The organism is Burkholderia sp. AU4i (genome assembly GCF_000466765.1).
GTDB classification, from domain to species: Bacteria; Pseudomonadota; Gammaproteobacteria; order Burkholderiales; family Burkholderiaceae; genus Burkholderia; species Burkholderia cepacia.
In genome coordinates, this window is sequence record NZ_ASSI01000159.1 from 1 (window position 1) to 53,521 (window position 53,521).

The 53,521-nt window shown below is 62.6% G+C and carries 63 protein-coding genes and 3 pseudogenes (1 of these 66 cut by a window edge); 44 read left to right on the top strand and 22 right to left on the bottom strand.

The window, feature by feature from the left end; genetic code table 11:
• Positions 1-42 precede the first annotated feature (42 nt).
• Positions 43-1,161: a transketolase-like TK C-terminal-containing protein gene (locus L810_RS31485; RefSeq protein WP_021162278.1), complete on the bottom strand. Its 1,119-nt coding sequence runs from the start codon at positions 1,159-1,161 to the stop codon at positions 43-45.
• A gap of 104 nt (positions 1,162-1,265) precedes the next feature.
• On the opposite strand from L810_RS31485, the gene L810_RS31490 reads away from it, so the two are divergent.
• A complete protein-coding gene (locus tag L810_RS31490; protein ID WP_021162279.1) occupies positions 1,266-1,913 on the top strand; it encodes a glutathione S-transferase family protein in 648 nt (215 codons plus the stop codon).
• 202 nt (positions 1,914-2,115) lie between these two features.
• Entirely contained in the window at positions 2,116-3,633 is a 1,518-nt protein-coding gene (locus L810_RS31495; RefSeq protein WP_021162280.1) for a purine-cytosine permease family protein, read from the top strand.
• A gap of 176 nt (positions 3,634-3,809) precedes the next feature.
• Here the strand turns inward: L810_RS31495 and L810_RS31500 are convergent, their stop codons facing one another.
• From L810_RS31500 to L810_RS31510, 3 genes are all read right to left on the bottom strand, one after another.
• The gene (locus L810_RS31500; protein WP_021162281.1) at positions 3,810-4,565 is read right to left on the bottom strand and encodes a glucose 1-dehydrogenase; all 756 of its coding nucleotides are present in this window, start codon (positions 4,563-4,565) and stop codon (positions 3,810-3,812) included.
• A gap of 41 nt (positions 4,566-4,606) precedes the next feature.
• The gene (locus L810_RS31505) at positions 4,607-5,143 is read right to left on the bottom strand and encodes a VOC family protein (RefSeq protein ID WP_042976909.1); all 537 of its coding nucleotides are present in this window, start codon (positions 5,141-5,143) and stop codon (positions 4,607-4,609) included.
• Positions 5,144-5,338: 195 nt separating this feature from the next.
• Positions 5,339-6,256, bottom strand: coding sequence for a LysR family transcriptional regulator (locus L810_RS31510; protein WP_021162282.1), 918 nt, complete (start codon positions 6,254-6,256; stop codon positions 5,339-5,341).
• Between the two features lie 323 nt (positions 6,257-6,579).
• Here L810_RS31510 and L810_RS31515 point away from each other — a divergent pair, with 323 nt between their 5' ends.
• The 4 genes from L810_RS31515 (at position 6,580) to L810_RS31530 (ending at position 11,104) form a co-directional block, all read left to right on the top strand.
• The gene (locus L810_RS31515; RefSeq protein WP_042976969.1) at positions 6,580-7,896 is read left to right on the top strand and encodes an MFS transporter; all 1,317 of its coding nucleotides are present in this window, start codon (positions 6,580-6,582) and stop codon (positions 7,894-7,896) included.
• 202 nt (positions 7,897-8,098) lie between these two features.
• On the top strand, positions 8,099-8,869 hold the full coding sequence (locus tag L810_RS31520) for a hypothetical protein (RefSeq protein ID WP_218921747.1): 771 nt from the start codon (positions 8,099-8,101) through the stop codon (positions 8,867-8,869).
• Between the two features lie 199 nt (positions 8,870-9,068).
• The gene (locus L810_RS31525) at positions 9,069-10,319 is read left to right on the top strand and encodes an MFS transporter (protein WP_021162285.1); all 1,251 of its coding nucleotides are present in this window, start codon (positions 9,069-9,071) and stop codon (positions 10,317-10,319) included.
• Positions 10,320-10,492: 173 nt separating this feature from the next.
• Positions 10,493-11,104 carry a cysteine hydrolase family protein gene (locus L810_RS31530; RefSeq protein WP_021162286.1) on the top strand — a complete coding sequence of 204 codons (612 nt, stop codon included), beginning with the start codon at positions 10,493-10,495 and terminating at the stop codon, positions 11,102-11,104.
• 19 nt (positions 11,105-11,123) lie between these two features.
• On the opposite strand, the gene L810_RS31535 is transcribed toward L810_RS31530, so the two are convergent.
• The 3 genes from L810_RS31535 to L810_RS31545 all read right to left on the bottom strand — a co-directional run bounded on the left by L810_RS31535 (position 11,124) and on the right by L810_RS31545 (position 14,702).
• Positions 11,124-12,749, bottom strand: a complete 1,626-nt coding sequence (locus tag L810_RS31535) for an amidohydrolase (protein ID WP_021162287.1) — start codon at positions 12,747-12,749, stop codon at positions 11,124-11,126.
• A gap of 426 nt (positions 12,750-13,175) precedes the next feature.
• On the bottom strand, positions 13,176-13,991 hold the full coding sequence (locus L810_RS31540) for a helix-turn-helix transcriptional regulator (protein WP_021162290.1): 816 nt from the start codon (positions 13,989-13,991) through the stop codon (positions 13,176-13,178).
• 234 nt (positions 13,992-14,225) lie between these two features.
• On the bottom strand, positions 14,226-14,702 hold the full coding sequence (locus L810_RS31545) for a nuclear transport factor 2 family protein (protein ID WP_042976974.1): 477 nt from the start codon (positions 14,700-14,702) through the stop codon (positions 14,226-14,228).
• A gap of 321 nt (positions 14,703-15,023) precedes the next feature.
• Here L810_RS31545 and L810_RS31550 point away from each other — a divergent pair, with 321 nt between their 5' ends.
• Entirely contained in the window at positions 15,024-15,410 is a 387-nt protein-coding gene (locus L810_RS31550; RefSeq protein WP_042976912.1) for a winged helix-turn-helix transcriptional regulator, read from the top strand.
• A 493-nt stretch (positions 15,411-15,903) separates the two neighbouring features.
• Here L810_RS31550 and L810_RS45985 read toward each other — a convergent pair whose 3' ends face one another.
• Complete coding sequence (locus L810_RS45985; protein ID WP_060227792.1) at positions 15,904-16,287, bottom strand: YXWGXW repeat-containing protein; 384 nt, start codon at positions 16,285-16,287, stop codon at positions 15,904-15,906.
• A 613-nt stretch (positions 16,288-16,900) separates the two neighbouring features.
• Between L810_RS45985 and L810_RS31555 the strand changes: the two genes are divergently transcribed.
• Positions 16,901-18,025 (top strand): porin, encoded by a 1,125-nt coding sequence (locus L810_RS31555; protein WP_021162293.1) that lies wholly within the window; start codon positions 16,901-16,903, stop codon positions 18,023-18,025.
• A gap of 175 nt (positions 18,026-18,200) precedes the next feature.
• Here the strand turns inward: L810_RS31555 and L810_RS31560 are convergent, their stop codons facing one another.
• Positions 18,201-18,599: a GreA/GreB family elongation factor gene (locus tag L810_RS31560; RefSeq protein ID WP_021162294.1), complete on the bottom strand. Its 399-nt coding sequence runs from the start codon at positions 18,597-18,599 to the stop codon at positions 18,201-18,203.
• Between the two features lie 512 nt (positions 18,600-19,111).
• Here L810_RS31560 and L810_RS31565 point away from each other — a divergent pair.
• Complete coding sequence (locus L810_RS31565) at positions 19,112-19,441, top strand: DUF4148 domain-containing protein (protein WP_021162296.1); 330 nt, start codon at positions 19,112-19,114, stop codon at positions 19,439-19,441.
• 154 nt (positions 19,442-19,595) lie between these two features.
• Here L810_RS31565 and L810_RS31570 read toward each other — a convergent pair whose 3' ends face one another.
• Entirely contained in the window at positions 19,596-20,057 is a 462-nt protein-coding gene (locus L810_RS31570; protein WP_021162297.1) for a CBS domain-containing protein, read from the bottom strand.
• Between the two features lie 177 nt (positions 20,058-20,234).
• On the opposite strand from L810_RS31570, the gene ribA reads away from it, so the two are divergent.
• Together ribA and L810_RS31580 are read left to right on the top strand one after the other, a co-directional pair.
• Entirely contained in the window at positions 20,235-20,885 is a 651-nt protein-coding gene (gene ribA / locus L810_RS31575) for a GTP cyclohydrolase II (RefSeq protein ID WP_021162298.1), read from the top strand.
• A gap of 221 nt (positions 20,886-21,106) precedes the next feature.
• Positions 21,107-22,381 (top strand): tyrosine-type recombinase/integrase, encoded by a 1,275-nt coding sequence (locus L810_RS31580; RefSeq protein WP_042976913.1) that lies wholly within the window; start codon positions 21,107-21,109, stop codon positions 22,379-22,381.
• 215 nt (positions 22,382-22,596) lie between these two features.
• On the opposite strand, the gene L810_RS31585 is transcribed toward L810_RS31580, so the two are convergent.
• Together L810_RS31585 and L810_RS31590 are read right to left on the bottom strand one after the other, a co-directional pair.
• Entirely contained in the window at positions 22,597-23,691 is a 1,095-nt protein-coding gene (locus L810_RS31585; protein ID WP_042976916.1) for an NmrA family NAD(P)-binding protein, read from the bottom strand.
• A gap of 181 nt (positions 23,692-23,872) precedes the next feature.
• The gene (locus L810_RS31590) at positions 23,873-24,790 is read right to left on the bottom strand and encodes a DMT family transporter (RefSeq protein ID WP_021162302.1); all 918 of its coding nucleotides are present in this window, start codon (positions 24,788-24,790) and stop codon (positions 23,873-23,875) included.
• A gap of 99 nt (positions 24,791-24,889) precedes the next feature.
• Between L810_RS31590 and L810_RS31595 the strand changes: the two genes are divergently transcribed.
• Positions 24,890-25,801 carry a LysR substrate-binding domain-containing protein gene (locus L810_RS31595; RefSeq protein ID WP_042976918.1) on the top strand — a complete coding sequence of 304 codons (912 nt, stop codon included), beginning with the start codon at positions 24,890-24,892 and terminating at the stop codon, positions 25,799-25,801.
• Positions 25,802-25,919: 118 nt separating this feature from the next.
• Here the strand turns inward: L810_RS31595 and L810_RS45995 are convergent, their stop codons facing one another.
• Positions 25,920-26,216 carry a helix-turn-helix transcriptional regulator gene (locus tag L810_RS45995; RefSeq protein WP_257009006.1) on the bottom strand — a complete coding sequence of 99 codons (297 nt, stop codon included), beginning with the start codon at positions 26,214-26,216 and terminating at the stop codon, positions 25,920-25,922.
• A 38-nt stretch (positions 26,217-26,254) separates the two neighbouring features.
• On the opposite strand from L810_RS45995, the gene L810_RS31600 reads away from it, so the two are divergent.
• Positions 26,255-26,464, top strand: coding sequence for a hypothetical protein (locus L810_RS31600; protein ID WP_042976920.1), 210 nt, complete (start codon positions 26,255-26,257; stop codon positions 26,462-26,464).
• 121 nt (positions 26,465-26,585) lie between these two features.
• Here the strand turns inward: L810_RS31600 and L810_RS31605 are convergent, their stop codons facing one another.
• The 3 genes from L810_RS31605 to L810_RS31615 all read right to left on the bottom strand — a co-directional run bounded on the left by L810_RS31605 (position 26,586) and on the right by L810_RS31615 (position 28,616).
• Positions 26,586-26,900, bottom strand: coding sequence for a hypothetical protein (locus L810_RS31605; protein ID WP_042976921.1), 315 nt, complete (start codon positions 26,898-26,900; stop codon positions 26,586-26,588).
• A gap of 112 nt (positions 26,901-27,012) precedes the next feature.
• Entirely contained in the window at positions 27,013-27,675 is a 663-nt protein-coding gene (locus L810_RS48770; protein WP_021162304.1) for a hypothetical protein, read from the bottom strand.
• 20 nt (positions 27,676-27,695) lie between these two features.
• Positions 27,696-28,616 (bottom strand): DNA cytosine methyltransferase, encoded by a 921-nt coding sequence (locus L810_RS31615; RefSeq protein ID WP_042976977.1) that lies wholly within the window; start codon positions 28,614-28,616, stop codon positions 27,696-27,698.
• Positions 28,617-28,829: 213 nt separating this feature from the next.
• Between L810_RS31615 and L810_RS31620 the strand changes: the two genes are divergently transcribed.
• On the top strand, positions 28,830-29,453 hold the full coding sequence (locus L810_RS31620; protein ID WP_042976924.1) for a hypothetical protein: 624 nt from the start codon (positions 28,830-28,832) through the stop codon (positions 29,451-29,453).
• Positions 29,454-29,756: 303 nt separating this feature from the next.
• Here the strand turns inward: L810_RS31620 and L810_RS31625 are convergent, their stop codons facing one another.
• Positions 29,757-30,050 carry a hypothetical protein gene (locus L810_RS31625; RefSeq protein ID WP_021162307.1) on the bottom strand — a complete coding sequence of 98 codons (294 nt, stop codon included), beginning with the start codon at positions 30,048-30,050 and terminating at the stop codon, positions 29,757-29,759.
• Between the two features lie 510 nt (positions 30,051-30,560).
• Here L810_RS31625 and L810_RS46005 point away from each other — a divergent pair.
• Complete coding sequence (locus L810_RS46005) at positions 30,561-30,899, top strand: hypothetical protein (protein WP_042976926.1); 339 nt, start codon at positions 30,561-30,563, stop codon at positions 30,897-30,899.
• Between the two features lie 209 nt (positions 30,900-31,108).
• Here L810_RS46005 and L810_RS31635 read toward each other — a convergent pair whose 3' ends face one another.
• The 3 genes from L810_RS31635 to L810_RS31640 all read right to left on the bottom strand — a co-directional run bounded on the left by L810_RS31635 (position 31,109) and on the right by L810_RS31640 (position 33,368).
• Positions 31,109-31,864: a hypothetical protein gene (locus L810_RS31635; RefSeq protein WP_042976928.1), complete on the bottom strand. Its 756-nt coding sequence runs from the start codon at positions 31,862-31,864 to the stop codon at positions 31,109-31,111.
• Positions 31,852-32,358 (bottom strand): hypothetical protein, encoded by a 507-nt coding sequence (locus tag L810_RS46010; protein WP_081712930.1) that lies wholly within the window; start codon positions 32,356-32,358, stop codon positions 31,852-31,854. Before L810_RS46010 ends, L810_RS31635 begins: the two co-directional genes overlap by 13 nt.
• A 542-nt stretch (positions 32,359-32,900) precedes the next feature.
• The gene (locus L810_RS31640; protein WP_042976930.1) at positions 32,901-33,368 is read right to left on the bottom strand and encodes a helix-turn-helix domain-containing protein; all 468 of its coding nucleotides are present in this window, start codon (positions 33,366-33,368) and stop codon (positions 32,901-32,903) included.
• A gap of 64 nt (positions 33,369-33,432) precedes the next feature.
• On the opposite strand from L810_RS31640, the gene L810_RS49815 reads away from it, so the two are divergent.
• The 3 genes from L810_RS49815 to L810_RS31655 all read left to right on the top strand — a co-directional run bounded on the left by L810_RS49815 (position 33,433) and on the right by L810_RS31655 (position 34,490).
• Positions 33,433-33,633 (top strand): helix-turn-helix domain-containing protein, encoded by a 201-nt coding sequence (locus L810_RS49815; protein ID WP_373453112.1) that lies wholly within the window; start codon positions 33,433-33,435, stop codon positions 33,631-33,633.
• Positions 33,630-33,857 (top strand): hypothetical protein, encoded by a 228-nt coding sequence (locus tag L810_RS44190; protein WP_021162309.1) that lies wholly within the window; start codon positions 33,630-33,632, stop codon positions 33,855-33,857. Before L810_RS49815 ends, L810_RS44190 begins: the two co-directional genes overlap by 4 nt.
• 333 nt (positions 33,858-34,190) lie before the next feature.
• Positions 34,191-34,490 (top strand): hypothetical protein, encoded by a 300-nt coding sequence (locus L810_RS31655; RefSeq protein ID WP_021162310.1) that lies wholly within the window; start codon positions 34,191-34,193, stop codon positions 34,488-34,490.
• A 204-nt stretch (positions 34,491-34,694) separates the two neighbouring features.
• Here L810_RS31655 and L810_RS31660 read toward each other — a convergent pair.
• Positions 34,695-35,117 (bottom strand): annotated as a pseudogene (locus tag L810_RS31660) (hypothetical protein); the annotation flags it as partial.
• Positions 35,118-35,485: 368 nt separating this feature from the next.
• Here L810_RS31660 and L810_RS31670 point away from each other — a divergent pair.
• The 25 genes and pseudogenes from L810_RS31670 to L810_RS31775 form a co-directional block, all read left to right on the top strand.
• Positions 35,486-35,917 (top strand): annotated as a pseudogene (locus L810_RS31670) (hypothetical protein); the annotation flags it as partial.
• Positions 35,914-36,183 (top strand): hypothetical protein, encoded by a 270-nt coding sequence (locus L810_RS31675; protein ID WP_021162314.1) that lies wholly within the window; start codon positions 35,914-35,916, stop codon positions 36,181-36,183. The pseudogene L810_RS31670 and the gene L810_RS31675, both read left to right, overlap by 4 nt.
• Complete coding sequence (locus L810_RS46025) at positions 36,180-36,623, top strand: nuclease domain-containing protein (RefSeq protein WP_042976935.1); 444 nt, start codon at positions 36,180-36,182, stop codon at positions 36,621-36,623. Before L810_RS31675 ends, L810_RS46025 begins: the two co-directional genes overlap by 4 nt.
• Before the next feature lie 26 nt (positions 36,624-36,649).
• On the top strand, positions 36,650-36,958 hold the full coding sequence (locus L810_RS31685; protein WP_373453111.1) for a hypothetical protein: 309 nt from the start codon (positions 36,650-36,652) through the stop codon (positions 36,956-36,958).
• Positions 36,955-37,203 carry a hypothetical protein gene (locus tag L810_RS31690; protein ID WP_021162317.1) on the top strand — a complete coding sequence of 83 codons (249 nt, stop codon included), beginning with the start codon at positions 36,955-36,957 and terminating at the stop codon, positions 37,201-37,203. Before L810_RS31685 ends, L810_RS31690 begins: the two co-directional genes overlap by 4 nt.
• Positions 37,204-37,247: 44 nt before the next feature.
• Positions 37,248-37,673 (top strand): hypothetical protein, encoded by a 426-nt coding sequence (locus L810_RS31695; RefSeq protein WP_021162318.1) that lies wholly within the window; start codon positions 37,248-37,250, stop codon positions 37,671-37,673.
• Positions 37,674-38,043: 370 nt separating this feature from the next.
• Entirely contained in the window at positions 38,044-38,793 is a 750-nt protein-coding gene (locus tag L810_RS49820) for a trypsin-like serine peptidase (RefSeq protein WP_226212356.1), read from the top strand.
• Positions 38,790-40,220: a hypothetical protein gene (locus L810_RS47655; protein WP_021162319.1), complete on the top strand. Its 1,431-nt coding sequence runs from the start codon at positions 38,790-38,792 to the stop codon at positions 40,218-40,220. The genes L810_RS49820 and L810_RS47655 overlap by 4 nt, the downstream gene beginning before the upstream one ends.
• Before the next feature lie 331 nt (positions 40,221-40,551).
• Positions 40,552-40,908 (top strand): HNH endonuclease, encoded by a 357-nt coding sequence (locus L810_RS46030; protein WP_042976939.1) that lies wholly within the window; start codon positions 40,552-40,554, stop codon positions 40,906-40,908.
• The gene (locus L810_RS31705; RefSeq protein ID WP_021162320.1) at positions 40,905-41,207 is read left to right on the top strand and encodes a DUF3168 domain-containing protein; all 303 of its coding nucleotides are present in this window, start codon (positions 40,905-40,907) and stop codon (positions 41,205-41,207) included. The genes L810_RS46030 and L810_RS31705 overlap by 4 nt, the downstream gene beginning before the upstream one ends.
• 56 nt (positions 41,208-41,263) lie before the next feature.
• A complete protein-coding gene (locus tag L810_RS31710) occupies positions 41,264-41,728 on the top strand; it encodes a phage tail tube protein (protein ID WP_021162321.1) in 465 nt (154 codons plus the stop codon).
• A 28-nt stretch (positions 41,729-41,756) separates the two neighbouring features.
• Positions 41,757-42,224 (top strand): phage tail assembly chaperone, encoded by a 468-nt coding sequence (locus tag L810_RS31715; RefSeq protein WP_021162322.1) that lies wholly within the window; start codon positions 41,757-41,759, stop codon positions 42,222-42,224.
• Complete coding sequence (locus L810_RS31720; RefSeq protein WP_042976942.1) at positions 42,221-42,499, top strand: phage tail assembly protein T; 279 nt, start codon at positions 42,221-42,223, stop codon at positions 42,497-42,499. The genes L810_RS31715 and L810_RS31720 overlap by 4 nt, the downstream gene beginning before the upstream one ends.
• Before the next feature lie 13 nt (positions 42,500-42,512).
• Positions 42,513-42,785 (top strand): annotated as a pseudogene (locus L810_RS31725) (hypothetical protein); the annotation flags it as partial.
• Between the two features lie 112 nt (positions 42,786-42,897).
• On the top strand, positions 42,898-43,236 hold the full coding sequence (locus tag L810_RS31730) for a phage tail protein (protein WP_042976943.1): 339 nt from the start codon (positions 42,898-42,900) through the stop codon (positions 43,234-43,236).
• 8 nt (positions 43,237-43,244) lie between these two features.
• Entirely contained in the window at positions 43,245-44,606 is a 1,362-nt protein-coding gene (locus tag L810_RS46035) for a tail fiber domain-containing protein (RefSeq protein WP_021162327.1), read from the top strand.
• Positions 44,607-44,613: 7 nt separating this feature from the next.
• Complete coding sequence (locus tag L810_RS31740; protein ID WP_021162328.1) at positions 44,614-45,297, top strand: phage minor tail protein L; 684 nt, start codon at positions 44,614-44,616, stop codon at positions 45,295-45,297.
• Between the two features lie 49 nt (positions 45,298-45,346).
• The gene (locus tag L810_RS31745) at positions 45,347-46,099 is read left to right on the top strand and encodes a C40 family peptidase (RefSeq protein WP_021162329.1); all 753 of its coding nucleotides are present in this window, start codon (positions 45,347-45,349) and stop codon (positions 46,097-46,099) included.
• Positions 46,096-46,659: a tail assembly protein gene (locus L810_RS31750; protein ID WP_042976945.1), complete on the top strand. Its 564-nt coding sequence runs from the start codon at positions 46,096-46,098 to the stop codon at positions 46,657-46,659. Before L810_RS31745 ends, L810_RS31750 begins: the two co-directional genes overlap by 4 nt.
• The gene (locus L810_RS31755) at positions 46,656-50,465 is read left to right on the top strand and encodes a phage tail protein (RefSeq protein ID WP_021162331.1); all 3,810 of its coding nucleotides are present in this window, start codon (positions 46,656-46,658) and stop codon (positions 50,463-50,465) included. Before L810_RS31750 ends, L810_RS31755 begins: the two co-directional genes overlap by 4 nt.
• Positions 50,465-50,773 carry a hypothetical protein gene (locus L810_RS49350; protein ID WP_226286494.1) on the top strand — a complete coding sequence of 103 codons (309 nt, stop codon included), beginning with the start codon at positions 50,465-50,467 and terminating at the stop codon, positions 50,771-50,773. The genes L810_RS31755 and L810_RS49350 overlap by 1 nt, the downstream gene beginning before the upstream one ends.
• Positions 50,773-51,489 (top strand): hypothetical protein, encoded by a 717-nt coding sequence (locus L810_RS46040; protein WP_081712931.1) that lies wholly within the window; start codon positions 50,773-50,775, stop codon positions 51,487-51,489. The genes L810_RS49350 and L810_RS46040 overlap by 1 nt, the downstream gene beginning before the upstream one ends.
• A 43-nt stretch (positions 51,490-51,532) precedes the next feature.
• Complete coding sequence (locus L810_RS31765; protein WP_026044178.1) at positions 51,533-51,745, top strand: HP1 family phage holin; 213 nt, start codon at positions 51,533-51,535, stop codon at positions 51,743-51,745.
• Positions 51,738-52,235: a lysozyme gene (locus L810_RS31770; protein WP_021162333.1), complete on the top strand. Its 498-nt coding sequence runs from the start codon at positions 51,738-51,740 to the stop codon at positions 52,233-52,235. The genes L810_RS31765 and L810_RS31770 overlap by 8 nt, the downstream gene beginning before the upstream one ends.
• A complete protein-coding gene (locus L810_RS31775; protein WP_042976950.1) occupies positions 52,232-52,711 on the top strand; it encodes a DUF2514 family protein in 480 nt (159 codons plus the stop codon). The genes L810_RS31770 and L810_RS31775 overlap by 4 nt, the downstream gene beginning before the upstream one ends.
• Here L810_RS31775 and L810_RS31780 read toward each other — a convergent pair.
• Positions 52,708-53,199 (bottom strand): hypothetical protein, encoded by a 492-nt coding sequence (locus tag L810_RS31780; RefSeq protein ID WP_042976952.1) that lies wholly within the window; start codon positions 53,197-53,199, stop codon positions 52,708-52,710. The two genes, L810_RS31775 and L810_RS31780, sit on opposite strands and share 4 nt — an antisense overlap.
• 54 nt (positions 53,200-53,253) lie before the next feature.
• Here L810_RS31780 and L810_RS31785 point away from each other — a divergent pair, with 54 nt between their 5' ends.
• A protein-coding gene (locus tag L810_RS31785) for an SOS response-associated peptidase family protein (RefSeq protein WP_021162336.1) crosses the window boundary here: on the top strand, positions 53,254-53,521 show its 5' portion. Its footprint extends 410 nt past the window's final position; 268 of the gene's 678 nt are visible here — the first part of the coding sequence; its start codon is at positions 53,254-53,256; its stop codon lies beyond the right edge, outside the window.

Below are 53,521 nucleotides of genomic sequence, written 5' to 3' on the forward strand. Positions count from 1 at the left end.
GAAAGCTGCTCGCGCAGCGCGTCGCGGTCCTGGTTCAGCACGTCAGCCGCTCGCGTGGCGGCGCATCGCCTGCGCGGCCCAGTCGGCAGGCACGCGGCCGTCGTCGGCCAGCAGGCGAAGCGCGACCGCGGCGATCCAGCGCGCGTTCGGCGCGCGCGCGCCGGCGGCCGGGCCCGCCGAGTCCGCACCGAGCGCCGCGAAGCGGGCCGGGACGAACGCGCCGATCTGCGCGGCGACGTGCCGCGCATAGCCCGTCACGGCGAGCACCGGCGTGCGGCTGTCGCCGATGCATCGGCGCACATGCGGGACCTGCGGCTCGTCGTGCGGATGCAGCAGGTTCCACCGGTCGGCCGCGTGACCGTCGCGGGCGAGCTGCGTGTAGCTCGGGCAGCTCCAGATCGTCGAATCGACGCGCCATTCGTCGCGCAGCAGATCGGCCGCCTCCTGCACCTGTGCCAGCGTGCTGCCTGCGCCGCACAGCCGGATCCGGGCGGTCGCGCCGGCCGCCGCCCGACGGCCGGCCCGCACCATGCCGCTGAACGCATCGCGGGCCGCGATGGCCGACAGCGGTTTCGCGTCGGGCACGGGCTCGTCGTGGCTCGCGAGGTAGCAGAACCCCGGCTGGCCGGCGACATAAAGCGTGCGCAGCGCGTGGCGCAGGATCGCGATCGCCTCGTGTCCCGAGGCCGGATCGTATGGCGTGCACGCGGGGTTCGCGGCCAGCCAGTGCGGGACGTCGGGCGTCACGCCTTTCGGCCAGGACGATGCGAGCGTTTCGGCATCGTTCACGAAGATCCCGCGGTCGACGGTTTCGATCGACGCCAGCCGCAGCCGGTCGGTCGCGCGTGCATGCAGCAGGTACAGCAGCGGCCGCTCGAACCGCTTGCGCGCATCGAGAAACCGCAGCGGCCACGCGCTGATGCGGCGATGCGTCCCCGCGTCTGCAAACGGCGCACGCGTGTCCGCTCGCACGATCCAGACGTGTTCCGATGTCGCCGCATCGCGTTCGAGGCAATCGGCGGCCGCGCGCATCGCGCCGAGCGGCGACACCGCACGGCCACGCGGCGCGAGACGCTGCGTCAGCAGCCTTTCGAGGCAGGCCACCGCGGCGCGGCGGGTGTCGGGCGTCCGCACGGGCGGACCGGATCGCGCAGTCTGCATGTCCCTCCTTCTGGTATTGGCATGTCGCCGGGGCGTCGGTTCCGGCATATGATTGCAATTGCAACGATTGTAGTTGCAACGACAACCGGAAGACAAGGACCGACATGACTTCGACGCATTCCCTCACGTTCTATACGGCCGACACGCCGAACGGGCACAAGATCGCGATCTACCTGGAGGAGGCCGGGCTCGCGCACGAGCGCGTGCACGTGAACCTGTCCGCCGGCGAGCAGCGCAGCCCGGCGTATCTCGCGATCAACCCGAACGGCAAGATCCCGGCCATCGTCGACCACGACACCGGGCTGACCGTGTTCGAATCCGGTGCGATCCTCAGCTATCTCGCTGCGAAGACGCGCTTTCTGCATCCGGAAACGCTGGCCGAGCGCACGGCGGTGCAGCAATGGCTGCACTTCCAGATCGGCGGGATCGGGCCGATGCTCGGCCAGCTCTGGTGGTTCCTGCATGCATCGAAGACGGTCAATGCGCAAGCGATCGAGCGCTACCGGAACGAAGCGCGGCGCCTCTATGGCGTCGTGAACGGCCGATTGGCGGAATCGGCGTATCTCGCTTCGTCGCGGTACTCGATCGCCGACATCGCCGCGTTCCCGTGGCTGCGCGCGGCGGCCGAGCTCGATCTCGACCTTGCCGGCTACCCGCACGTCGAGCGCTGGCTCGCCGATATCGAGGCGCGGCAAGCCGTTCAGCGGGGCCTGGTCGCATGCCGCGCACCGGCGGCAGCGCGCGCGAACTGACGTCGCATCGCCCGCGCTGAACGGATGGCGCGGGCGCCAGCCGCCGGTCTGCCGGGAAACATTGTTCTCCTTCGTCGTAAACGTCTCGAATGCGTGATATTTGCGCCGCGCGATCCGGTTTAGAGTGGCCGCGAATCGATGACGATGTGTCGTATCGCCGCAGTCCCGGGCCGTACAGATGCACAAGAGGAGCTGGAGACAAATGAGTGAAGGCAGGATTACGCAGGTCGAATCGTTCGGTTTCGAGCGCATTCCCGATGCATCGCGCTATGCACGGCCGATCGATCTGTTCAGGTTGCTGTTCGGCGGCTGCAATACGTTTTCCACATCGGTGCTCGGCAGCTTTCCCGTGCTGGTCGGGCTGTCGTTCAAGGCCGGTGTCTGCGCGATCGTGCTCGGCGTGCTCGCGGGCACCTGCATCCTCGCGCCGATGAGCCTGTTCGGCCCGCGCAACGGCACCAGCGACCCCGTGTCGTCCGGCGCGCATTTCGGCATCCACGGCCGGATCGTCGGCTCGTTCCTCGCGCTGCTCACGTCGATCGCGTTCTTCTCGCTCGCGGTGTGGAGCTCGGGCGACGCGCTCGTCGGCGGCGCGCACAACATGGTCGGCGTGCCGGTCAACGGCTTCACGCTCGGTGCGGCGTACATGGTGTTCGCGGTGCTCGTGCTGATCGTCTGCATCTACGGCTTCCGCTTCATGCTGTGGGTCAACAAGATCGCCGTGTGGGCCGCGAGCGTGCTGTTCGTCGCGGGCCTGTTCGCGTTCGCCGGCCTGTTCGACATGAACTACGCGGGCACGGTGCAGCAGGGCAGCGCGGGCTTCTGGGCCGCGTTCGTCGGCGCGGTGCTGGTTGCGCTGAGCAACCCGGTGTCGTTCGCGTCGACGCTCGGCGACTGGGCCCGCTACATCCCTCGGCACACGCCGAAGCATCGTGTGATGGGTGCCGTGTTCGCCGCGCAGATCGCGACCTTCGTGCCGTTCTTCTTCGGCCTCGCGACCGCGACGATCATCGCGGCGAAGGCGCCCGCATTCATTGCGTCGAACGACTACGTCGGCGGCCTGCTCGCGATCTCGCCGCGCTGGTTCCTGCTGCCGATGTGCCTGATCGCGATCATCGGCGGGATGTCGACCGGCACGACCGCGCTGTACGGTACCGGCCTGGACGTGTCGAGCATGTTCCCGCGCCTCCTGAATCGCGTGCGTGCGACGCTGCTGATCGGCACGATCGCGATCGCGTTCATCTTCGTCGGCCGCTTCTGGTTCAACCTCGTCGAAAGCGTCGCGACGTTCTCGACGCTGATCGATACCTTCAGTTGCCCGTGGATGGCGATCATGGTGATCGGCTACGTGACGCGGCGCGGCCACTATCTCGCCGACGACCTGCAGGTGTTCAACCGCGGGCTGCGCGGCGGCCATTACTGGTTCACGCACGGCTGGAACGTGCGCGCGATGGGCGCGTGGCTGCCGGCCGCGTTCGTCGGGCTGTCGTTCGTGAACCTGCCGGGCCAGTTCGTCGGGCCGCTCGGCCACCTCGCGGGCGGGCTCGACCTGAGCGTGCCGGTATCGCTGGTGATGGGCGGGGTGTTGTATTTCGTGCTGCTGACGTTGTACCCGGAACCGGACGGCGTGTACGGCCCGCACGGGCGCCGCTTCGTGCGCGGCGGCACGCAGGCGGCGCGCGGCAACGGCGCGCCGGCGATCCAGCCGAAGGGATATTGAGCGGCGCGTGGTGCGTCGCTGCGCAGATGACGATGCCGCCGCGCGGGAGCGCCGCCGACGGTATCGTCGTTTCCGGGCGTGTGATCGCGACAGGAGGGGGCCGTAACTTCCACGTGCCGCCGCCGCAACGAAAAACGCCTGCCGGGCTGGCAGGCGCGTGCCGGTTTCGATGCGTGTCAGTGGAACGTGCTGCCCGCGAGCATCCCGCCGTCGACGATGAATTCCGACCCCGTGCAGTACGCGGATTCGTCGGACGCAAGGAACAGCACGAGGCTGGCGACTTCCTCGGGCTTGCCGATGCGCGCGATCGGCAGGCCGCTGTAGATCGACGACGGATCGAAATCCGCGAACTCGGGCGGGCGCGCCATCACGGTATCGATGCCTCCCGGGTGCACCGAGTTCACGCGAATGCCGTAGCGGCCGAATTCGAGCGCGGCGGCCTTCGTCATTCCGCGTACCGCGAACTTGCTGGACACGTACGCGCTGCCGCCCGCGACGCCTTCCATCCCGGCCGTCGACGACACGTTGACGATCGAGCCGCCGCCGGCTTCCTTCAGCGCGGCCACGGCCGATTTCATGCCGAGCCAGCAGCCGACCTGGTTCACGTCGATCACCTTGCGATAGTCGTCGAGCGAACACGCTTCGATCGGCACGAGCTTCAGGATGGCCGCGTTATTCACGAGAATGTCGAGCCGGCCGAAATGCGCGAGCGTTGCGTCGACGGCAGCGTGCCACCCGGCCTCGCTCGTCACGTCGAGATGCTGGAATCGGGCGGCGTCGCCGAGTTCGGCCGCGACACGCCGGCCGGCGTCGTCCAGCACGTCGGCGATCACCACGCGTGCGCCTTCGGCAACGAACCGGCGCGCTTCCGCTTCGCCCTGGCCGCGCGCAGCGCCCGTGATCAGCGCCACCTTGCCTTCGAGTCGTTTCATGCTGCTTGCTCCTGTTGAGTGTAGGGGGCGCGCGGGTCCGCTCATGCGGAGGCGGCCGCCGCGTCGACGATGCGAACCGGATCCGTGCCGTCACCGGTGTGTGATTCGGCGATGCCGCGCGCGATCATGTCGCGCATGCCGGCGCCTTCGATGACTTCGACGCGCACGCCGGGGTCGTCGGGGTCGTCGAGATACGCGACGCGCGTGGCCGGGTTGCCGGCTTCGAACACGACGCGCAAGCCGCGTGCGGTGAACCGTGCGATCGCCGCATCGAGATCGTCGACGACCCACGCGACGTGATGCAGCCCGACGAGCGCTTGCCCGTGCGCATCGCGGTATGGCGACGACGTGTCGTTCGTCACGTGAATCAGTTCGATCTGCAGATTGCCGCGATACGCGAGCCCGACGTTCATCGTGACCGACACCGGCTCGCCGAGATGATGGCCGTCGAGGCGTACGTTGCGGAAAACGGTCCACGGGCCGATGCCGTGGCGTTCGCGCCAGCGCGCGATGCTGCGGTCGAGATCGGCGACCACGTAGCCGATCTGGTCGATGGGGCCGAGGACTGGGTCGTTCATGGCGTCTCCGTGACGGACGCCCGTGAGCGTGCCGTGCGATGAATGACGGCCATGATCGCAACAAAGCACGCGCGGCGTGCCGTCCGAATGGATGAGTGGGCGCGCGACCTCCAGCGTGACGGGGGCGCGCCGCCGCGACGACGCCGGTGCGTGAAGCGGAAAGGAGAGGGAGCTTGCCGCCGTGCGACCTGCTAGTTACCGCGCGTTCGGCCCCTTGACTGTCAGCCGGCACACGGTCGCGAGCGCGAGCAGGTTCGGGTCGCGTTCACGCCGGTGCAGGAAGCTCAGGCCGATTGTTTGGCGGATCGTGGGCCCCGCGAGCGGTACGAGCGCGATCTTGTGCGCGAACAGGTCGCGCACGCGGCCGGGCAGCAGCGAGCAGCCGACGCCGCCCGACACGAGGTTGATCAGCGAGAAGATGTCGCCCACCCGCATCGCGACGTTCGGCGTGACGCCGGCCGCGCGAAACGCTTCCGTGAAGCCGTGATGCGTCGCAAAACCTTCGCCGAGCGACACGAACGGCGCGTCGTCGCAGGTGCGAAGATCGATTGCGTCATGCTGCGCGTACGGCGAGCCGACCGGCGCGGCGAAGAACATCTCGTCCTCGAACAACGCGATCGATTCGATCTCGGCGTCCGGTTCGGGCAGCGCCATCAGCGTCGCGTCGATCGCGCCCTGCCGGAGCTTGTCGAGCAGGTCGGCGTTCGAGCCGAGCACCAGCTCGGCCTGCAGCTCGGGGCGGCGTTCCTTCAGCGCGATCACGACTTCCGGAACCGTGCGGATCGTCAACGAATAGAGCGAACCGATCTTCAACTGGCCGGCACCGTAGCCGGCCGCCTCGCGCGTCGAGCGGATCCCGTCCGTCATCGTCTTGAGTACTTCGCCGGCGACTTCCGCTAGCACCTGCGCGGCATCGGTCGGAATCAGGTTCCGCCCCTCGTGGCGGAACAGCGCGCAATGCATCCCTTCCTCGAGCGTGTGCAGCGCGCGGTGCACGCTGACGGTACTGACGCCCAGCGCCTCGGCGGCCTTCGCGAGGCTGCCGGCTTCCATGAAGGCAAGCAGCACCTCGAGCTTGCGGAACGTGATCTCTTCGTTGATGCGGTTGCGCATGGTGCGGACGACGGGAAGGGCGGCCGACGATTCTGCCGCAGAACCGGAGCCGCAACAATGCGCGAATTTCCGGGGTTTTCGTGTGGCGGAGCCCGGCGGGGGAACGTTTAATCTCCGGCTAATCGTCTGCCGCGGTCCTTAATTGATGCGGGTTTTCGGCGTCCCTATGATCGTTTCACGCCGATCGTGTGCGCGGGCCGCGAGGTTCCGATGATGCGAGCCCGTGCCTCACCGGCCGGCGATACGAACAGCCGGTTCGCCTTTACGTGCCACGGAACGCGGCACGCATGCGGTTCGGCGCCATGAGACTGCAGGAGACAAGCATGCGCGACTCACGTCGGAACTCGCGGCATCGGCAGGTGGTTGCCGCTGTCGTCGGCAACACCCTCGAGTGGTACGACTTCATCGTCTACGGATTCTTCTCCGGCATCATCGCGCGGCTGTTCTTTCCCGCCGGGAGCCAGTACGCGTCGCTGCTGATGTCGCTTGCGACCTTCGGGGTGGGCTTCTTCATGCGCCCGGTGGGCGGCGTCCTGCTCGGGCTCTATGCGGACCGCCAAGGCCGCAAGGCCGCGATGCAGCTCATCATCTTCCTGATGACGCTGTCGATCGCGCTCATCACGTTCGCGCCGTCGTACGCGACGATCGGCCCGGCGGCACCTGTCCTGATCGTCGTCGCGCGCTTGCTGCAGGGTTTCGCCACCGGCGGCGAATACGCGAGCGCGACCGCGTTCCTCGTGGAAAGCGCGCCGGAGAACCGGCGCGGGCTGTACGGATCGTGGCAACTGATCGGCCAGTGTCTCGCGGTGTTCTCGGGCGCGGCGATGGGCGCGTGGGCCACGCAGTCGCTGTCGGAGGCGGCGCTGCATAGCTGGGGCTGGCGCGTGCCGTTTGCGCTCGGGCTGCTGATCGGGCCGGTCGGCCTGTGGATCCGCCGGCACATGGAGGAGACGGAGGCGTTCCTCGACGCGAGCAAGTCGACGGTCGAGCCGCCGGCGAGCGTGTCGCGCGTGCTGCGCGACAACCTGCGCGGCGTGCTGGTGTCGATGGGGCAGACGATCACCGGCACGGCCGTGTTCTACGTGATGCTCGTCAATCTGCCGACGTTCGCGCACAAGACCTTCGGGTTGCCGCTCGACCAGGTCTTCAAGGTGCAGATGGTGGCGGTCGCGCTGCTGACGGTGACGATTCCGGTTGCGGCGCTCGTATCCGACCGCATCGGCCGGCGGCCCGTGCTGATCGCCGGCATGCTGGCGATGCTGACGCTCACCTATCCGCTGTTCTCGTGGCTGGCCGCCGCCCCGAGCATCGAGCGCCTGCTGGTGATGCAGCTGGCGATCTGCACGATCATCGGCATCTGTTACGGCCCTGCGCCTACCGCGCTCGCCGAACAGTTCGCGACGCGCTCGCGTTCGACCGGCATCGCGCTCGCGTACAACGTCGCGGTGATGATCTTCGGCGGCTTCGCGCCGTTCATCGTCACGTGGCTGACGCACGTGAGCGGGTCGCCCGTCGCGCCCGCCTGGTACGTGCTGTTCGCGGCATCGTTTGGACTGCTTTCCAGTGTGTTCATGCACGACGGTGCGCCGTGCGTGCTCGCGCGCCGGCAATTTCAGGGTGAACCGCTGAGCGTCAAGTAGCAACGGGCGGCTGCCGCCGCCGGCTTCCGGCGCGCAGGCGAGCGCTGTCCGATCGGAATGCCGTCGTCGAGCGTATCGACGCATTCGTCTCCGCGCCGTCGCAAGCCGCTATGATGGCGGCACACAAGGTCGGCGGGGGGAATGGCGAATGCTTTCGAGGTTGAAGAAACTGCTCGGTGGCGGCAGGGCACGCGCGGCCGTTATGTCTCAATTCGACCAACAGGCCGCGCGGTCGGTCGACGCGCCGGTGCAGCCGCGTCATGTGCTGTGCTTTCTCGGCAGGGATCGGGAACTGCAGCCCCTGCGCGATGCGGCGAACGCGGCGATTGCGGAATTCGCGACGGGGTTCGGCGTCGATGACGCGTATTCCGCCGCCGAGCCGGACGAGCGGATGAGCCGTTCGTTCGAGGTCTGCCGCGACCGCGTCGCGGCGGATGCCTGGACGCCGGCCGACGAAGAAGCCGTCGGCACGCATCAGTCGGTGTTGTATGTGCTCGGCCCGCGCATGACGCGGGAGAATGCCGTGCGTGCGTCGATCGGCGCGCTGTTCCTGGTCGACCGGCTGATCGACGCCGGTGCGGTGGCGGTCAAGGGTGAAAGCGCGGGCGTGGCGCACGGGCTGCACCGGTGGCGGGAGCTGATCCGGATGGGAGCGGTCGCGACCGACGCCGACGACGCGCTCGCGCAGAACCGGGTGTGCCGGCTGGCGTTCGCGTTGCGCCCGCTGGCGTCGGACGGTTACTTCGAAAGTGTGGGTTTTCATCTGGCCGGTCTGCCGGACGTGCAGGTGCCGCGCTTGCGCGGAAGCGATCGCGACGCGGTCGTCATCATCGATAGCGTTGCCGACGCGATCGCGCGGCACGGGATCGATGCGGCGTTGCAGGCGCACGATGCATCCCTGATCGACGACAGGTCTCACGACACAGACGACTTCAAGTTCAATCCTTACGGGATCGTCCGGCTGTCGACGTGAAGGCCGATGGCGCCTCCGCGTCTGATCAGTCCCGGGCCGGACGCCATGAGCCGGAGTCGGGCATCGCGGCGACCGATCGGGTGCGGCGTCAGGGTAGGTATCGGTTCCGCCGATAATCAGCATCGCGGGCGGCGGCCTACCGCGGCCGTCGCCCGGTCGTTACGCTTGGGCGATCATCCACTCTGTCCGGAAGGTCGCCATGTCCCGGCTCGATTACAAGTTGCTCGGCCCCTGTCTGCTCGCGATCGCGCTCGACGCGATGGGATTCGGGCTCGTTTATCCGATGATGTCCGCGATCTTCAGCGATCCGCACGCGGGCATCCTGCCGGCCGACGCCGGCGCGCACGCGCGCAATTTCTACCTCGGTCTCGGCTACGGGATCTATCCGTTGTGCATGTTCTTCGGCTCGTCGCTGATGGGCGAGCTGTCCGATCGCTACGGCCGCCGCAAGATCCTGCTGCTGTGCGTGACCGGCCTCGCGGCCGGCTACGCGATGATGGCGGCCGGTGCGTGGCATGCGAGCGTCGCGCTGCTGCTGACCGGCCGCGGGCTCACCGGGCTGATGGCCGGCTGCCAGGGTATCGCGCAGGCGGCGATCACCGACCTGAGCACGCCGGAAAACAAGGCGTACAACATGAGCATCATGTCGCTCGCCTTCAGCGCGGGCGTGATCGTCGGCCCGGTGCTCGGCGGCGTCACGTCCGACCGCACGATTTCGCCGCTGTTCGACTACGGCACACCGTTCGTGCTCGTCGCCGGGTTGTCGCTGATCGGCGCGTTCTGGACCTGGGCGTCGTATCGCAACTCGGCCGTGCCGCGCGGCGACACGCGTATCGATCCGCTGCTGCCGCTGCGCATCATCGGGGAGGCCGCGCGCCAGCGCAACGTCGCGTTCCTGTCGGTGGTGTTCTTCCTGATGCAGGTCGGCTACGGGCTCTACCTGCAGACCATCATGCTGCTGCTGCAGGCGAAGTTCGGCTACACGAGCGCGCGGCTCGGGCTGTTCAGCGGCGTGATCGGCCTCTGCTTCGTGTTCGGCCTGCTGTTCGTCGTGCGGCTGATGCTGCGCGTATGGCGCGTGGTCGACATCGCGAAGACGGGCCTCCTCGTCGCGGGCGTCGGCCAGGTCCTGTCCGCGCTGTTCCCGCACGAGCCGGTGCTGTGGGCGCTCGCGATGGTCGTCGGCTGCTTCGACATGGTCGCTTATACGACGATGTACACGGCGTTCTCCGACGCGGTCAGCGAGGACCGGCAAGGCTGGGCACTCGGCGTCGCGGGCTCGGTGATGGCCGTCGCGTGGGTCGTCACGGGGGCGCTCACGAACCTGCTGCCGGTGTTCGGCGAGATCGGCCTGCTGCTGATCGGCGGCGCGGGCTTCCTGCTCAGCTTCGCGATGATGGTCGCGTATGGCCGCACGCAGCCGGGTGCGCGAACGGCCGCGCTGTCGTAGGCGGCAGGCACGTTGGCCCGATCCTGTCGGACGTTGTCCCGCGCGCGGCTGTCGCGCACGGCCGCGGGGCCCGACACTGGCGCCTCGCGGCCGGGAAACGTCCGGGCCGCGTCCGGCGACGCCGGCTGGCCCGGCGCGCCGTTCCTTCGATACGCCAACCGAGAGAGCGACCCATGCAACATCCGACCATCCGTACCCTGGCGGGCGCGACCGCGCCGACGTCGATCGCCGCCGCCCGCACCGCGCTGCTGGTGATCGATTTCCAGAACGAATACGTCAACGGCCGGCTGCCGATTCCCGAGGGACCGCGCGCGCTGGGCAATGCGCAGCGCGTGATCGCGTTCGCCGATCGCGCGGGCATTCCGGTGTTTCACGTTCAGCACGTCGATTCGCCCGACAGCCCGATCTTCGCGGACGGCAGCGACGGCTTCCGCTTTCATGCGAGCCTGCAGCCGGCGCCGCATCACGCGGTCGTGAAGAAAACCTCGGTGAGCGTGTTCCCGACGACGGACATCGATGCACGCCTGAAGGCGGCCGGTATCGACACGCTGATCGTCACGGGCCTGATGACGCATGCCTGCGTGGCCGGCGCGGCACGCGATGCGGTGCCGCTCGGCTACGCGGTGATCGTCGTCGACGATGCCTGCGCGACGCGCGACCTCGACATCGCGGAGGGCGGCACGGTATCGCACCGCGACCTCCATCGCGCGACGCTGGCTGCGCTGTCGGACACGTTCGGCGACGTGCTGACGACCGAGCAGGTGCTGGCGCTCGGCGTCGCCTGACGGCCGCCGGGTTCGTGCTTCAGTCGGCCCAGCCCGGCGCCGCGTACACGACTTCGCCGCGGAAGCACGTCTCGATCACGCGGGTTTGCGCGAACGTCTCGACGGGATGGGCGAACGGATTGCGATCGAGGATCGCGAAGCTCGCGTCCTTGCCCGCCTCGAGCGAACCCGTGCAGTCGTCGAAGCGCAGCGCATACGCGGTGTTCACCGTATAGGCCTCGAGCATCGTGAGCAGGTCGAGGCGTTCGTGCGGATTCCACGGCGGGCTGTCGGGCTGGTCGATCAGCAGGTGCGTGACGCCCGTCTGGATGATCTGCATCGGGTCCATCGTGCTGACCGACCAGTCGGAGCCGGCCGCGAGCATCGCGCCGGCGTTGCGCAGGCTGCGGAACGGATAGTTGCGCGCGGTGCGTTCGGCGCCGAGCAGGTCGCGATAGAGCTGCTGCTGCTCTTCGCGTGCGGCCGTCCACAGCGTCTGCACGCTGGCGATCGCGCCGAGCCGGTTGAAGCGGCTCATGTCGGCCGGATCGACGAGCTGCAGGTGCGCGAGCTGCGCGCGGCGGTCGCGCATGCCGTTGCGGATCTGGACATATTCGAGCGCGTCGAGCGTCATGCGCACCGCGCGGTCGGCGAGCGTGTGGAAGTGCAGGTCGAAGCCGGCGGAATCGGCGAGCAGGCAGATCTCGTTCAGCGCGTCCTGGCTCCACAGCGCGAGGCCGCAGTCGTCGGTGCCGGCGTACGGCTCGAGCAGCGCGGCGGTTTTCGATTCGGGCACGCCGTCGACGAAGATCTTCACCGTATGCAGGCGCAGGTTGTCGCATTCGTACGCGCGACGCCATGCGGCGAAGCGCTCGACCTGCTCGCGCGGATCGCGGCGCGGGTTCGCATAGAGGCCCGCGCTCATGTACGCCTTCAGCGTGCCCGCGCGCTGCGCGTCGGCATACGCCTTGAGTTCGGCCTCCTCGACGCGTGCGTCGAACCAGCCGGTGATGCCGTAGCCGTGCGCCATCGCGTGCGCTTTCGCGAGCGACTTCGGGTAGCCGGCCGGGCTCAGTTGCGGAATGAGCGGGCAGACGCGATAGAACGCCGCTTCGTGCACGACACCGTTCGGCGCGCCGGACGCATCGCGTTCGTAAACGCCGCCGGCCGGGTCGGGCGTGTCGGCGTGGATGCCGGCCGCTTCGAGGCCCTTCGTGTTGAGGCAGCCGCTGTGCACGTCGAAGCCGACCACGAGCAGCGGCCGGTCGGGCACGACCCGGTCGAGCAGTTCGCGGGTCGGATACCCGCCGAATGCGGCCAGGTTGGCGCCGCCGAGATAGACCCACGGCTCGTTCGGCGTCGCATCGGCGCAGGCGCGGATGCGCTGCAGGATCGTGTCGGGATCGTTGATGCCGGACAGGTCGAAGTCGCCGAGGATCTGGTGGCCTTCGAGTGGGTGCACGTGGCCGTCGATGAGGCCCGGCAGCATCAGCCTGCCGGCCAGGTCGACGGTGCGCGTCGCGGGGCCGATGAGCGGACGGATATCGTCGTCGCGGCCGACCGCGACGATCTTGCCGTCCCGGGTGGCGAGCGCCTGCGCGAAGCGGCGCTGCGCGTCGCCGGTATAAAGCAGGCCGTTCAGGTAGGCGGTGTCGGCGTATTGCATGTGTCTTCTCCGGATGGGGCTGTTCGACGGGCGCACGTGTCCCGCGGGCGGGCCGCGGGGCTCGTCCGGTCGCGTGAACCCGGTCGGGTTGAATGGGACGGGGGCGGTTATGTGCCGGTGCTGCGCGGCAGGCGCCGCGATGCGTCACGGTGAAGGCCGGCCGCCGCCGGGGCGTCATGCCGATCCCGCTGCCGGGCCTGAAGCGGCAGCTCGATGGGCGACGCGCGCGCGGCCGTGCGGGCCGGCGTCCATCCGGTATTCGGCATTCGGTGTCTCCGTGGCATCCGACGCGTTCCCGTCGTCGGGTGAGTCAGATACTAGGAGCGGGGCGGCCGGCTGTCTGTCATCGTTTTTAGGACAACCCGCGACAAAGGCGGCGGGGGGGCGGCAGGGGCGGCGGGTGTGGCCGGAATGCGGAGGCCTCGTCTAGCGCCCGCTGTCTGCCGGCGGTTCTTCCTCGGTCACGCACCACGCGAACAGCCCGGCCCGGTTCGCCACGCCGAGTTTCGCGAGCGCGCGCCCGAGATAGGTGCGCACGCTGCTCGGCTTGAGCGCGAGCGTGTCGGCGATCCGGGGGACGGGCCGGCCTTGCAGCACCGCGCGGCACACGAGCCGTTCGCGCTGCGACAGCGTTGCGCCGCTGGCCGACAGGCGCTGTTCGAACCGCTGCAGCAGCGCGCCGTCGTCCGAGCGGGGCGTCAGGCGGGCGAGCCGCGCGTGCTGGATCAGCAGCGGCAGCACGAAATCGCCGAGCTGGCGCAGCAGTGCCAGTTCGGCCAGCGTATAGGACGGCTGGCCGCGCCGGCGGAACAGCGAGAACGCATAGACATAGTCGCGCTCGCTGCCGAGCAGCGTGCAGTCTTCGCCGAGTTCGCCGAGCGCGAACTGGCGGCCGTATTCGGTTGCCATGTCGACGTCCTCGTTGCACGAGAACACGAGCTGCGAATCGGTAGCGCGCTCGATGTGCGGGAGCAGCGTGTCGTTGCGCCAGTCGCCCTGTGTATATAGATCGAGTGCGTGGCGCGTGCCGTCGGGATCGTCGCCACCGGCGAAGAACAGCACGTCGACGCTGTCGACCGAATGCGACGGCGCGTCACGCCGGTAGCGCGTCGCGACGCTGTAATGGGACTGCGGATCGACGGTTTCGCGCAGCCATGCCCAAAGCCGGGCGGGAAACTGCGGACTGCCGAGGCTGGCGACCAGGTCGCCTGCATTGCTGAGGGAAATATGGGCGGGGCTCATCGTTGACATCGTCTTCGCGAACGGCCGCCCGTACCGGCCGTGTTTCGCGTGCGACGGCGAGCCGGCGGCGAGGCGGCCGGCGGTGCGGTCATGCGGGACGGAGGCCGGCGCGGCGGCGAAGCTCGATTGTAGGGGACTTCGCCGCTGCGAGGCAGTCGCGCTTGCCCGGCGGGCGGCCGATCGTCCGTCGACGGGCGGCGTGCATCGTTGCGCGCCGCGTGACGGCCCCGCGCGTCAGAACATCGTGTTCGCGTTCGCGGACGTTTCGGGTACCGGCTGGATCACGTCCCAGTGTTCGACGATCTTGCCGTCCTTCACGCGGAAGATGTCGACGACGGCCTCGCCGCGGTCGCCCGGGCGCTCGGTCGCGTGCACGTGCAGGTAGACGAGATCGCCGTCGGTTGCGCTGCGCACGATGCGCGCACGCGACGCCGGGTTCTTCTGGAAGGCGCCGACGAAGTACGACACGAACGGCTTCTTGCCGTCCGGTACGTGCGGGTTGTGCTGCTTGTAGTCGTCCGCGACGGCGGCGGCGGCCTCGACCGCTTCGTGCTTGTTGAAGAAGCGGTCGTAGAACGTCAGCACGAGCTGGCGGTTGGCTTCCTCGGCGGCCAGGTTGCGCGTGGCCGGGCCGGCGGCCAGCGCGGCCGTCGACGCGGCCAGCAGGGCGAGCGCGGCAACGGCGCGAACGGGAGAGCGGAGCGATGACATGTAGCGGGTTCCTTGTCTGACGAAGCGTGGGTTGGCGCGCGATGCGCGACGGCGGGTCGGGTCGGCCATGATGATCGTCGGGCGACGGTTGGGGATGTACGTGCGCTGTCGACGCGGGGGATTCACCGCCCGGTTCGTATCGTCGAGATACGGAGTGGCGAGGCGGCGCGTCGTCGTCATGCTTCGTTGAACTGGCGAATCCGCGCGGCTGCCGGGCCGCTCGAATGGTACAGTTGCCGCGAACCCGTCACAAGAAGTCAGCGCGGTGTGAACAGGTCACACCGCGCTGACCATGCGTTGCCCTTGAAAGAGAATCCCGTCATGCCGTTCCCGCCCGCCGACGAAACCGTCGAACTCGATCAGCCCTGCCCGATCCGCGATGTGCTCGACCGCATCGGCGACCAGTGGAGCCTGCTCGTGCTCGAAGCGCTGTCCGGTGGGACGATGCGTTTCAACGAACTCGCCCGCGCGATCGGCGACGTGTCGAAGCAGATGCTGTCACGCACGCTCAAGCGGCTCGAACAGGACGGCTTCGTCAGTCGCACGCTGTTCGCCGAAGTGCCGCCGCGCGTCGAATATGCGCTGACCGACCTCGGGCGGTCGTTCCTGACGCCGATGCAGGCGATGATCCGGTGGGCGGACGAACATCATCACGCGATCTGCGCCGCGCGGCGCCGTGCACGGGAGATGGACGGCGGCGGGCGCTGAGCAGGGCGTATGCGCTGTTTTGTCGATGGACGGTGGGCTGCGGCTTGAGTGCGATGCGACGAGGCATGCCGCGACTGCACGTGCATTGGCGCTTGTGATTTCGTTATCCGAATGATCTCGGCGGGGCGGGCAGGCATCGCGGATGTTTCAATGTGCTCCGTTCGTCCCGAATGCGGGAATGCACTGGCGATGTATCGCTTGCGGGGTGCACGCCGAGGCGACTGCAATGGCGGTCTTTCGCTGTATGGTGCGTGAGAGGTGCGGCGGGGGGCTGGCCGAGCCGGGATGGCGCACCCCAGACCGGCGGGCATATCGGCGGTCGAGGGTGCCTGATCCGATGGACACCTGGGCGCATGCGTGGGGGGGCGAGGTCGGGCAGGCCGCGCGGGGGCGCCTGCCAGGCATCATGATGTCGAGGCTGAATGGCGCGGGTTCGTCGCGCCGCCTGGTTCCGGGGCTGCCCTCGGCCGAGTGCGGGGTGCCGCTCGTCTGCCTATCGCCATGTGCCGTCGACGTAGATCCACACCTGTCCCTGGCGGCGCCAGTAGCCGGGCACCCATCGACGCCCGGGGCGCCGTGCGACCCAGCGGCCGGGCACCCATATATAGCGGCCTCGCTGCCAGCGCCAGTAACCGTCCGTCCATATATAGCCGTGCGGCCGTGGCGGCGGCGGGCGGCGATCGTGTCTCGCGGCCGGCGGCGCGAAGCCCGGGCGGTCCGCATAGGGCGGCCTGCCGGGCACTCGGTTCGGGCCGGGCGGCCGATATCCGGGCGGCGGGGGCGGCACGGGCTGGGCCGAGGCGGCACGGAGCCAGCCGCCGGTGCCGACGAAGGCGGCGGTCAATCCGATGGCGCGCAACCAGGAGCGTCGATTCATGGCGTGTCCTGTTCAGTGTTCGAGGCTGCCTTACATTAGCCGGCCGGTCCGCCGGGCGGGTTACGCGCGCGGTCAAGGCTGTTACCGTGTGTCACGGCCGGCGGGCGAACCGCCAGCGGGCGGAGGCCGGTCTCCCTGTTTTTTCTGCGGCTGACGACGGATGTTGCCCGCGCTGTACGAATGTCGCGATCTGTTTACCGGCTGACGGATGTGTTTTAGGCGCTCGGAGCCCGAAATTCGAGATCGGATCGGGTAAAATTTGCCGATTTCGGGGTGCCGCACCGAATCCGTTTGTTGTTTCTATGCAACCGTCAAGACGATGACATGAAAGAATGGTGCGATGAAAGCCTTCAAAAAGCCCCCGTCAAGAAGTCAAAAACAAACGTCAAAACAAATACTTATAACTCGGCCCCACTTTCATTATTTCTAGTTCTGGAAAAGCTTATTTCTTTATTTGCGGATCGCTCCCCTAGGGTACACCCCTAAACTCACGGTTCCCAAACGGGCAACTATCCGGGCGCGGCCAGCAGGATCGATGGCGCTCCCGGGCGGTTGCAGACCGTTTATGAACAAGGTCGCGAGACCTGCCTCTTTTTAGAAGGGAGCTCCACGAATGAACAAGACTCTGATCGTTGCAGCAGCTGCAGCATCGTTCGCAACCGTCGCTCACGCGCAAAGCAGCGTCACGCTGTACGGCGTGCTGGACGCAGGCATCACCTACACGAGCAACGTCCAGCCGGCACTGGGCCAAGCTGGCAAGTCGCGTTGGGCGATGGGTTCGGGCATTGACCAGAGCCGTTTCGGCCTGCGTGGCTCGGAAGACCTGGGTGGCGGCCTGAAGGCAATCTTCACGTTGGAAAGCGGCTTCAACATCGGTAACGGCAAGTTCGCGAACGGCAACGGCGGCATGTTCAACCGTCAAGCTTTCGTCGGCCTGTCGAGCCAGTACGGCACGGTTACGCTGGGTAAGCAGTACGACGCAACGCAAGACTACCTGGCACCGCTGACGGCAACGGGCTCGTGGGGCGGCACGTACTTCGCGCACCCGCTGAACCTTGACCGTCTGAGCACGAACGGCGACGTCGCACAGAACAACACGATCAAGTTCACGAGCGCAAACTACGCTGGCCTGCAATTCGGCGGCACGTACTCGTTCTCGAACAACACGAACTTCGGCAACAACCGTGCATACAGCGCGGGTGCTGCATACCAGTTCCAAGGCCTGAAGCTGGCAGCAGCTTACTCGCAAGCGAACCTGGGTGACGGTACGAACGCAAACGGCGCAACGTCGTCGGCGATCGGTGGCATCGCTAGCCAAGGCCGCGTCCGCACGTACGGTGCTGCTGCTGGTTATGCATTCGGTCCGGCACAAGTCGGCGCAGCATGGACGCAAGCGCGCCTCGACAACAATGCAGTTGGTAGCCTGGGTTCGGTCCGCACCGACAACTACGAAGTCAACGCAAAGTACAACCTGACGCCGGCTCTCGGCCTGGGTGCTGCTTACACGTACACGAACGCGAAGATCAACAACGGCAGCACGCACTGGAACCAGTTCGGCCTGCAAGCTGACTACGCACTGTCGAAGCGCACGGATGTCTACGCTCAAGCTGTGTACCAGCGTGCAGCGAAGAACGGCGTTGGCGCATCGATCTACAACGGCGACAGCTTCAGCAACAACCTGCCGAGCTCGTCGATCAACCAAACCGCAGCAACGGTTGGTCTGCGTCACCGCTTCTAAGCGTGACGGCGGGGTAACCCGCTTCGCAGCATCGAAAAAGGCGCCTTCGGGCGCCTTTTTTTCGTCTGTGGAACGAGATGTCGGCGATTGGCATCGTCCGGATGCAAAAAAGCGAGGCCCGTGCCTCGCTTTTCTCGTTGTGCGCCGTTGCGGGGCAATACCCGCTGCATACGGCTCAGCGCGTGTATTCGCCGTTGGCTTCCGGCTGGAACACGATCGCGGCGACCTTCATCAGCTTTTCGGCACCGCTCGGCTGCATCACCTTGACCATCTGGCCGCGTTGGGTGCCCAGCAGTGCCATACCGACGGGCGAGAAGACGTTCAGGCGGCCCAGTTCGAGATTGGCGGCGTCCGGATAAACAATCGTCCAGGTGGCCTGTTCCTGGGACGCTTCGTCAAGCAGCGTGATTTGCGAATTCATCGTGACGACGTTCGCCTTGATGGCATCGGGCTGGACGATGTCGGCGCGCTCGAGCAGCGTGTCGAGCATCGTCTGGAAGCGCGGGTTGTGTTCGGCGTGCTTCTCGAGGCGGGCAACGTCGAGTTCGGTCAACTGGTAAAGGCGTTGTTTCATGGCTGTTCTCCAAATGATCGGCAGGGGCAGGCGTGGCGTGCCTGTGAGGATCGCCCGGAGCCTGTCTGACCTGGCTCCGGGAGGAGGCCGAGCCGTCAGATCAGGCGCCGGGCAGGGGCGAGCGGCGCCTGGGCCGTGCGTCGAGCGAGGGGATGCGCCGGATGGCCGGCGCGCGCGCGCACGCCGGCCGGGCCGGACGGCGAAACCGAAAGAGGCGTGAGCGCGTACATGGTGGATGGAATATCGACTGGCGAATAAAACCTTACGATTCTACAACACAACCTTCGGTAAATGTGATGTGGTCGTCGGCAGTTCGTCAGCGATTGTTGTGCTGCTGAAGCAAGTTGCCGCGATATCGCCCGAAAACGATCGGCTATTTTTGTCGAAATCGCAACGCTGTTTGTTCAAACTAAGGGTTTCCCCTTGGGAATGCGAGAGCTACACTGCATTCAATCGCTTCAGACAGTCCTGCCGAGGCGATGTCATAAGAGAACATATTCCGGAGGTAAATCATGAAGTCGATCATCTACGCAGCCATCGCCGCATCCGTCCTTGCCGCCCCGATCGCATCGTTTGCACAGTCCGAGCAGGGTTTGACCCGCGACCAGGTCAAGGCCGAGCTCATGCAACTCGAACAGAACGGCTACAAGCCGCTGGCGAGCGATTCGCAGTATCCGGACAACATCCAGGCCGCCGAACAACGCATTCAACCGAACCAGCCGATGCTCGCGCAAGCCGATACGAGCGGCTACGGTGCCGTGGCAACGGGTGCCGGGCAAGCCGGCCGCCGCATGACGCGTGAAGCACCGAACCCCGTGAACTCGGTCTACTTCGGGAACTGAACACCGCCGGGTCTGTCCGAGCGCACAGCTTAATCGGCGAGACGCGCGCCAGTTGCGCGCGTCATTCGCCCGCAGGAGCAGAACCTCCGTCGCCGCATTCCGGCGGCTTTCCGCCCAGACGCTCACGCGTTTGGGCCTTTTTTGCTGGGGCGGGTCAGGCGGACGTAACCGCAGGCGTGCCGTGGATATAGTGTTCGAGCTGGCTGATCGTGAACTGCTGATCGGCAATCACGCTCTTGACGAGGTCGCCGATCGAGATGAGGCCGACCAGCTTGCCGCCGTCGAGGACGGGCAGGTGGCGCATCCGGTGTTCGGTCATCAGCGCCATGCACTCGTCGGTGGATTGCGACGGTTCGACGTAGCGCACCTTCGCCGTCATGATTTCCTCGACGCGGGTGGCTTTCGACGAGCGATCCTGCAGGACGACCTTGCGCGCGTAATCGCGCTCGGTGACGATGCCCGCGATGTCGTCGCCGTCCACGACCAGCAGTGCGCCGATGCCCTTTTCGGCCATCAGCTTGATGGCGTCGTAGACGAGATCGGTCTTCGTGACGGTATAGATGGTGCGGCCCGAATCCGGCTTGGCCTTGAGAATCTGCGCGACAGTCGTGCTCATTCGCTTTCTCCGTGTGCAGGTCGATGCTGGGCAGGCAGGGCGTGATGCGTGTCACCCGATGAGCCCAGTATAGCCGCGCAGGTGGCGGCAGTCGCGTGACGATTCCAGATTAGCGGTAAACTCCCGTCACGCACTATCCACACAACTCCTACATTCCTGAACGTTTCGATTGAATTCATGATGTCTTCGCGTCCACAATCGCCCACGCTGGGCAATGGCCAGGCCGACGAGTGCGTGACGCTCGTCGCCACCGCGTCGCTGCCCACACGCTACGGTACGTTCAAGTCGTACGCTTTCCGCGTATCGGGCAGCGATGCCGAACATCTCGCGCTCGTGATGGGCGACGTCGCCGGCGAGCAGTCCGTGCTGACGCGGCTGCATTCCGAATGCCTGACCGGCGACGTGTTCGGCTCGTACCGCTGCGACTGCGGCGAGCAACTCGATCTCGCATTGCGCTACATCGCGGCCGAAGACCGCGGCGTGCTGCTGTATCTGCGCGGGCATGAAGGGCGCGGGATCGGCCTGAGCAACAAGATTCGCGCTTACGCGCTGCAGGAGCAGGGGCGCGACACCGTCGAGGCGAACCTCGACCTCGGCCTGCCCGACGATGCCCGCGAATACGACTCCGCCGCCGCGATTCTCCGGATCCTCGGCGTGACGTCGGTGCGGCTGATGAGCAACAACCCGGCGAAGTTCGACACGCTCGCGAAGCACGGTATTCCCGTCTGCGAACGCGTGGCGCTTGCGGTGCCCGTGCGCGAGGAAAACGAGCGTTATATCCGCACGAAGCAGACGAAGTTCGGGCATTACTTCGAAGAAAACGAGTAACGGAAACAAGGGGCTCTGCGGAGCCCCTTGCTCCATCTGGATTTCGCACCTCGAAGCCTTTATGGTAAAGGGTTTGAGCCGAAAGTTGCGTTTGTCAGGTGCATTGTCTGCACTTGACGAAATAGGCGAAAACTTGGCACTCTGGCGTAACATTTTCCTACGCCAGACCGAAAAGCTACGCTGCGGTCCCGGCCCACAACAAAAACCTACGCCGACCGCTGATGAGATTCGACGCACGAACCGCGAGCAAGCTGCCTGCCGGGCAGCACATGACCTTTGACGGATTCCCGGGACTCCGCTTTCAGGCCAGCGAGAGCCGTCGCTCCTGGATCTACCGATATAAATCCCCCATTGACGACCGGATGCGTCAGGTGAAGCTCGGCGAGTGGCCGGCCATGGGGTTTCCCGCAGCGATTTCTGAATGGGAGCAAAGGCGAGCGGAGCGCGATGCCGGGGCCGATCCTGCTGCTGCAAAGCGCGAGAAGCGCGCTGCGGTTGCCAATTCGCGCACCGTCGACGCATACACCGTCAAGCGGGTGTGTTTCGACTACATGGGCGGCTATCTGGAGCCGACCCGGAAGGATAAGGGCGTGATCGAGGTTAGGCGGATGTTCAAGGCGATGCTCGGCCCGATCGAGAGCGTTCCGGCTGCGTCGATAACTCGTGCGCAGGCGTTCGAATTCTTGAATTCCTATCGTGCCACGCCGGCGCTCGCCGCTCGCCTCCGCATGGAGTTAGGCGGAGCATGGGACTATGCGATGGACGCTGGGAGGCTGCCTGACGGCACGCCGAACTGGTGGCGAATGATCCTGCGCGGCAAGCTTCGTAGCAAGGGGCGCACGATCGACGGCGTCGCCATGGGCACAAAAAAGCGGGTATTGAGCGAGGATGAGGTCGGCACGCTGCTCCGCTGGCTGCCGAATATGAGCCTAACGGTTTCGGACGCGATCACGTTGTATCTGTGGACGGGCGCCCGCGGCGGCGAAATCATTTCTATGGAGTCGCACGAAATCGCCGACGAGGCGGACGGCCTCTGGTGGACCGTGCCGAAGGAAAAAACCAAGAACTCGTGGCGCGCGAAAGCAGGGGATTTGCGGGTGCCGCTCGTTGGTCGAGCCGAGGCCGTTGTCCGTCGACGCAAGGACCAGGCTGTGAACGGCTTTCTGTTCCCGACGTCGACCGGCGAGATGATGAAGCAGACCGTCATTTCGCACGGCATTTACTATCATCAGCCGTACTGTAAGCAGGCGCCGAATCATAATCGGCCGCGGCTACCCGTCACGCACTGGTCGCCTCACGATTTGCGGAGGACCGCCCGAACTATGCTTGCCGCACTTGGGTGCCCGCATGATGTCGCGGAGGCGGTACTTGGTCATGTTCAACCGGGTGTAGCCGGCGTGTATAACCGGCACCACTACGATCGGGAACGTCGAGAGTGGCTCACGCGCCTGTCGCAGTTCCTTGATGAACTCGCGCTGCGATATCCGACTAAGTAATCTGTTGTGTAAGGCGAGGTTAGACCAAACGAACAGCGTCAGATCGTCTGACTCTGTTCGGCCATGTCCGGACATTGGGATGCCGTTCCTCGTTGGCCGCCTTGCCGACAGCTTCGGACGTTGAGCGTCGACGATCTTCGCCGGCATCGCAGCGTGAGAAAACGCGCGGCAAGTAGTGAGGCGTTTTGCAGTTGAGCCAGACGTTCGCGAGGAACTTATAACGTGCCCTTCCTCTGGTCTTCGGACAGCTTCAAGACAGGCGGCAATCTGAGCAGATTTTCAGGCTGAACCCTTTCCCAGAGGCCCCCGTTGCCCAGTGCTCGTCCCAACTGGTCTTCGCGCCTGAGCCATTGTTCGACCGTCCTGATTCGCCCGGGATGAATTTCGTCGAGCAATGCGTAGTCTCTCTTGATGATCCCGTACTTCCACAGATTCCAGAAGCCGGTGAAGTTTTCGCGGAAGCTCATCGTACTTTTGTCGCGGAGATCGGCGTTATATCCGGAAGGCAAATCGGCTGCGGCCTTGAGCGGTCCGCTCCAGTATGCTTCGAGGTCGGTATCGATATATTGCGCGGGATGTCCGGTCACGGCTTCGAACGCCTCGGCAAGCTTCGCATACTCGACATGATCGATCGCGACCTCGAGATTCATGCCATTCGCACGCTCCGGATTGTCGAAAAGCCAACGTGCGTAGTACCCGCAGTCCTCAAGCGCTACATGCGGGACGGCGCCGTCACCGAGTGGCACCCGCCACGTAACGACGCCGCTTTCCACGGACGGGGTCATCGGTGTCATTGCCGAGACGGCCATCTCCATATACGGACCGGTCGTAAGCAGCGCGGCGCCCATCCGGTCCCGGTTTGTCAGGTTCTGGAACAGAATCCATTCCCCTACGCGGCCCTTGCCATCATAGTGGCCTGTCCGAAACCGGGAATCGTATCCGGACCTTTTGAGCGCGTAATCGAGGTTTCCATACACGAAGAACTTGACTCCTTCTTCGATGGCTATTTCATAGCATCGGATGGCCCAATAAATCTCAGTCTTCTCCCCGGTGTTGAATCCATCGAGATTGATATACGCTGCGCTGCAATTACGAAAACCATCACGCAGGACCGCTTCATCGGCAAACGTGCCCTTCACGATCGAGACGTTCCCCAGAGTGGAGAGCTCGATGGCCCGTCGCGATTCAGGATCTCGGCTCAAGGCGCGCACGGCATATTTGCCGTCGGCGACGAGCGCCCGGATGACGGGCAATCCCTGTGCGCCCGTTCCACCGATGACGAATATGGTCGAGGGGACCCGTGAAGACATGTTTGTTTACGCTGGTATGAGTTGGATAGATTTGCCGACCGCTACGCGCCGATGGCACGGATGTCAGCTTCATATGGCATCGGGCACCGGTACGCCGACCACTCGCCCGTGAACTTCTGTCGAGATGCCGAATTGCGGTCTGCGCGATATTTCATCGAAGCATTCATACGACACTGCGGCTCTAACCGGCCGCCTTCGCCGGACCGCGCGCCGCGACTGCGCGTGGTTGCCGGCCACGTTGCAGCAGAAACACACCACCGAGGATTGCGCCCATCGCGAATAGTTCGACTGCGCCGATCGGTTCCTGCGCAAGCCACGAACCCATCAGCAACGCAACGACCGGTGGAATGTACGTCACGCTGGACGCGGCCACTGCTCCGAGCCGTCCGACGATGAAGTAATAAAGGATGTAAGCGATCCCGGTGCCCGTCAGACCGAGTCCCAGCACGAGGCCGAGCAGCGCTCGCGCATCGCTCGTCACACGCACGATGCCGTGGAAATCCGTGACGCAGCCGATCAGGACCAGTGCGAAGCCGATCTGCCACGTCGACAGCGCGAGCGGTGAGAGGTCCAGGCCGGAAAGAAAGCGGCGCGCGTACACGAACGAGCAGCCCACGCTGAGCGAGCCGGCGATCATATAGCCGACTCCGAGCAGGTTGACGCCAGCCGCGTGCGCATTCCACGGACGCGCGATCAGCAGTACGCCGACGAATCCGCAGACGATGCCCGCGATCATTCGCGCGTTCGGGCGCTCCTCGCGCAGCAGTGCCCATGCGCACAGGAAGGAAAAAAGCGGGATGGCGCCGCTTAGCATCCCGGCAATGCTCGAGAACAGCAGCCCGGCCCCTTTCGCGAACGCATAGTAGTAAATCACGGTCGCAAGCAGCGACATCACCACGAAGTGGTGAGCGTGCCGAAGATGGCGCCATTTGAGCGCCTTAGTGAATAGCGCGACCGTGAGCAGCGGGATGAAGCCGAAAAGCACGCGCAGGAAGACGATCTGACTGGCAGCCAGATCGACGCTCGCCCACTTCATGAACAGGAAATTGGTGCCCCAGATGAACCCGAGGGCGGCGAAAGCGAAATAGGCGGGATTCATGTCAGCGCACCAGGAAAGCGGATGAAGTCCCGATTGTGTTCCGCACCACCTTGCTCTACAAATGATTTAATGTCGACTATGAAATAGAAAAACTGAGCTATGCGATCGACTCCTCCGCTGAAAGCCCTTCCTGCCTTCGAAGCTGCCATGCGGCACGGCAGTTTTACTCTTGCATCCCGGGAACTGAACGTGACGCCTGGTGCGATAGGGCAGCAGATTCAGAAGCTTGAGGAATGGCTCGGCGTTGCCCTGTTCGTGCGCCAGATACGGCAGGTAACGCCCACAGAGGATGGTCGCGCCTACTTCGCGCAGATTCAACCCGCCCTGGCAGAGCTTATTCATGCGAGCCATCGCATTCGTGAGCGTCGCGGTAGCGGCGTGCGGTTGTCGATGCCGCCGAGCTTCGCTGCCAAGTGGTTCGCCCCACGCATGGCCGACTTCCTGCAGGCAAACCCCGGGATTGCGCTGAGCCTGAGCACATCGACAACGATGGTCGACTTCGAACTGGATGGCGTCGATCTCGCGGTTAGGCATTTCGACGGGATGGATGCACGACTATCCGTTCAACTGCTGTGCCATGACGAGGCACGCGCGTATTGCCATCCGGCATACGCGAAGCAGCGCCGATTGAAGCGCCCCGACGATTTGCGCACGGCGACACTGCTCCATAACACGCTACACCCGCACTGGGCCACGTGGCTTGCTCGATTCAGCGGTCTCGACGGTTCGCAGATCGAAACCATTACCGGTATCCGGTTCGACCAGTCGTTGATAGCGATCGACGCCGCAGTGCGCGCGCAAGGCGTTGTGCTTACCAGCCCCCTGCTGGTAGAAGCGGAACTGGCTCGTGGAGAACTGATTGAGCCATTCGATAATGCGCTTGCGTTGGACGCCGGATACTACCTCGTCCATCCCGCCAGTGCCGCAACCAAACAGGCGGTTCAATTGCTCAAGGCGTGGTTTACCGACAGCATCGCCAGGGGATGTGCGCAGCGTGGAGGCTACTTCTAGCCGTCGAATTATTGTCTCAATGACTGCTGTCGGCTCTAATGCCGACGCCGGATAATGCGATTCCGACCGGCAGCAATGGGTCGATGACGGCCCTTGAAGAGATGACGGCGATGTCAACTCAGATGTGATCTGATGGTGACCGAGAGGTCAGGTCTTGGCGTGCGCAAGTGACCTTGCGGCGCCGGTTGCTATGGCCGGTATTGGGAGGAGGCGCGAGATCCGATTCCGGGCATGCCTCTGCCCAGGCTTCAACCTCACGCGTCAGCCATGCCACCCGGCGGTCGGAAAGCAGGCGCGGCTTCGGAAATTTTCTCTCGCGTACTAGTTTCTGGACGGTCGCTTCTGATAGCGATAGCGCGATTGCCACTGCAGGCAAGTCGAGGTAGAGCGGCTTTATGGTGGTTGATGCGGGCATGCTACGATCCCTCAGTCTCAAAAAGATTTACTGATGCGATGCAAAAGAAATTTGTGATGCGCGGGTACGAGATGAACTGCGAGCCGCGCGTGACGGCGGACGGCAAATTCGCCGCCCAGGTAGAGGTAACGAAGTTGGGGTACAGCCGGGAAGCAGCGTTCCGGAATCTCGGCGAGTTCGACACCGAGTCCGGGGCTGTGGAGTACGCGAAGGAGTTTTCGGGCGAGTGGCTTAGCCGGTACGCGTGATGACTGAAACTCCATGCCGCGCCTGCATCGCAATGCATGGTGAATCTGCCGATACCGAGCCGCAACACCTTGAGCTGGTCGGGGTTGTCACGCGGAACGGAAGCCCGTTCGAAGAACACTATCAGTGCCCGGAGTGCGGTGCTTCCCTGGTACGTGCGGTGGCGTCCGTGTCAGAGGCACGCATTTGGTTCGTGGTCGATGGTTTGCGGCACTGAGCGCATGTCCCTTCCGCTTCCGTCTCAGTGGCAGATGCGGCGCGGGCCTTGTCTTCCATGAACGCTTCGGCATCGCGCAGTAGGTCCTGACAGTGGACGTGCGCCGCACGCATCCGCTTGATGGCGTCAACCACGATTGCCTCTGCACGGTCGAGGAGTGCCGCCCGCTCGTGCGCCGTCTCGCCGATTTTGCTTTCCGCCGGGCTTGTCCTATCGTTCATTTCCTGTCCTTCCGACCGCTCGGGGCCGCTATGAATTGGGTATGCATCAAGTGCCATCGGGAAGTGCCGCTGGAATCGGGTGAGCCGAATGTCGACTCGTTCGGCATCTACTTCATTTGTCCGTACTGCCGCCGCCGGAATCAGCTTGAGAGCCTGGGGCATCAGCGGGGCGCGCTTGTGCTTCGGCAGACGGCGAAGTAGCGGGCGAGCGGGAGAGGATGGCGCCGATTCGCTGCACCGCGTCCTCGATCCCTTCGCCCGGCGCGAGTTGCGCCGCCGACCAGACTTCGAGCGCGAGCCCGTCCACACCTTCCGCCCGCTCGTCCGCCGGCGCGGGGGCGGGGGCGGCTTCGGTCGGGACGGTGGTCGACCCATCGACGAAGAGCGCACCTTCCTCGGGGTACTCCGTAAGCCAGCAATACATGCCGTTGCCGGCATGCCCTTCGCCGCGCCGGAACGTCAATTCGCTTTCGAGCTGATCGCGATCGCGGTCCGGGGCCATGAAGTCGAGCGCTTCGAGTAGCTGAGCACCGGACAGCGTGAGCGCGTCGCCTCTGAAGATGATGGTGTCTTTCTCGCGCATCTCGTCAGGTGCCGTAGTTGCGGGCTGCTCGACAGGGGATGCAGCGAGCAGCCGATTCCGCAGGTTGTTCAGCCACTGCCACTCGTTCATGACCGGCATCGAATCGGTACGCTTCTTCAACGCCGTCAACGCCTGCAAACGCTCGGTTATTTCCGTCAGCGCATCAGCGCGGCTATTTTCAGTGGTCGCCATGATGTGGTCCTCAGGGGTGGTCAGGCGGCGGCCTTGATTGCGTTGAGCACGTCGCATGCGACAACTGGCGGAACAGCATTGCCAAGCATGTGCATAGCGAGCCGGTGTTGCTGCGGCAGGATGTAGTTGGTCGGAAAGGACATCGCGTCTCGGCCTTCTTCTTTCGTGAGCATCCGCATCCGGTCGCCGTCAATGACGGCCCAGCGATCGCGCGTCGTGATCGTGCCGATCGGGCGCCCGATGCTGCGGCCGGTTACGCCTGAACCACTCCCGTAGTACGGCGCGACGAAGCGGTCGCCGTGCGTGCGCCGCCCATTGGCGATGCGCTTGAGCGTCGCCGCGGAGCGACCCGGCTTCTCGATCGGCGACCACTTGCCGACATCGAAGTCGATGATCTGCGCCACTGGCATGTGCGGACGTGCCGGCAGCCGAAGCATCAGCGGGCGAGCGCTGCGCGTGAGGACGAGCATCAGGCGCTTGCGGTGCTGCGGGACTCCATGATTTGCAGCGTCAACGATGTGCGGCGCGATCTGGTAGCCAAGCGCCTGCACCGCGGCGAGCCATGCCGGGTAGAGCTGCCACTGGACGAACTCGACCACGTTCTCTACTACTCCGACCGGTGGCCGGTGGTATTCGAGCGCGGATACAACGGCCCATGCGGTCGAGCGGCTGGCATCGTGCTGCGGGTTGTTCGCCGCCTTACCGCGCGCGCGACTATGCCCCTGACAACATGGTGCCGCGAGCAGGATGTCGTGGGATGGAGCAGTAGCCCAGTTCGCCTGGTGCAAGTCTTGGCACACATGGGTGGCGCCAGGATGGTTCGCTGCATGGATCTCGACGGCCGCCGGCCAGTGGTTAGCGGCCCACACTACGTCGATGCCGGCCATCGTGGCTCCGGTGGAAAATCCGCCAGCACCGGCAAACAGATCGATCGCTTTCATCGTCATCCTCTAAATCAGTAGATCAAGCCTCAATGGCGGGTGCTCGGTTGCACTGGGTTGTCGAGCGTCTGCCGTTGAAGCCGGGGAAGAAAAAAGAAGGGCGCCAAACAGGCCGCCCGCAAGAAGAAACCGCGCATCCGAGGCAACGGTAAGTGCGCGGTTCGGGGATCGAGTGGTCGTGCTACGATTCGCACCAAAATAACCGGGGGTGCAATGAAAAACAGGAAGGTCGCGATCAGCGTGATACTTGGGCTAATTGCCGTGTTCGTAGTGTCCTACTTGGGCGCCATGATCGGCGGAAATGGCAAATACGATCGAACTGTCATGGCGAGTTGGCTTCAAGCGGTCGGAGCGTTTGCCGCGATCGCCGGCGGTTTTGCAGGCGTGATTTATCAGGCCAAGATACAGAGCCAGCAACGAGCACTCGATGTCCGTCTGCGCGAAAAGGAACTTTTTACTCAAATTCTCGTGACCTCAAACGAGGCAATTCGGAGCTTGGACACATTGTCCGAGCTGTTATCGCATGAGAGTTTCATGAAAGCCGCGATTTATAAGGCGGATGCGAAACGAATGACCGCGCAAGTGCAGCGTACAATGTCCAACCTCGAAGAGATCAACATTTCGATATCTGATTTCCTGAGATCCAGCAACGTACAGCTTGATCACATTAGATTGCTTTTGCGGCTCAGGAGGGAGATCAATAAATCTCTGGACCAGTTGATTGGCGTTGATGCTCCGTATGAACAGCTGTCTCCAACTGAAGTCGATTTCGGTCCGTTTTCAAAGGAAATGAAGATGGTTCGCTTCGAAGCCGGTCACTACTCCGTGCACATCTAACGTTATCAGGCGGCACCGACTAAGGGACTACGTGCAGTAGGTACTCGCGCAGCGGGCGGACTCATCCCATTGTTGGGTAGTGGCGAGGACAAGAACCGCGAGGACAAGAACCGCTACGATAAGCACGCCAAGGCTCTTGAGCCACAGGATCAAAAGGGCTTTCACGACCACACTCCCATCAGCACTTCGATCGGGGGGGCGACGGCGCCGGCAAGCAGATAGAAGCCGGCGATCACGCACAGCGGAATCCAATCTCGATTCATGGTCATCTCGCTTTGTTGTTTTGGCTTGGTGTAACCGGTATCAGAGGATAGCGGTCAGCGTTGCGCTGCCGTCGCTATGCTCAGTGCGAAGCATCAACGGTGTTCCGCCGAAAAGCTCAGGGCGAAGTTCGCGCAACGCGTTGCTGAAGTTCTTCGGAGCCTCGAAGCCGTTGCCGAGCAGTGCGGTCGTGACTGCGAGCTCGGGATCGTCGTCGCTGGGAGTAAAGAACGACGCAACGATCGGGATCTTGTGCTCCTTGCAGATGGCGATGATCTGGGTCATGAGCGGCGAGATCTGCTCGTCATAGATCTGTTCCTTGGTGACGGTGGTCATATGTGCCTCTCCAATATGATTAGAAATCCGAAATGACAACAACGCTCAACGAGCGACACTGATCTCCAATGTCGTCCGATCAACGCTGTCGAAACTCTCAGGGGCGAGCACTCGGCCGGGTGCTGCTGCGCTGGGTTGGTGGATGCGGAGGATCCGCGAGCCGAATGCGCGCTCTTGAAAGCTGAATTTCCCGCACTTCGAGCAACTGTCATGCGGCGGGGCGATCGGGGCATGTATGCGACGGGGCCAGAGGCCCGGGCAACTTTTATCCCAGCAGTCAGGTTAAGGAGCGATCCGCCAGGGGCGGTGGCGCAGCGGTCCGTGCTGTGCTGGGTTGAACTATACGCGAACGAATGGATATGGCAAGAAAAATCTAATCGCGAATGAATGAATATTTGTGGGGCCGGATAAGCGACTGCATGCTTACGCCGTGCCTACATGCCAGTAGGGAATGTGGCCCCGGCGAATCCTGGCGCCGAAGTAAGTCAGGTGCACTAGAGAGACCAGAAGATGAACAGATACGGGGTCGCAGTAGCCGCCATCGCGGGGATGATGCTCGTTGGATGTAGCGACAAGGAAGGCGAGCAACTAAGGCGAGCACTGCGGGAGCGGGATTATCGAGCCATTGAGTTGTGTAAGGATTATGCTCGGTCCCAGGCCAATCATCCGAGTACAGTCGATTTTTCGATTGTGGACACGCGAATCGCCGAGCAACCGGACGGTAGCGTGATAGCGTCGACAACGTTCACCGCGAAAAACGGATTTGGTCTCGAATTGAAATACGAGGTTGCTTGCCGGGTTAATGGGGGCGGCATTGTCGAATCGGGCATCCGCGAGGCTCGAGGCTAAGGCGTCGGGCCGAGTCATACGTCTTATGACGTAGTTGTGATCTCCGAACCGCTGACAACGGCTGGAGAAAAATAGCCCGCATCGCGCGGGCTGAATCCATGTCTGGAGGAGGTTGCGGCGAGGGTAGGTGGCGGCCGTACTCCTCGCCAGCCTTCAGTTGCAACTGTTCCCGGAAATGAAAAACCTAGTCCGACTAATCCTGCGCGTTCTTAGTTTAGGCCAGCAACTAGAGACTTAAGATCGTTATCGTCGAATGTCACCGTTTTTCCAGTGAAATAGTTGGCGCGCTCGAACTGCTTCTTGCCTACTACCTTCTGATTTTCGACGACCGCCAAAACGAATCCAGGAATCTTTTGCATTCGATACTGCATGTGGATCACTTCAGCCTCAAGCAATCGTGCAGCACTGTTGGCCGCAACCACGATGAGTGGTTCGGGGGTATCGATCACATGATCGGCAATCATCCCTCCCGTATGCGGCAACTCAACATCGGGACGGTGTGTCAATCCGAGTTCGGTCGAAATTTCCTCAATAGCCTGTGAAAGTCGCAGCTTAAAGTCACTGGACTGTCGTGTCGCACGGCTTGTAGCTAGCGCATAGAGTTGTTGCGCTGCAGCAGCTACCCGAAAGATCGTGGCGGCGAGCAGGCTGAGATCGTTGCACGTTGCGAGCAGCACCTCATCCTGATTTAGCGTGACGCCCGAAAAGGCAGGTAGGTCATCAATCCAGCGACTGACAACGTCGGATTCGAGATCCCCATCCGCCATGCTGGCATAGAGTGATGAGTCCCCATTTTCATCGACTTGGTACGTATCGCTCCCGACGGGACGCACGCGTACAACTACCTTGTCGCCCGATCCTGGGTACTCGAGCGGCGTCACGATGCGTTGAATTCCCTTCTCGTCTTGATGGACTTCGAAAAGGGAACAGATCGCTCGCTTGAGATTTTCGGTCACGAGTTCCATAGGTCGAGTTGAGGCGAGGTTGAATCGGCAGTTCCCAGCGATATGCCGCAGGCCGAACAAAAAATTGCAATCAACCTCTGTCGATCTGCCTCCTCCCGCGGATCTAGTGTTGTGTCGCCACTCAGTGCCAGTTCTGGGGCGCGTACAAGCAGACGATTCGTGTAGTCGAGATCAGTGCCACAGGGCAATTTGCAGTGTATGCCTTTGTGGCTAGGGTGCCAATGGAACTCGAACAGCACACTGAGCGCCCCATTCGCGAGCACACACATGAGGTACCCGTAGAACGCGGTATCTGTCAGGATTTCACCCGTCTTCCAGTAGAAGAGCACATGATGGTCGCGAGATACCGGCACAAGCTTGGTTGTGAAGAGTCGGCTTCCCCCCATTTTTGCGAACGGTTTGGGTAGCTTGCCACGCTTCATCGGCGAGAAATTCGGCAACTCAGACAGTGCTTTGCGCGCTGCCTTATGCGCAGCTAAATCGCGTGACTTCATGGCCGCGAATCAAGCGCGGTCGCGCGAATTGATGTGTTCCCCCGGCGCTGCTCAGCGAACAAGCCACGTATTTTCATAATTTATGGTCTCTCTTGGCCCGGTGGCCATTTTTCGAATCAAGCCTTCCAGCGGCCCTGCGAGGGGATTATATACGGGGGCGCGGCGCCATGCTTTCAAATGAAGTGTCTGCTGACATCAGTTGAAAGGTTCCCGTGTCAGAGGCTAAACTACTGTACATGCATACAGTATTGCGGGCAGGTAAGCGAGGGTGAGGGTGGATCGAGAGACAAGCGCGAGCGGGCTGCGGTGCAGACCGGGGGATTTGGCAAAGGTGAAAGAGGCATGGAATCCGGCCCTAGTTGGCCGGATCGTGCTGATCGAGGCAGCCCATTCGAGGACCGAATGGGTTGTGACGCTGCTTGGGGAGCCAGGGCTGACGTTAACGAAAAATAGAAAGCGAATAGCCGCTGGCAATTGTGCACTTGCCTACGACTCAGCGCTTGAGCCCATCAGGACCGATGGGCTAGGTGAGCACGGGGATTTTACGGCTGTAGGTGAGGAAGATCGCCGTCGTCAGCGGAGCTCTGCTGCGCCGGTATCAACTTAAGCAATGTCATGACTGCAGCAAATGCATCTTCAGAAACGCCTGCCTCGCTGGCCCGCTTGATTTCCGAAATCAGTTTCTGCGCGATTGGCGGAAGAGTGCGGGCAGTCTCGGCCACACGCTCATGAGGCTGCGATGCGTATAGCTCGGCAACAAACTTTGGGCCACGTTCAGTTAGAAGCCACTCGCAGGTGACGCCGAACGGAATTGCAAGGGCCGCCAAAGTCTCCAACTCTGGAACCGACCCGCCGCGGAGGATCCGGCTGATAGTGGGCTGCGGAACCCCAGTGTCGCGTGAAAGCTTGCTCTGCCCGCGCTCCCCATAGTTGGGGTGAGCAAGAAGCAGTTCCCTCAATCGATCGCCGACGTTTTTCATGGCGAGACTATGCGTCAATGAATAGGCCATATCAACAATCCACTCAATCGCGCATTGACAAGTAGTCATTCGCGTATAGAATGCCCGGATGGACATGCCAACTACCGCTTCGGCGCTTCTCAGCGACATCAAGACCAAACGTGGTTTGAGCGAAGTCGCACTCGCGCGTCGCCTTAAGATTTCCCAGCCGACAGTCAATCGAATCCTACGAGGGAAATCAGACTGCAAGAGCAGCACGTTCGTAGCGATCCAGGGGTGGTGGAGCGAGCTTGCTCAGCAAAAGGAGACCGCATGAAGCGCCTGTACGCACGTCTGGTTCTCTGGTTGATCGGGCCGGCGCTCGAGGATATCGAGCGCCGGATGGTCGAGCGAGTTGAGCGTGAGGCCGTGATGCGCGCGGACGGCGACATGGCCTTGCGTTCCCGCTTTGACTCGATCTATTGGCGAATTACCACTGACCGAGACCAAGGTGCAATTGGGCCGTCGTTCGTCCAGGCTCGAAAACGAAGCGACGCTTGAGGACGACAAGGTCCGCATTGATGCCGTCGACGACAAACGAAACATTGTCGCCAATAGTTGGGACGGCAGTTACCAGGTAGTCGGAAAAATCTAGTTTGACGAGCCCGGGGTGTTTAGCGGCTGCTTCAGCAGTGTAGGTCACTTCAATAATGGATTCTTGAAATGCTTCCATGAGGGTTCCCCGTATCGGAATGGATGTGTGAGAACTGCCAATTCTACAGATAGGGCCGGAACCCTCGCCTTAATCCGATGTGCATCGAGATTCGATGCTTGAAGTTTAGAAAATTCGACCTTCAAGGTCATTCAATCAGTTTTGAACGGAGTTGAGTTGCTATGAGCACGATTGAGATCATCCGGAGGCCGAGCATCGAACGGGCGTTCCGGGAAGCGCTGAGCGATCCGCGCAGCCGCGGGCCGGTGGCGGATGCGCTCGGCTGGGACGATTCGCAGGTGAGCCGTTTCCTTTCGGGGAATCTCGGTGTTCCGATCAACAAGATCGACGTGGGGCTGAATGCACTGGAACTGCGCGTTGTTTCACGGGAGTACCTGGACGGGCTGTCGACGATGAGCAAGGTGGGTGTGAACTGCCATTGTGCGCGGGAAGGGTTCGGGGAGTGCGGCGGCCGATTCTGATGTAAGCGACTGGCCCCGCCAAAAGCGTTTTCGACGGAGAGCGCTTCTGTCAGGGCTTAGCAATCCTAAAAATTTAAAACTTATGGAAGCGAAACAGACCAACCAAACCGCCGATGTGCGACAGCAGTATCCGGTTCTGACCGACGAGCTGAAGCGCATCGTGCGCGACACCAACCAACATCCGACTTATCCGCGTAAGTGCTTGCGCGCCATCTTCTCGGCACGATTGATCGGCGAGTCCTCATGGCGGATCTCATTCGCGCTGACCATCACGGCAGTGAATGACTTCCCACCGTCGTTGATGACCTTCTGCGGAATGGCCGGAATCGTGATCGGCGGTTCGCCCGCGGCGACCAGTTGTCGGTTCAGCTCGCGAGCGTTGATTACCCGCCCACGTCCATCGATCACCAAGTTCTTGCCGGTTTCCGGATCCTTGTAGAACAGCACCGGCTCGCGCACACCGATCGCACGGTAGTTCAGTACCGTCTTCGGGTTCGGCTCTTGATGCACGCGACGGTCGTACAGCGGGTGCGAAGGGTCGACAACGAGCTCGAGGTCATTCGGGTCCATCGCGAGCGCAGTTACCTTGCTCTTCGCGCCATATGCTTCAACGGAGCTTTTTGCCACGTTTCCTCCAGGAGAGATTCAGGCCGCCAACGCGTCGGGCGGCGGATTGCGGTCCGCAAAATCGGGATCGCCTGGTGATCGGGTTGATCCGTCCGCGCGGTGCCAGCAGTACAGCGAACCTCGCCGATGCCAGAACCAGTAACCGGCGCACGTGCACGCCATCAGGCGCGTATTGCGCTTCTGCATCCACGCATCAACTCGGAAATCGCGCCGGCCGCAGACGTTGCATTGCGGCTGCCGTACGTACTCGTCAGGACGCTTCTTCAGCACCCGACGCGTCTCGCAGTGCCGGCAGCGGCAATGGAAGCGAGCCATTTCAGTGACCGCACGGCACCGAGCCGTCGAGGGACTCGACTGCGCCGCACGACATGCTCGACGTCGGACATACGGAAGAAACCGTCGCCATCCACTTCGGCGTCGAGGTGCCAACTGTCCGCCAGCAACTGAAGCTGCTCGATTGCACGGCTGCGGTGCGTGATGCGCTCGAAGCGGACCAGATCACCGTGTCGAATGCACTGAAGCTCGCGAAGCTGGCGCCGGAGCAGCAGCGCGAGAAGGTGAGGGCGGTCATCGCTGCAGCTGACGGCAAGGAGGGACACGAGCGCTCGCGCGCGCAGAAGGCGGCGCTGACGGGCGATGCCGCTCCGCGCATGCGTACTCGCAAGCAGATCGCGGCCGAATTGACGAACGCCACTGGTGAGCGTGCAGAGGCTCTGCGGTGGGTTCTCAACCTGGCAGATAGTGAGCCGGGCGCGGAAGAGGCCGATCCGCGTCAGTTGTCGATCGACGAGGCTGCATGAGCATCAAGGTCCAAACGATGGTGTGGGACCGCTATCCGGGCGAGGACCATGGCGTTCCGCACGGCCTGTTTCACACGGCTCTGCCGCTCAAGTACACCGGCAAGCCCTACGAGGGGATCAACGAAGGTCGCTTCTCGAAGCGTTCGCGGCAAATTCAAGAGCGAATCGCGGCACAGATCGAGAGGGAACAGCGACTGGCCGAATCGGCTGCGTGGGCCGGGAAGGCAATTCGCGCGATGGTGGACGCCGGGCGAGCAGCAGCATGAAGCGATCCGGATTCAAGCCGCGCACGAAACCGATGTCGCGAGGGTCATGGTCCCGGAAAAGCTCGCCGCTGCCGGAACAAGCGCCGCGAAAGGCCGCAATGAAGCGCCGAGTTCAGCGGGCGACGGTTGCCGAAGGCTCGAAGTATCTCGCAGCTTGCCGCGGCGAGCCCTGCTATCTGCGCGTGCCTGGTCTCTGCCGACTGAATCCGATGGACGACACGGTGGTGCCATGCCATTCGAACCAAGGGCGACACGGCAAGGCTGGTGGTCTGAAGGCAAAAAACGAATTCACGGTTCCCGGATGTGGCGCTTGTCACGCGTGGATCGACCAGAACCGCGTGGGCACGCCGAGGCAGATCAAGTTCGATGCCTGGGATCGGGCATACGAGGAATGGGCGCCGGTACGGGCCCGAAAGATGGGAGAAGCAAATTGCCAGTGAGGATGTGGGTTCATATCCCGACTGGGATGAGTAGCACACCACGCAAGCGCGGCATGGGGGCGATGATCGTCACGGAGATCACACGAAAGATCGACGCGACGGTGTTTCGGCTGGCGCGCATTCCGACCGTGAAGAGACAGTTGGTGGCGGCAGTCGAGGCGGACGTGTTCATTCCGGAAATGTACCGGGCGCAGATCGCGAAGAGTGACCCTCGTTGGGTCGCTCCGGGTGTGTTCCGCACGAAGGTCTATTGGATCGACAACCAGAAGTCGCGTGTGCTCGGGCAGTTCCTTGCCGGCGGTGCGCACGTAATGGATCTGAGGGACGAGGGATGAGCGCAGCCGCATGCATTTTGTACAGCGACGTGCCCGAGAGGTTGCTCATCTCGGCGATTCGCCATTTTGACTGGGTGACCGGCGCAGATCTCATCGCGTTCGACGAATGCCCGTTCTCAGGGGAGGTCGACGAGACGGAGCACGGTACGCAAATCTCGTTTCCGTGGCCTCGCAACCGGACGATGCGCCATGCGATAGGCGACTGGCTCACGCACTACGGCATCAATTTCACGGTCGTCATGTAACGACAAACAAGCCGCCTCTCAAGCAAATCGAAAACAGGAACAACATGACGATCGACGAAAGCAACCAGATGGAAGCGCTGCTTGACGAATGGTACGACTGGCAGGCAGGGTATGTGCCGAGCCTTGGCTATGGGCGCGTCGATCCGTCGTGCCGCGGTTTCTCCGAATCCGAGCGTACGCTTACTGCCGACGAGCGGGCGGAAGAGGCAGACCGGAAGGCGGCGAAGAAGCGGGCGGAACAGGTCGACGTGTGCGTTGACGCTCTGACGTGGCAGGAGCGCGCCGCAATCCAGCGACACATGAAGGTAAAGCGAATCGGCGAAATGAACGAGGTGTGCGGCGCAAACGTCTGGAGAAATGCCCGGGAGTTCAATATGTCAGACGTGCACGCGAATTATCAGTCCGCGAAGAATTCGCTGTATCCGCGCGTGAAAGCGCGTGGGCTATTGAAGGAGCCTCATCCGGCATAGATCGAGTAGAGCGGGCCTGACGTATCCGCCCCCGCCCCCTCATCAGGGACCGGGATCCGCACGAAGTCAACATTAATCGTAGCCGTTGGCACACGGCCGCTTTCAAACTTACGTTTGACATGCGAGCGATTCGGCCGTAGACGCTTCGAGGCTCTTACATGCTTTCGGGATAAAGACCGTGTCATTGGTTCGTAAACAGAGATAATTATCGTTCGCAAATGAAAATATTCTTCAATCGCTCGCATAGCTTTAAGTCATACTAAGACCTGTACCTGCTTGCCTCCAGCGTCTCTGTTTGGTGGTGAGTGAAGTGAACCGGGGAAACCGATAGCCGACCTTCGAGGTGACCGCCTTGGAAAAGTCCAATGTCGTGTCTAAATTCGGTGGATCAATACCTTCCTTGCGGGCTTTGCCGGCCACTTTGGAGCGACCGGCGGCCGGCGGCGCAGCATCGAACGACGCCACGTTTTCGCTACTCACAGGTGCACAGCCGAGGCTAGACATCTCGTCGCCTCAAGGCTCACCTTGGAGCTGTGGCGCCCTATTGAACTTTGTACGTCAAAACCAACTTGTTAGCGTCGGTACAGCGTTCTTGATCGAGCCCGACGTGCTTCTTACCGCTAAGCACTGCATTTCCGATAGTGAGCCGTACGACGCCGTGGGCGTGTGGATTGCCTACGACGCAAGATATAACAACGCGGTCCCGCCCATTGGTATCTCGGCCTTTGCGTTACATGCGACATTGGACATTGCTGTATTCATACTGCAGTCTTCATGTGGCTGCTCGATTGCAATGGGCGACGCTCCGACGCAGCAAGGTGCGCAGCTAAGTCTTTCGGGGTACGCAATGCCATATGACGATGGCTCCGTGCGGTATAGCTCGGGCAGCGGGAGTCTTGTGAGTTCGACTGGAATATCGCTCGCGTATTACATCAATACGCGCCCTGGCGATAGCGGTGCCCCCGTGTTCTACGCATCAGCCGGAACAACAACCGCAGTGGCCGTGCATACTGAATCAACAAATGGTCTTGAACTAGGAAACAGTGGCGTTGCACTGTCGTCAGCAGTGCGAGGAGACATCGCAACACTGATTGACTTCGCTCGGAGCCAAGTGCGATGAAAAACTATTCTCGTTACATTCTGTGCCTTTTGATTCTACCTTTCCTTGTCGCATGCGCTGAAGGGATGCCCGGTTTTCGACCTTTAACTTACGCCGACTCTGCAGAAGCCCGAATTATTGTGAGTGGATCAAACTGCATGCATACCCCAAGAGGACAGGAACTTGCTCCCCTTGTCGCTGCTTTTGTAACCGGAGCTGCTTCCAAGCTTCTCGAGAATTTCGGTACCGCGCTTTCCGATGCGGCGAAAGGCGGGGCACTTCCGCCCAGTACGTCGACCGCCAACTTTCAGGTTCTTCCAGGTCAAATACCGAAATGCATTGTAGTGATCCGCGGCACGTTCTCGGCACATGGCAGCAAAGCGAAAAAATTGGAACTCGACCGGGTATTGTGGACCCAAACTGACCAAAACGCGGCCGATATGAGTGCTACGCTAGCAAAGCTTGATCCCCCCGATATTTACTCGATGGACCATTTCATCGAGCTCCAGCTTGTCGCGTCCAAGAATGGAAAAGCGATGACATTCGCTCCAGTATTCGCGTGGATCGGCCGCTCGATAGGAGGCGACAAACGGGGCAACCGGGACTTCTCGATTTCTTTGAAGTTTAATCGGCCGGGCGCGGACGCAACTGGCGGGGTCGTCGTTTTGTCCGACATGCAAATCGGAGAGTCACGCACGTTTGCTCCAGACTCCCAATCCAGGTATGTTCATGAGTCACCTTGGTTCCTAAGCTTTCATCAGGCCGGCAGCGGTCTTGCAGAAAACCAGTCGAAACAGCCAACAGGAGTCTCACCGTCCTCGACGCTAAGTGGCGGGCACGTCGCGCCCATTGATAGTACGCCGGTACATGTCGCCGGCAATGCTGCTCCTGCAAGCGACGCGGTAGTTGGTGGTGGGGGGGCCGGAAGTGGTGGTAGCGGTGGAAAAAATGGCGGGCAGATATTACAACCCAGTTCCGGGAATGTAGACGTCCAGGCTAAAGATCCAGCCGCAGTGCCCGTTACAGCCACCGCTACCGTAGTCGAGACACGTCCAGAGCGAGGTGGTCTCGCATTCATCGCAGCGGTGTTCACTGGGGTCGAGCCGAAACTCAATTCAGCCGTGACAAATATGGTGGACACTAGCTCACGTAGGCAAGCTCAATTCACCTCAGAAACGTCGACCCTTGAAGCCAATGCAACATACTCTGACGCTCAGGGCAAGGCGTGGGCCGCAGTGATTGCGTATTGCGGCACTGCTTCCAAGGCAACTGATGCCGCCGGGCGATCCGATCGCGTTACAAAGTCAAGTGCAGCAAGATCCGCACAATTTAAAGCTAATGACGCGGCATTGAAAGCGGGTGTTCCGCCCCCCTTTGGGCAGCTCATTGAGATTACCGATGCGGTCGATGGCGGGACGAATGCGGCTTACTGCTCCAACCTCCAATGAGACGCCTCACGCCGGCTTCGCGATGCGAAAGTGGAATGGCGAATGGGGCGATGCATCGTCGGCTCGCAAACTACCGAGCGCCGAGAGAAGCCGACACCAAGATCGGACCCACACCACGCTACGAGATTTTCGTTCACGGCTGAACCGAGTGGGTCCATCTGCCGTTGTCGCTTTGGTCCGGCACGGAGTTATACGCACAAGGTACTTGTAAACCTCGTTGTGTTTCGCTATATTGACGACGTCGGGCGCGAGGTGCGCCCAAAACGAAGCCCGCCCGGTTAGCCGCGCGGGCTTTTTCGTTTACGTGCGCAAATCGCCATGAGGTGGGTCTATGCCGATACGACCGCTGAAACCGTGTAAGCATCGGGGATGCGGTGCGCTAGTCGCTGACGGCAAGACGCACTGCGATCGACACGCGCATGAGGCCGTCAAGTGGAAGCCCGACGCCGTTCGAGGCAATCGCCATGCGCGCGGATACGGAAGCGCGTGGGAGCGGATCAGGTTGCGGATTCTACGCCGCGACAGCGGCCTATGTCAGCCCTGTTTGCAAGCAGGGCGCCTGACGCGCGCCACTGCGGTTGACCATGTCATTTCGAAGGCACGGGGAGGCACCGACCGCGACGAGAACCTGCAAGCGATCTGCCGTGACTGTCACGCGACGAAGACGGCGCGCGAGCGGTTGCGATGACGAGGGGCTATGTCACGGTAGCCGGGTCGAAGGCGCAATCGCCGTACTACGTCGTGTCGCGCGTCAGTGGTGGGCGCGATATGGCACTGGGCGGAGCGACCGGCGGCAAGTCGGGCATGTATCAGATCGACGTGTACGCGAGCACCTATACGGAGGCCGATGCGATCGCCGATCAGGTGATCGACAGGGCGTCGTCGAGCGGGAAGTTCGCCGTTGGTGGCATCAGTGAGTTGCCCGACGACTTTTCGAGCGATACCGGAGATTTCCGGGTGAGCCTCGAAATATCCGTGCAGTTCTGATCGATTCAATTTCTGTTTGGCCCGCGAGTGCGGGCTTTTTTCATTTTGAGGGGCTTATGGCCGAGAAGAGCAAGCGCATCAAGGCGCAAGGTACGAAGGTCGAGATCTCGAAAACGTCGTCGGCGAACCTCGACGACGACAAGCTCGTTTTCGTCGATCTCAACACGACGAGCAAGACGATCAACTGGCAAGGCGGGCAGTCGTCGGAGATCGACGCGACGACGCTCGCCAGCGATGAAAAGGAATCCGAGCTCGGCTTGCCGGACCCGGGCGAGTTTTCGGTGGATGGCAACTATTCGTCGGACGATGCTGGCCAGCTGATTCTTCGCGGCGCGCGCGGCACGGGTGACAAGTATGTGTTCCGTGTGACGTTCCGCGACAAGTCGCAATTCTTGTTCGTCGGCATGGTGCGCCAGTACACCTGGTCGGCTGGCGTCGACGGCATTGTGACGTCGACCTACAGCGTCCGTGTCAGCGGCTCGCCGAAGGAAGTGCCGCCGCCGGCCGCGCCGGCGGGTTAAGCGATCTGAAAAACGTGAGGAAAAAGTGATGACAAAAACTCCGACGGTCGCCGGCGCGCTGCGCGCCGCGATTCTCAACCCGCTCGCCGGCTGGCGGCATGAGCTGGTCCCGATGCCGGAATGGGGCGACGTGACGGTCGCGGTGCGCGAACCGCTGCTCGAAGACCGCGCATTCTGGCTCGAGCCGCTTCGCATTGCTGCCGGCGTCGAGCCGGGCGACGACGAAGAAGCAGCCCGGGCCAAGTACGCGGCGGTCCGCCCGGACGAGCATGTGCTCGCCTCGGCGCGTCTGTTCGTTCGCGTGCTCTATGTCGAGACGTCGGCTGGGTGGCGCCGTGAATTCGATGACAGTGACGCGCGCGAGGTCGCGTCGGCATTTGGTGCCGCGCACGAGCGCATCGTCAGTACGGCGCTCGTGCTCGGCAACATGAAGGCTGACGCGGAGGAAGATGCAAAAAAAGCCTCCGCCGAAACCCCGATCTCCGACTTGAACTGACGCTGGCGCTGCGGCTCGGCAGGACGCTTGCCGAGCTGCGCGCGGACATGTCGACCGCGGAGTTCGCCTTGTGGCAGGCGTTCGATGCCGAGTCGCCGATCGCCGATGATCGTTACGACCTTCATGCCGCGATGGTCGCGTCGGCGGTGTTTCAGGCGCAGGGTGCGAAGGTGAAGGTGGCCGACATGATGCCGAACTGGTCGGGCGAATCGCCCGAGGTTCAGGAGGTTGCCGACGATCCTTTCTTCGCAGGCCTAATGAGGTTGGTAAAGTAGGCGGATAGGAAATATGGGAACGATTCTCCGCGAGCTGATCGTCAGCGTCACCGCGAACACGACCGAGCACGATCGGAAGATGCGCGGTCTGGCGTCGACCGCCAGCGGCTACTTCAACGCGGTCCGCGACGGAGGGCGGGCTGCTGACGCGGTGTTCGCGTCCAACGCGTCGAGTGTGCAGGTGACGGTGCGCGCGATCGAGGCCGCTCGCGGCTCGCTCACGGCATACGCGCAGGCTGCTGCTGCAGCGTTCGGCGTGCACCAACTGATCGAGTATGCCGACGAATGATGGCGAGCGCCGAGTTCGTGAAGAAGCTCACGCAGATGGTGCAAGGGCTGATCGCGGTCGAAAGTCGTCAGGGTGGCGCGCTCTGGAAACTGAAGAATGGGATGGGGTGATGACCGACACGTTTAACTGGTCGCCGACGGTTGAGGGGTTCGGTGGCGATACGACGCTGCGTGTGCGAAAGGCTGGTTTCGGCGATGGGTACACGCAGCGCTCGACCGACGGCCTAAACAACCGACAGACGCCGTACAACCTTCGATTCGTGGGGAAGGCCGAGAAGATCTCGGCAATCCTCGAGTTCCTCGATAAGCATGCCGGCGCGGTGTCATTTTTCTGGACACCGCCGCTTAGGCCGCAGGGGCTATTCGTGTGTGAGAAGTACACGGAGCCGGTAAAAAACGGCAATGTGTACACGATCACGGCGCAGTTTGAACAGACATTCGCGCCATAGAGGGAAATATGTCAGTACTTCAAAAAGCAAATCTCGGCGTGGCGCCGAGCGGTGCCGGTGGCGACGATCAACGTACCGCAAACATGCGGTTTAATGCGAACGTTGACGCAATTGCAGCTCGTGTTCCGCTGGAGTATTCGTATCTAGCTGATACCGCGACTCTCCTACCGTCCCATGCGGGCTTTCGCTTTGGATTGGCGATGCCAGGGCCGGGAAAGGTCGTGACCCTCCCGCTGGCTTCATCCGTTCCCGTGAATGGGTGCATTCATTTGTATAACGTCGGGCCGCCTGTACGCGTCGGTTTGCAAGGAAGTGATGGCACACAAATCACCTATCTCAATACGGGCGATTGGGCGAAATACGTAGGTGACGGCACGGCATGGTGGCATGTCGCCGAGCGCGGCCGGCTAATGTGGGACGAGACAGTTGGCGGGCATCTGACGGTAGGGAACGGGCTGAATATTAGCGGCGATGTATCGGCGACTGGCCGCGTCCGAACAGCGGGATTGACCGTCGATGGTGGGGCAATTGTCGGCGGTGGGGTTTCCACGAGCGGCCCCATTACGATGACGCAGGGTCTTTCGGCCGGTCAAACGCGCGTCTACAACAACCCTGGTGAATACAATGTTGTGTTGCAGGCAGGTGCACCCGGAAAAGAGATGTGGGCAGTATTTGACCCGAACGGCTACCTCATTCTTCCGCAACGGCCGAGGTGGCTGAATGGTCTGATTCCTTGGGACAACGATAATCTCAAGAATCCGATGACGCTGGACGGCGAGCAAACGGTTTCGGGTATCAAACGCTTCACGGCCGCAACCTCCTTTAGTGCGAATACGTACTATGCAAAGCAAGTAACGATCAACGCGAGTGCGCCCGACGGACTCTGGTCGAATGCACCATTGGTAATTGCTGGCTATCCCGGCGTTGGCTCGATCGGGATCGGAAGTAATAACGGGGCAATCAACCTGAGATGCTCGGCCAACAGTGGAACACTGGACGTGGTGTCCTACACGTCTGCCGCGTTTGCTCCGGTCTCGGCGTCAGCATTCAATGTCAACTCGGATGTAGCAATCAAGGCCGAGGTTGAAACGATTGAGAACGCGATGGAGAAGCTCAAGCGGCTACGTGGCGTGACGTACGTCATGAAGTCGGACGAAACTCACGCGCGGCAGTTGGGGGTCATCGCGCAGGAGGTCGCGAAAGAGTTTCCGGAAGCTGTCACCGAAACGAGCATGTATATCGATGAATCCGGTGTGATGGTTACGGAAGGAGGCCGGCCTATGCTCGCGGTCAACTATTCGGCACTGATCGGACCATTGCTTCAGGCATTCATCGAACTGGAGGCGCGAGTGTCGGCGCTTGAGGGGTGATTCGCATATGGGGATCAATTCCGATATTCAGCAGCTGGAACCGGGGCATCGTATCGAGCTGTTCGAGGTCAACTGCACGGAGATTGGCGGAGACGCGTTGCGCTTCCACGGGCATCTGCAGTCGACGTCGATCGTATGGCAGGGCCTGGAATACAAACCGTGGCCGATCCAGGCGGCCGGCTTCGAGCGGACATCGGACGCGCGGCAGCCCGCGCCGACTCTGACGGTAGGCGATATCAACGGCACGATCACCGCACTGTGTGTCGCGCTCGATGATCTAGTCGGCGCGAAGGTGATCCGCCGGCGCACGCTGACGAAGTACCTCGACGCGTTGAATTTCCCGAACGGCAACCCGACAGCAGACCCGAATGAGCAATGGCCGCCCGAGCAGTGGCGTATCGAGCAGAAAAGCGACGAGCAGCCCGGCGTGCAGGTGGAATTCACGCTGTCGTCGCCGCTCGATTTCGGTGGGCAGCAGGTGCCGGCGCGACAGATTGTCGGCATGTGCCAGTGGCGCTATCGCGGGCCCGTATGCGGATATGCCGGCGTGGCGTTCTTCGACAAGAACGACAGGCCGGTGAGCGATCCGGCGCTCGACCGCTGCAGCCAGAAAGTCAGCGGATGCGAATGCCGGTACGGCGTGAACAACCCGCTGCCGTACGGCGGATTTTTGTGCGACACCCTCGCGTAGACCTTCGATCAACCTCTCTTCATGGACCCGCCACCCGGCGGGTTTTTTTATGGACGAACGAATCAAGCAGGCGATCGCGGAGCACGCGCTCGCCGAGTACCCGCGCGAGTGCTGCGGGCTCATCGTCGGCACGGCGGCCGGCGACGTGTACGTGCCCGGCCGCAACGTCGCGGCCGTGCCCACTGAGCAATTCGGGCTCGCGGCCGAAGATTACGCGGATGCGGAGGACATGGGCGAAATCCTCGCGTTCGTGCACTCACATCCGAACGGACGGGCACAGCCGAGCATGGCGGACCGCACAGTATGCGAGCGATCCGGCATCCCGCTGTGGGTGATCGTCTCGCTTGGCGTGCAGGCCGACGGCGCGATCGGTGTCGACGACTGGTGCGAGTTCGGCCCGAGCGGATACGTTGCGCCGCTCTATGGCCGGGAGTTCCTGCACGGCGTGCTGGACTGCTATTCGCTGGTGCGCGATTGGTACCTCGCCGAGCGTGGCGTCGTACTGCCGGATTTCGAGCGTGAAGATGGTTGGTGGGACGACGGTCGCTCCAATCTGTATATCGCGCACTACCAGGATGCCGGCTTTCTCGACGTCGGGGTCGACGTACAGCTCGAGCCGGGTGACGTACTGCTGATGCAGATCCGAAGCAAGAACGGCGTGCCGAATCATGCGGGCGTGTATCTCGGCGACGGTATGTTCGGGCATCACGTGCACGGGCGACTGTCGTGCCGCGCGGTGTGGGGCTCGATGTGGCGCGACAGCTGTACGACGGTGTTGAGGCACATCGGGGGCGCGAAGTGATGGAAAAGCTGCGCGAGGTGAGGCTATACGGGATCGCGGGCGCGCGGTTCGGTCGGGTGCATCGCCTGGCCGTCTCGTCGACCGCGGAGGCGGTGCGCGCGCTTTCGGTGCTGATCCCGGGCTTCCAGAAGTTCCTGCTCGACGCGCGCGACAACGGGTTGACGTTTGCGGTGTTCAACGGCCGCCGAAACCTGAGCGAAGACGATCTGGGGGCGCCGGTCGGCGGCGAAGCGATCCGGATTGCGCCGGTGATCATTGGCAGCAAGAGCGGTGGTCTGTTCCAGACGATTCTCGGTGCGGCGCTGGCCGTGGCTGGCTTCGTGTTCAGTCAGCCGACGCTGATCGGCCTGGGCGTGTCAATGGCGCTCGGTGGCATCACGCAGATGCTGAGCCCGCAGCAGGCCGGGCTCGCCGGTGCTGCCGACAACGGCACGTCGTACTACTTCAACGGAGCAGTGAATAGCGCCGCTGAAGGCGAGCCGGTGCCACCCGTCTATGGCGAGATGGTCGTCGGTTCGAAAGTCGGTAGTTCTGGCATCTACACAGAGGATCAGGTGTGAAAAAGGTCTATGCGGAATCGGGGCTGAAGCGCATCGGCGGGGCGAAGGGAGGCGGTGGCGGCGGTAGTGGCGGCGGTGAATCTCCGGACAATCTGCACTCGATCGCGCGCGCGAAGGTGCTGGACATCATTTCCGAAGGCCCGATCGTCGGTCTGGTGAGAGGCATGCAGTCGGTGTTCCTTGACGGCACGCCGATCCAGAATTCCGACGGGTCGGTCAACTTCCAGAATTACAGCGTCGACGTTCGCACGGGCACGCTCGACCAGGAATTCATGCCGGGCTTTCCGGCGGTCGAGCGCGAATCGGCCGTAGGCGTGCCGCTGACTTCCGATGCACCGTGGGTGCGCCAGGTGCAAAACACGCAGCTGTCGGCAGTCCGTGTTCGCTTCGGCGTGCCGGCGCTGCAAAAGAGCGATCCGGCGACCGGCGTGTTCGGCTATCGCGTGGAGTATGCGATCGATCTGTCGGTCGACGGAGGCTCGTACGCACAGGTGCTGTCGTCGGCATTCGATGGCAAAACGACGTCGCTTTACGAGCGCTCGCACCGGATCGAGTTGCCGCGTGCGACAACCGGCTGGTTGGTCCGCGTGCGCCGCATCACGCCGAACGCACACAGTTCGCTGATCGCGGACACGGTGAATATCGAAGCGATCACTGAGGTGATCGACCGCAAGCTGCGGTATCCGATGACGGCGCTCGTCGGCATGACGTTCGACGCGCGATCGTTCTCGCAGGTGCCGGTGCGGTCGTACCACATTCGCGGCCTGATCGTTCGGGTGCCGTCGAACTACGATCCCGAGACGCGCACGTATTCGGGGGCATGGAACGGGACGTTCAAACCGGCGTGGACGAACAACCCAGCGTGGATTTTCTACGACCTGCTGCTGAACGATCGCTACGGGCTTGGCAAGACGGTCGACGCGTCGATGATCGATAAGTGGGGGCTGTACGAGATCGCGCGCTATTGCGACGTCATGGTGTCGGATGGGCGGGGCGGAGTCGAGCCGCGCTTCACGTGCAATTGCGTGATCCAGTCGGCGGCCGACGCGTACAAGGTTCTGCAGGATATCGCCAGCGTGTTCCGTGGCATTTCGTACTGGGGGCCGGGCGCGGTGGTCGCGTCTGCGGACATGCCGTCCGATCCGGTCTACGTGTACACCGCGGCGAACGTGATCGACGGTGCGTTCCGGTACGTGGGTAGCGAGCGCAAGACGCGATACACGGTCGCGCTTGTGAGCTACAACGATCCGTCGAACCAGTACAAACAGGCGGTCGAGTATGTGCCGGACGACGACGGCATCGCGCGGTACGGCGTCATCAAGACGCAGGTAACGGCGTTCGGTTGCACGTCACAGGCGCAAGCGCACCGGCTCGGTAGGTGGCTTCTCCTGACGTCGCGCTACGAGTCGGGCACGGTGTCGTTCAAGGTCGGGATGGATGGCGTGCTGGTCGGCCCGGGGCAGGTGATCGCGATCGCCGATCCGCGAAAGGCTGGCCGACGCATCGGCGGGCGCATTCGAGCGGCGGCCGGCAACGTCGTCACGCTCGACAAGGCGCCTACCGTGGCGCCAGGCGATCGCTTCACGGCGATTCTGCCGACAGGTGTCGCGCAGTACCGTGCCGTGAAGTCCGTCAACGGCGACGTGCTCACGCTGGCCGATCGCTTCGACGCGGATCCCGTGCCCGGTGCGGTGTGGATGCTGGAAAACGCGGAGGTCGCGGCGCAGCTCTATCGCGTCGTGAGCGTTCAGGAAGGCGACGACGACGGACGCATCGAGTACACGATCACGGCGACGATGCACGAGCCGGGGAAGTACGCGGCAATCGACGACGGCGCACAGATTCAGCAGCGGCCGGTGACGGTCGTGCCGCCGTCTGTGCAGGCGCCGCCGGCCAACGTTGGGATTACCACGTATTCGGCGGTCGACCAGGGCATTTCGAAAACGACGATGGTCATCGCGTGGGATGCCGCGAATAACGCTGTGACATACCTGCCGGAGTGGCGGAAGGATAACGGCGAGTGGGTGAGCGTGCCGCGTACTGGCGGGCTGCAAGTCGAGGTGCCCGGGATTTATCAGGGGCGGTACGTTGCGCGCGTGCGTGCGCAAAACGTGATGAACGTCACGTCGCTTCCGGCCACCAGTGTGGAAACGCAACTGAAGGGAAAGACGAGCCTTCCGCCGGCGGTCGTGTCGCTCAAAGCGGCGGGCGTGGTCTACGGCATCAACCTCGACTGGGCGTTTCCCGGCGATGGTACTGCCGGCGACACGCAACGCACGGAACTCTGGTACAGCCGCACGCCGAACCGTGCCGACGCGATCAAGCTGTCGGATTACGCGTTCCCGCAAGCGTCGACGTCCATGCAGGGGCTCGCGGTCGGCCAGGTGTTCTATTTCTGGGCGCGGCTCGTCGACACGACTGGGAATATCGGCCCGTGGTTTCCGGCGAATGGTTCTGGTGTGCAGGGTCAGCCGTCGACGAACCAAAGCGAGTACGAGAAATATTTTGCTGGCCAGATCTCGCACTCGGCACTCGGCGAGGACCTGAAAAAGCCGATCGACGCGATTCCCGGGATTCAGCAGGGCGTTACGGATAACGCAACAGCGATCGCGAAGGAGGTGAAGGATCGCACTGATGCGATCACGAAAGAGGCGAAGGATCGAGCCGACGCGGTGGCCGAAGAAGCGCGCCAGCGTGGTGCGGCTGTGGCGTCCGAGCAGCAGGCGCGGCAGTCGGCCGATAGTTCGCTCGGGCAGCGGATCGATACGGTGACGGCGAGCGTCGGAGACGCGGCGGCCGCAGTGAAGCGAGAGGAAGCTGCGCGTATCGATGCGGACGGTGCTCTTGGCAAGCGCGTCGACACAGTCGTCGTGAAGGTTGGCGAAGCAACGACGTCGATTCAATCGGAAGTACAAGCGCGTCAGGATGGCGACGGCGCGCTCGGGAAGCGAATCGACGCTGTAAGTGTCGCTGTTGGGGAGAACAAGGCGGACATTATCACCGAGCAGCAGGTTCGCCAAAAGGCGGACTCCGCACTGGCCAGCCGCATTGACTCCGTGTCGGCACAGATCAATGTTCCGATGGCAGGTGACAGCGGCCAGGCGGCCGGATCGACGCAGGTAATGGCCGGCGTCTATTCGGAGCAATCGGCGCGTGCCGAGGCCGATATGGCGCTGGGTCAGCGGCTCGACACTGTTTCCGCGCAGATGCAGGTAGGGCAGGCGTCGTTGCGTGCGGACATTCGTACGGAGTCGAAAGCGCGTGTGGATGCGATCAGCGCGCAGGCCGAGCAGATCACGACGATACGCGCGCAGGCCAACGAGAGCGCCGCGGCAGTCCAGACGGTTGCGCAGTCATACGCGGATCTGAATGGGCGCGTTTCGGCGTCGTACCAGATCAAGACGCAGATAACGTCGGACGGTCGCACGTACATCGCTGGCATCGGCATCGGCATCAACAACGACAGCGGCATTGTCGAGTCGCAGGTGTTGGTGTCGGCGCAGCGCTTCGCGGTAGTCGACCCGAACAACGGCGGATCGTCGATCGTGCCGTTCGTGGTGCAGGGCGGGCAGGTGTTCTTGCGTCAGGCGCTCATCGGTGCTGGCTGGATCACGAACGCGATGATCGGCAGCTATATCCAGTCCGACAACTATGTTGCGGGAAAGCAGGGCTGGCGGCTCGATAAGAGCGGCTGGTTCGAGATCAACGCGTCCAACGGCAGCGGAAATCGACTGGTCCTCGACGGTAGCAGCGTGCGTGTTTATGACGGCAACGGCGTACTGCGCGTGCGCATGGGGATGTGGTGATGACGGCAGGGCTTCAGATTTTCGATGGCGCCGGTCGGCCGATTCTGGATGCGCACTCGCGCGCGGGGCGGGTTGTGGGGATCGTGCACACGGGTGGCAATGACGGGGGCGTTGCGGCCGATATGTCCGGCGGGGAACCGTTTTGGGCATTCATGCCTGATCAGATTTTTTACCGCGTGTCTGGCGCGGAGCCGTCCCCAGTTTTGTCTATCGACAGGTCGGGCGTGACCTGGCGCTATAGCGGTAATGCCAGTGGATCGAACGCGTACGTGAAGGTTCCGGGTTGGATTGTCTTTGGAGTGTATTGATGCCGGCGGGATTTCAAGCATTTACTGATACTGGCGTGTATCAGATAGACGGATCAACTCCGAACTATCAAATGGTGCGGGCGATGTCGGCGAATTCGGCGAACGGGGTGCTGCACCTGGCGCTAAACGATGCCGGTAAGCCGTTCTACACAACGTTGCCGAACGTGTCGTTCTCGTTCAACTCGACTGCTGGACCTATGTATGGCGTGTATGCGGCCGATGGCGTCGGGGTCACAGTATGGCGTACAGACCGAAGCGGCAACGCCTACACGCTGACGTTTATCACCGAGCGGCCATGCACTGTCTTCTTTTTTCTGTTTGATCGTGTGCCGCCGGCGGCCGGAAATTTTGGTCTGCAGGTATTCAACGAGAGGGGTGACCTGATCGCAGATTCGTCCAGGCCATTTCTGCGCGTGCTCGATGTGATTTACAACGAGTATCTGCCGGGAACAGGGTGGGACACACTTGGAGCGCCGGGTGCGCCTTGGGATTCGCGGGCATACGGCGTGCCCGTCATCGTGTCCGGAATTTACCCGGTTCGTCAGGCTTGGAGCTACGACCCTGCCGGCGTCGAACTAAGTTCGATTCGAGTGAGCGGAAATACGGTGTCGTGGGGCACAACAATGTATGGAGGTGGACGAAAGCCGAACTGGTCAGGGTTTCGAGAGCAATGGCATTCGCGCTTCATGGTGCTGGATGCAACTGGGATTGTCTGATCGGCCGCCAAACATTGGCGGCCTTTTTCGTTACGGGGAATAGATGCGAGCGAGTCCAACAGAGGTGGCGAGCTACGTGGGGAGCGTTACAGCTGTGGCGTCATCGCTGACGCTGACTGACATTGGGGTGATCGTCGGTATTTTGACGGCGTTCGCAACGTTCGGACTCAATTTCTTTTTTATGTGGCGGAAAGATCGCCGGGAACAGCGCGAGTCGGATATGCGCATCATGGAGATGGAGAGGCACGATGGCTGAATTGCCGAAGAAGACGCTTGTTGGTGTTGTGGGGGCTGCTGCGGCAGCCCTTCTTTTTTCCGCCGTGCCGAAGTTCGAGGGCGAGGTGTTGGTCGCGGCGCCGGACCCTATCGGGATCGTTACCGGATGCTTCGGCGATACGAAAGACGTGACGCTTGGCCAGCGCTTCACGCACGACGAATGCATTGCTCGGCTTGAGCAGCGCCTTATCGAGCATGCAGAGCCGACGTTGAAATGCACGCCGGGTCTGAAAGGGCATCCGTATCAGCTCGCAGCGGGCGTGAGCTTTGCCTACAACGTCGGGACGGGCGCGTACTGCCACAGCACGACAGCAAAGCGATTCAACTCGGGAGACTGGAAGGGGGCATGCCGCGCGATGAATGAGTCGGACAGTGGCAAGCCGCAGTGGGTATATGGCGGTGGCCGCGTGCTGCCCGGGCTAGTGAAGCGACGCGCATTCGAGCGCTCGTTGTGCGAACGGGGGTTGTGATGCTGCTTGACCCTCGCTTCTGGTTGACCGCCATCGCAGCAGTCGTCATCGGTGCGGCAGGCGGCTATTGCAAGGGACATCGCGACGCTGATCAATCGTCCATCGTCGAGAATCAGGCGAAGCAAATCCGGGATCTCGTCGCTGAGCGCGACGAGAGCGACCAAATTGCTCGCAAGCAACAGGGAAATGCTGAAGATGCTTGGAAAAAACGTGACCTGGCGCGCGCTGATGCTGTCGCCGCTGCTACTGCTGCTGACGGCCTGCGCAAGCAGCTTGCCGCTTATGTCGACCGAGCTCGCCATACCACCTCTGCGACCGGAGGCCCGGCAGCCGGCGACGCCCTCGATCTGCTCGCCGACATGCTCGGCCGGGCTGATGCGAGAGCGGGAGAGTTGGCAGCGATCGCTGACGAGCGGGGTATCGCCGGCGAGCAGTGCGAGCGCGACTATGACGCATTGACGGCATCTGCACGCTAGCGCATGCCGGCGCGGGTCATCTCTTTTCGAAGCAGATGCATGAGGCGAAACAACTGGCCCTGCGCGCCGGCCAGATCGCCCTTGTTGGTGACGTTCTTGTCTGTATATTCATACCATTCCTCAATCCGCTCGAGCGATTTGCGAAGCGCGCGAATCTCAAGGATGAGCCAGCGCACCTGGAGGTCGGTGTACTCCCGCCACAGGGTGCGCAGTTCTGCATCCGTCGGGGCGTCGAACTCCGGCATCACGGCCTTGATTTTGAAGCGCGGATCCGTCAGTGGGACGCGGTTGCGATCGATTCTCGTGGTCTCTATCGGCCGGCAAGTACCCAGGAATGTCGATCTTGCGTCCTTATCTACCCAAAATTCAAATTCTTCCTTTGTGAGCTCGACAGGGGTCCTCAGACGATTCTTGTCGCCTTGGAACCCGTACTCCCAGATGTAAGCCCACTGCGGCTTGATCACGTCGCCACCACTGTATAAAAACACAGTATATTTCGCGATAAGCTATCCCCGTCAAGGTCATAAAAATGGGGACGGGCGATGTGTACAAACTATCGAGCGCCGCACGAGGACTACGAGATCCGGGAACTGCGGATCGAGCCGTTCAGCGACCTGTATCGGGACTTCCCATGGAAGCCCGAGATCTACCAGGACTACCTCGCGCCGATCGTTGCAAACGTCGACGGAAAGCTCAGACCATTGGCGGCCGGCTTCGGCTTCTGGCCGCGTGCGTTACAGAAGGCGAACATCGACAAGGCGAAGGAGCAGGGCCGGAAGCCCCCGATCTTGCGCAGCACGATGAACGTGC

Coding starts and splice junctions, on each gene's coding strand:
- L810_RS46025 (WP_042976935.1), top strand. CDS start 36,180: ATGAAGCGATCCGGATTCAAGCCGCGCACGAAACCGATGTCGCGAGGG.
- L810_RS31715 (WP_021162322.1), top strand. CDS start 41,757: ATGACAAAAACTCCGACGGTCGCCGGCGCGCTGCGCGCCGCGATTCTC.
- L810_RS46035 (WP_021162327.1), top strand. CDS start 43,245: ATGTCAGTACTTCAAAAAGCAAATCTCGGCGTGGCGCCGAGCGGTGCC.
- L810_RS31555 (WP_021162293.1), top strand. CDS start 16,901: ATGAACAAGACTCTGATCGTTGCAGCAGCTGCAGCATCGTTCGCAACC.
- L810_RS44190 (WP_021162309.1), top strand. CDS start 33,630: ATGAAGCGCCTGTACGCACGTCTGGTTCTCTGGTTGATCGGGCCGGCG.
- L810_RS31620 (WP_042976924.1), top strand. CDS start 28,830: ATGAAAAACAGGAAGGTCGCGATCAGCGTGATACTTGGGCTAATTGCC.
- L810_RS31730 (WP_042976943.1), top strand. CDS start 42,898: ATGACCGACACGTTTAACTGGTCGCCGACGGTTGAGGGGTTCGGTGGC.
- L810_RS48770 (WP_021162304.1), bottom strand. CDS start 27,675: ATGGCGACCACTGAAAATAGCCGCGCTGATGCGCTGACGGAAATAACC.
- L810_RS31510 (WP_021162282.1), bottom strand. CDS start 6,256: ATGCGCAACCGCATCAACGAAGAGATCACGTTCCGCAAGCTCGAGGTG.
- ribA (WP_021162298.1), top strand. CDS start 20,235: ATGATGTCTTCGCGTCCACAATCGCCCACGCTGGGCAATGGCCAGGCC.
- L810_RS46040 (WP_081712931.1), top strand. CDS start 50,773: ATGCCGGCGGGATTTCAAGCATTTACTGATACTGGCGTGTATCAGATA.
- L810_RS46005 (WP_042976926.1), top strand. CDS start 30,561: ATGAACAGATACGGGGTCGCAGTAGCCGCCATCGCGGGGATGATGCTC.
- L810_RS31580 (WP_042976913.1), top strand. CDS start 21,107: ATGAGATTCGACGCACGAACCGCGAGCAAGCTGCCTGCCGGGCAGCAC.
- L810_RS31740 (WP_021162328.1), top strand. CDS start 44,614: ATGGGGATCAATTCCGATATTCAGCAGCTGGAACCGGGGCATCGTATC.
- L810_RS31565 (WP_021162296.1), top strand. CDS start 19,112: ATGAAGTCGATCATCTACGCAGCCATCGCCGCATCCGTCCTTGCCGCC.
- L810_RS45995 (WP_257009006.1), bottom strand. CDS start 26,216: ATGCCCGCATCAACCACCATAAAGCCGCTCTACCTCGACTTGCCTGCA.
- L810_RS31570 (WP_021162297.1), bottom strand. CDS start 20,057: ATGAGCACGACTGTCGCGCAGATTCTCAAGGCCAAGCCGGATTCGGGC.
- L810_RS31600 (WP_042976920.1), top strand. CDS start 26,255: ATGCAAAAGAAATTTGTGATGCGCGGGTACGAGATGAACTGCGAGCCG.
- L810_RS31690 (WP_021162317.1), top strand. CDS start 36,955: ATGAGCGCAGCCGCATGCATTTTGTACAGCGACGTGCCCGAGAGGTTG.
- L810_RS31625 (WP_021162307.1), bottom strand. CDS start 30,050: ATGACCACCGTCACCAAGGAACAGATCTATGACGAGCAGATCTCGCCG.
- L810_RS31770 (WP_021162333.1), top strand. CDS start 51,738: ATGGCTGAATTGCCGAAGAAGACGCTTGTTGGTGTTGTGGGGGCTGCT.
- L810_RS31595 (WP_042976918.1), top strand. CDS start 24,890: ATGCGATCGACTCCTCCGCTGAAAGCCCTTCCTGCCTTCGAAGCTGCC.
- L810_RS31585 (WP_042976916.1), bottom strand. CDS start 23,691: ATGTCTTCACGGGTCCCCTCGACCATATTCGTCATCGGTGGAACGGGC.
- L810_RS31615 (WP_042976977.1), bottom strand. CDS start 28,616: ATGAAAGCGATCGATCTGTTTGCCGGTGCTGGCGGATTTTCCACCGGA.
- L810_RS31550 (WP_042976912.1), top strand. CDS start 15,024: ATGCCGTTCCCGCCCGCCGACGAAACCGTCGAACTCGATCAGCCCTGC.
- L810_RS31560 (WP_021162294.1), bottom strand. CDS start 18,599: ATGAAACAACGCCTTTACCAGTTGACCGAACTCGACGTTGCCCGCCTC.
- L810_RS49350 (WP_226286494.1), top strand. CDS start 50,465: ATGACGGCAGGGCTTCAGATTTTCGATGGCGCCGGTCGGCCGATTCTG.
- L810_RS31745 (WP_021162329.1), top strand. CDS start 45,347: ATGGACGAACGAATCAAGCAGGCGATCGCGGAGCACGCGCTCGCCGAG.
- L810_RS46030 (WP_042976939.1), top strand. CDS start 40,552: ATGCCGATACGACCGCTGAAACCGTGTAAGCATCGGGGATGCGGTGCG.
- L810_RS31605 (WP_042976921.1), bottom strand. CDS start 26,900: ATGAACGATAGGACAAGCCCGGCGGAAAGCAAAATCGGCGAGACGGCG.
- L810_RS46010 (WP_081712930.1), bottom strand. CDS start 32,358: ATGAAGTCACGCGATTTAGCTGCGCATAAGGCAGCGCGCAAAGCACTG.
- L810_RS31520 (WP_218921747.1), top strand. CDS start 8,099: ATGTCTCAATTCGACCAACAGGCCGCGCGGTCGGTCGACGCGCCGGTG.
- L810_RS49815 (WP_373453112.1), top strand. CDS start 33,433: ATGCCAACTACCGCTTCGGCGCTTCTCAGCGACATCAAGACCAAACGT.
- L810_RS31525 (WP_021162285.1), top strand. CDS start 9,069: ATGTCCCGGCTCGATTACAAGTTGCTCGGCCCCTGTCTGCTCGCGATC.
- L810_RS31530 (WP_021162286.1), top strand. CDS start 10,493: ATGCAACATCCGACCATCCGTACCCTGGCGGGCGCGACCGCGCCGACG.
- L810_RS31705 (WP_021162320.1), top strand. CDS start 40,905: ATGACGAGGGGCTATGTCACGGTAGCCGGGTCGAAGGCGCAATCGCCG.
- L810_RS31685 (WP_373453111.1), top strand. CDS start 36,650: ATGAGTAGCACACCACGCAAGCGCGGCATGGGGGCGATGATCGTCACG.
- L810_RS45985 (WP_060227792.1), bottom strand. CDS start 16,287: ATGAATCGACGCTCCTGGTTGCGCGCCATCGGATTGACCGCCGCCTTC.
- L810_RS31545 (WP_042976974.1), bottom strand. CDS start 14,702: ATGTCATCGCTCCGCTCTCCCGTTCGCGCCGTTGCCGCGCTCGCCCTG.
- L810_RS31495 (WP_021162280.1), top strand. CDS start 2,116: ATGAGTGAAGGCAGGATTACGCAGGTCGAATCGTTCGGTTTCGAGCGC.
- L810_RS31640 (WP_042976930.1), bottom strand. CDS start 33,368: ATGGCCTATTCATTGACGCATAGTCTCGCCATGAAAAACGTCGGCGAT.
- L810_RS31505 (WP_042976909.1), bottom strand. CDS start 5,143: ATGAACGACCCAGTCCTCGGCCCCATCGACCAGATCGGCTACGTGGTC.
- L810_RS31490 (WP_021162279.1), top strand. CDS start 1,266: ATGACTTCGACGCATTCCCTCACGTTCTATACGGCCGACACGCCGAAC.
- L810_RS31500 (WP_021162281.1), bottom strand. CDS start 4,565: ATGAAACGACTCGAAGGCAAGGTGGCGCTGATCACGGGCGCTGCGCGC.
- L810_RS31590 (WP_021162302.1), bottom strand. CDS start 24,790: ATGAATCCCGCCTATTTCGCTTTCGCCGCCCTCGGGTTCATCTGGGGC.
- L810_RS31675 (WP_021162314.1), top strand. CDS start 35,914: ATGAGCATCAAGGTCCAAACGATGGTGTGGGACCGCTATCCGGGCGAG.
- L810_RS31485 (WP_021162278.1), bottom strand. CDS start 1,161: ATGCAGACTGCGCGATCCGGTCCGCCCGTGCGGACGCCCGACACCCGC.
- L810_RS31695 (WP_021162318.1), top strand. CDS start 37,248: ATGACGATCGACGAAAGCAACCAGATGGAAGCGCTGCTTGACGAATGG.
- L810_RS31635 (WP_042976928.1), bottom strand. CDS start 31,864: ATGGAACTCGTGACCGAAAATCTCAAGCGAGCGATCTGTTCCCTTTTC.
- L810_RS31655 (WP_021162310.1), top strand. CDS start 34,191: ATGAGCACGATTGAGATCATCCGGAGGCCGAGCATCGAACGGGCGTTC.
- L810_RS31765 (WP_026044178.1), top strand. CDS start 51,533: ATGCGAGCGAGTCCAACAGAGGTGGCGAGCTACGTGGGGAGCGTTACA.
- L810_RS31710 (WP_021162321.1), top strand. CDS start 41,264: ATGGCCGAGAAGAGCAAGCGCATCAAGGCGCAAGGTACGAAGGTCGAG.
- L810_RS47655 (WP_021162319.1), top strand. CDS start 38,790: ATGAAAAACTATTCTCGTTACATTCTGTGCCTTTTGATTCTACCTTTC.
- L810_RS31540 (WP_021162290.1), bottom strand. CDS start 13,991: ATGAGCCCCGCCCATATTTCCCTCAGCAATGCAGGCGACCTGGTCGCC.
- L810_RS31535 (WP_021162287.1), bottom strand. CDS start 12,749: ATGCAATACGCCGACACCGCCTACCTGAACGGCCTGCTTTATACCGGC.
- L810_RS31515 (WP_042976969.1), top strand. CDS start 6,580: ATGCGCGACTCACGTCGGAACTCGCGGCATCGGCAGGTGGTTGCCGCT.